The organism is Sediminibacterium sp. (assembly GCF_051861365.1).
GTDB lineage: Bacteria > Bacteroidota > Bacteroidia > Chitinophagales > Chitinophagaceae > Sediminibacterium.
This window is the reverse complement of record NZ_JBHYCW010000012.1, coordinates 1-57,671: the sequence shown is the minus strand read 5'-3', so window position 1 is coordinate 57,671 and position 57,671 is coordinate 1. Positions and strand designations below refer to the sequence as shown.

Here is a 57,671-nt window from a genome sequence, read left to right as displayed (position 1 = left end):
GGCACTTCTTTGATACGGAATCCTAATTTCCAAGAAACGAATTTCATCTCAATCTGGAAAGCATACCCTACGAATTCAATTTCATCTAGGTTAATGGATTCTAAGACCTGTCGCGTATAACAAACAAAACCTGCAGTTGGGTCATTTACCGGCATCCAGGTAAGTAGCTTTGTGTACAACGCTCCTCCTCTTGAATACAACTGACGATCCCAAGGCCAGTTCTCTGTTCTACCGCCGGGCACGTACCGACTACCCACCGCTACATCTGCTCCTTCATGTTTACATGCGTGATACAACCGTTCCAAATCTTTGGGGTTGTGAGAGAAATCTGCATCCATTTCAAAAATATAGGCATATTCTTTATTGATACCCCATTTGAATCCATGAATATATGCGGTACCTAATCCCAATTTTCCTTTACGCTCTTCAAGGAATAGTTGTTCAGGATATTGTTGCATGAGTTCTTTTACAATGGCAGCCGTACCATCTGGGGAGCCATCATCAATAACAAGAACATGATAACCGGATTGTAAGTCAAATACAGCTTTGATGATTGACGCAATATTTTCTTTTTCGTTGTAGGTTGGTATGATGACTAACTTTTCCAATCAAGGGGGTATTCGGTTGCTCCGCTAAAATACAACTCAGAACGATTAGTCGTTAAACCATCATCAGAATTGCGGAAAATACTATGTAAAATGGGGAGACTTATCCTTTCTTTAACAAAGTTCTATTGAGGATTTCAGTGAGTTTTTGCTTGGTATTCATAGGGAAATCACCTTTCATCATCCAATCATAATACTGGGGCTCTTCCTTGAGTACCTGTGTCACAGGCTTACCTTTATGTTTCCCAAAATTGAAGACTTCTACACCATTTTCACGAACAAAACGACGGGCAAAATCCACTATATCGTCTTCACCGGTGAATTTTACAATACTTTCTACCGTATTTCCAATTTGCGGATAACGCTCTACCTGCGCTTCCAGGACTTCCCAAGTTGCCGTGGCATCCACTTCAGCACTGTGCGCTCCGTCTAAAGTTTTTTGACAGTAAAATTTGTAAGCAGCACTCAATGTTCTTTGCTCCATCATGTGAAATACTTTCTGCACATCTACCAACTTTCTTCCATCAGTAGAAAAATCGATACCAACACGTAAAAATTCTTCAATGAGCATAGGGATATCAAAACGATTGCTATTGTATCCTCCAATATCACAATGATCAATGAATTGTTTGATTTCATTCGCTACCTGCTTGAAAACAGGTGCATCTTTTACCATATCATCTGTAATACCATGAACATCACTCGCCCCTTTCGGAATGGGCATCATGGGATTGATAAGTTTTCTTTTGACTTGCTGAGTTCCGTCTGGATTGATCTTCACAATAGCGATCTCTACAATACGATCCAAACTGATGTTAACACCGGTTGTTTCCAAATCAATAAAAGCAAGCGGACGTGTGAGTTGCAATTTCATGGTACGAAGTAAATATAATAATTCTAATTATTGGTATCTGTCTTTTGAATGATTTCCTCTGCTAATGATACCACATCTATGCCATCATAATTGCCGCTACTCATTAATAAAAGATTACTGTTACGATAGTCAACAGACAATAACCATTCTTTTAACAACACTGCATCGGTAAAAATAAGCAATCCTGATTTATTAAAACCTTGTTGTACTGCAGCTTCGGGTAAATCGGGCAATCGCTTGATCTCTAACGCATGTTTGGAATAAAAAACAACCGCTTGATCTGCAGGTTCCAATGCGCCATTGTATTCTTTCATAAAGGCCTCATTCAAACTGCTATAAGTATGTAACTCAAGTACACCTATCAACTTACGACCGGGGAACTGTGATTTCACGGCTTCAATCGTTGCTTTTACTTTACTGGGGGCATGTGCAAAATCACGATATACTGCTGTTTGATCATTACTGGCTAGCAGCTCCAATCGTTTAGCCGCACCGGAAAAACTACCAATGGCCTGAACAAAATCATGCACTGATAACCCCAATTCTTTACATGCATAATAAGCCGCATATAAGTTGAGCAAGTTATGATTACCAAAAACTTTTAAGTTTCCTGATACACCTTCCAGTTCTACAGTTGTTCTACCGGCTGAAATGCTATGTGTAGGGATTGAATAGGGCTGGTAACGAATATCCTCACGCTTATGCTGAGTTACGAGTTCTTTTAACACCGGGTCCGATTCATTGTAAATCAACAATCCATTCGGTTCAATTTTATTGATAAAAATGATGAATTGTTCCAGATAAAATTCAAATGTGGGAAATACATTGATATGATCCCAAGCGATACCCGTAAGAATAGCAATGTGCGGATATAAAAAATGAAATTTAGGTTTTCGCTCGATGGCGCTGGCAGGATATTCATCTCCCTCACAAACAATAACAGGTGCATCGGTAATATTCACAGACTGATCAAACCCTTCCACTTTTGCTCCAACGAGATAATCGAATTTTTGTGCTGTATGCTTCAACACATGCATGATCATACTGGTTGTGGTGGTCTTACCATGACTTCCTCCCACCACTACTCTTGTCTTTTGCTGACTCTCATGATAGATATATTCCGGAAAAGAATAGATGTTCAATTGTAACGCTATTGCCTTTTGTAATTCCGGATTGTCTGATTTTGCATGCATCCCTAAAATCACAGCATCCAAATCAGGGGTGATCTTAGCCGGATCCCAGCCAATGGCAGTTGGCAAAAGTCCGTGTTCTTGCAGATTAGAGGCTGCAGGTTCGAATATTTCATCATCTGTTCCTGTGACCTGATAACCCTTTTTATGGAGTGCAATGGCCAATTGATGCATCACACTTCCGCCTATCGAAATAAAGTGAACCTTCATAATAATACTTTGATTTCTATCGTTTTATGCATATTAACTGTCTGAAAGCAACAATTTCAGTCAAATCAGTATCTTTGTTATAGCGCAAAATACAGTCAAAACGCTAACTTAAATCGCAACACATGAAAAAGATAACCGCTATACTATTCTTACTCGTATTAAGCGCAGTGTTGATTAGTTCTTGTACTTCATCTAAAAGCAGAGGCTGTCCAACCACCAATCCTCGCTACTTCAAGCCTTAATGTCTGCTGAACTTATTGTATTTTGTATTGTTTTCTAAGAAAAAAAGATGAACTGGAATCCTATTACTTCGATTGATCAGTTAGCACAGATCAAAGAACAATCTTTTCAAACAGCTCAAGTTATATTCAAACATAGTACCCGTTGTAGCATCAGCTCCATGGTCTTGAATCGTTTAGAAAGAAGTACTATACCTGAGCAAGTAACATTTCATTATTTAGACCTTCTTGCCTTTCGTTCTATTTCAGATCAAATAGCTACCGATTTTGCTGTATACCACGAATCACCTCAGATTTTGCTGATCAAAAATGGAGAATGTGTGTATGATGAAAGTCATCATGGTATCAGCATGGATGAAATAGCAGAACAAGCCGCACAAACAGCCTAGGAAAGCAAGCCTGCTTTTAGTAAATTGCTGTAAAAAATGACATGATCATCACAGTTTTTGGCGCTACCGGCCAAGTAGGTCGCTTCATAGTGTCCCTGGCAATGGCCAAAGGCCATACCGTACGTGCTTTTGGAAGAAATGTGGAGGAGTTGATAGATCATGATCTGGATAATGATGCTTTGATCGCTATCAAAGGTTATGTTTTTGACGCCGCTGATGTGAGAAATGCCATTGAAGGATCGGATGCCATATTATCGACACTGGGTGGCGGTTTTGATGGTAGTGATCGAACCAGAAGTTTGGGTATGAAAAATATCATTGAACAGATGGAACAGTGCGGTGTACAAAGAATTGTTGCGTTGGGTGGTATGGGTATTTTGAATGCAGATGAGCCCGATGAAGGTTTACTGATGGAACAATCAGGTTACCCTAAAGAATACCTGCCGGTGGGAAATGAACACTTGCTTGCTTATCAAACACTGGCGCATTCATCTCTTGACTGGACTTTTATTTGCTCCCCCGATATTTTGAACAAGGCGGGAACCGGACAATACATTACTGCTGCTAATTATGCCCCAAAGCCCAATCATTATCAGATTACTGCCGGAGATTTAGCCCATTGTATGCTTACATGTATTGAAAAACAACAATACCTGAAACAGCGTGTAGGAATTAGTAGGTTATAATTTTTTACTGATCGATCAGTGATCAACAAATGACTGATTGTTTTATTGTACTAGTTTTTCCATCAACCAATCTCTTTGCAGATCTGTTCCCAACAAAAAATCATGTTCACCAAATTTTGAAAATCCGAAAAACTGATAGAAGGCAATCGCCCGTTCATTCTTTTCCCAAACACCTAACCATACTTTTTTATAATCATGGTCTTTCGCGTAGGATAGTGCGTGTAGCATCAAAGCTTTTCCAATCCCTTTTCCGATGCTGTTTTTACGGGCATAAAAACGACAAATTTCAATGGAGGGATCAGTAGTTGGGTTTTGAGTGTGAGTTCCGGGGCTCATTTTACAATATCCAAGCGGTACATCATCTACAAACGCTATAAAAAAAACATTCAAGGGATCCAATACTTCCGCCATCAGTTTTTCTTCTGTGAATTGCGTATCGAGAAAGAGTTGCATATTCGCAACCGTATTCTTTTCGGCGAAGCTGTCGTAAAAAGTTTCACGGCTGATGGTTGCAATCAATGATGCATCGTCAGCCGTGGCAGTTTGGATATACAAGCTATTCAATGTTTAAGCAGAAATATTTTCAATGACCATGGCGCTGGCACCACCCCCACCATTACAAATACCGGCAGCACCTATTTTTCCACCATGTTGTTTCAACACATGTAATAAAGTAACAATGATCCTTGCACCGCTGCAACCCAAAGGATGACCTAAAGAAACAGCACCACCGTGTACATTCACTTTTGCAGGATCCAATTTCATTTTTTGAATATTAGCAATGCCAACTACAGAGAATGCTTCATTCAATTCAACATAATCAATCTGATTCATTTCTAAACCGGATTTTGCTACTGCTTTTGGAACCGCCAAAGCCGGTGTTGTAGTGAACCACTCAGGCGCTTGTTCTGCATCGGCATAACTACGAATGATGGCCAAGGGTTTAATGCCTAATGAATCTGCTTTTTCTTTGCTCATCAACACCACTGCTGCTGCACCATCGTTCATGGTAGAAGCATTGGCTGCTGTAACGGTTCCATCTTTTATAAATGCAGGTTTTAATTCAGGGATCTTATCAAACTTTACATTGAAAGCATCTTCATCTTTCGCAAATAAAATAGGATCTCCTTTTCTTTGAGGAATAGGCACCGGCACTACTTCTGCATCAAAGTTTCCATTGTTCCACGCTGCCTGACTTCTTTTATAGCTCTCAATTGCAAAAGCATCTTGTTCTTCACGTGAAATATTACATTCTTTGGCACAAAGTTCTGCTGCATTACCCATGGCATAATTATGGTACACATCGGTTAAACCATCTTTGGCTAAGCCATCGATCAGTTGCACATTACCATATTTGTTTCCCCAACGAAGATTGGGTGAATAAAAAGGAACATTGCTCATGCTTTCCATTCCACCAGCCACCACTATATCAGCATCTCCCAATAAAATTGCCTGCGCTCCTTGTGAAATGGCTTTCATACCACTGGCGCAAACTTTATTAACAGTAGTACAGATCACCGTATCAGGTAACCCTGCGAATTTAGCCGCCTGACGGGCAGGTGCTTGTCCGGTATTTGCTTGTATCACACAACCCATCAATACTTCCTGTACCTGATCAGGCTGAATACCGGCTCTTTCAACAGCTGCTTTGATCGCAATAGCGCCCAACTGAGGCGCGGAAAAATCTTTCAAATTACCACCAAAAGAACCCATTGGAGTTCTTACGGCAGATACGATATATACTGTTCTGTTCGACATATAATTCAATTGAAGCGCAAATATAAGGCAATCATACTAACAATCGTTAGCTTCGGTACTGAATTTGAACATCAAACCATAGTATATTAGCCAAAAACTTATGCCCCGTTCCGCCTTCATTTTCTGTAGTCTGATTTGCATAGCAATCATCGCTAGTTCATTTTATGGAATAGTGCCCGATTGCAGCATATTAAAGGTGGGAAAATTTCATAGTTATACCAAGAGAGGCGATCATATTCAGATTACCCGGATTGATGGAATACAACAAGACGTGAACACCCGTACGAAAGATACTACGTATTGGAAAATTGATTGGCTGGGTAATTGCAGATTTGCGGCGACCTATCTTTCTGGTGCAGGCCCCAAAGATGATGCTGAAAAAAGACTGTATCAAAACAGTATCCTTTATTTTGATATCAAAGAAATTGCAGACGACTATTATGTTGGAACAACAACCATAAAAGCTCCCAATGGGAATAGCGTATTTACAGATACTACTTGGTTAGTCGATAGACCATAGACCATGGTCCATGGACTATCGACTTCTCCGAAGACTCACCCAATCTATATTACTCCGTAATCAGTTTGAACCCAGTTTGTGTAAACTCGATCTTTCTTTGTTTATAAAGATTACCTGTTGTCATCTTAAAAGTCTTCTTGCTCATTCCAAAGAAAGTATAGATCTCTTCCGGATCTGATTTATCATGATAAGGCAGGTATCCATTGTTTTCTTGTAACAAACGAAGTATTTTCTCTGCTTCATCTTCTACTTTTTGAAAACCGGGCTTGCCCAGCACCACATCAATTTTATTCCCGGTCAAAATAGTCTTAACAAAGCCCTTAAGTTTATCGCCGATTTTAAGTTCAGTGAATATCTCGTTGGTATGAATAATCCCGGTATGTACATTGTTAATGATAACAACATAGCCCAATTCAGATTGACGATATACCAATAATTCAACCTGATCTAACTCTTTCACAGTCAATACATCATTACTCAATAATTGCTCAATTTTTTCTGTAGCGGCCACCCTTCCTGTCATTTGATCGATATAGAGTTTTACAAGGTACTCAGCTCCCACTCTCATACCTCCCAGTTGTTTTGAGGCGGGAACAAACAGATCCTTCATCAGTCCCCAATCCAGAAACGCACCTTGCCGGGTAACTGCCACTGCTTTCATTTTAGCGATCTCACCTACGCAAGCATTCGCTTTTTGAGTTGTGGCAATAAGCCTATTATCTGAATCATGATAAACAAATACTGTGATCTCGTCTCCGATTCGAAGTCCTTTTGGAGCAAAACGAGTAGGTAATAAAATACCATCTCCTCCATCTTCGAGGTAAAAACCAAAATCTACTTTTCTTGATACTTTGAGGGTATTGTATTGCCCTACATTCACTGTTTCCATAAAAATCTGAATCGGCAAAAATAGGTTAGTTTATTTGAATACGATAGAATATACGTTTTAGAAGGGTATCCACGGCTGTTAGCAACTTTAAAAGACTGATCCATAAGGCTTTAATATTTTCATCGCATGAAAGGGGTGTATACGATACTTGTTTGTTTCATCATGGTTTTTCAATCCAATGCACAAACCGCTACGGGGCATTGGTATGGTATTGGTAAAGTAGCAGTTCCGGGTGAACATAGTTCTTATTTATCTGAACTTGTCATCAAACAAAAAGGAAATACTGTCATCGGCGAATTGCAATATTATTTTAGGGATAGTCTATTCAAAGTAAAAGTCAATGGAAATTTCAATACCAAAACAAGACAATTAACTTTCAAACCCATACCGTTTATCTATTATTTATCGACCAATACTAAGATCGGGGTTGATTGTATACTCACCGGTAATTTTACGCTTTTGGTCAATCGAACTGAATCAGTCTTAACAGGTGCTTTTGAAAGTGATGCAGCGCATAGATACACAAGTCCTGCGATTCAATATCGCTTTAAATACTCAACAGATACTGTTGCATCAAAGCCTGAAATCGATACCATAGAAATTGATTCCCCAACTGATCCTATCAGTACAATGAAGATGATAGAGAGAAAAGAAATCTCTCCAACCATGATCGAGCCCAGATTTTTAGAAAGAGAAAAATCTATTTTCAAAGAGATTGAAGTCACTGAAAATTTGCTCAGAATTGACTTATATGATAATGGCACCATTGATCATGATACAGTTTCCATCTATCTGAATGATCAACTATTATTTAAAGACGTTGCGTTGACACAAAGTGCCTTTAGAAGAATGATCTTACTTGATTCAACCAAAGAGGTAAATGAGATCAGTATGTATGCAGAGAATTTAGGCACCATCCCTCCAAATACAGCCATCATGATCATTTATGACGGACAGAAAAGACACGAGCTCATTCTCACCAGTGATCTGAATAGAACAGCTTCGATCAGATTGAGAAGGAAGTAAGCTGCTTTTAGGGGATAGCTTATGGCATATGGATAATAGCATATGGCAAAACCGTGATCTGCTTTTAGCGTATGGCTAATAGCCTAAAACAACTCCGGCATCGGGTTATCATCTTTGGGTCTTTGCTCCCATTCCATTTCAATGCTTTTGTTGAAGTCTGTCAGCTTTGCCCCTACTGCTTTCCAGCCCATCACTTCTACCATTTTGGCCACTTTGAATTTTGCTTTACGCACTTGTGCACCCCTACCTGTTTGTACTACAAGTATAGGTTCATCATCTGTTGTAACAGCTTCAAGTCTGTTACCATCTCCTTCTTTAATGAATAAGAACTGTGTTTTCAGCGTGCTGGTTTCAATCTTGAAACGTTTGATGTTGAATTGTCCTTTATCATTATCCAGGTATACAGCAGTAATGATTTTATTCGGATCAAATTTTTCGATCAGGGTTACTTTTTCCGGATCAAAACGCTGGGTCATTTCTGTATCTGTCAATTCATAACTACCGTCATTGTAGATAACCAGTAGTTTCTCATCTTCAAAACTTCCCAGGTATTGCCCCTTTTCTTCGGTATTCAATCTGCCAAACTTATCATCAAACCATAATTTCACGCCTGCCAAAGTGCTCTTACCCGCTTCTTTCAGTTTCACTGTTTTAATAGGATACTTCGTCACCTGGTTACCCATACTACTTCTTCCTTTGATCTCTAATTCTTCAAAATAAAAATCAAATTCTTTATTGCGGGCTGTACAATTTGGACTCAATACCACTTTCACTACTTCTGCTTCACCATTGGGATTGGCGGTGAAATAATGGACCTTACTTTTATCAGCTCCTTTGGTGAGATCATATTCTTTGTCTCGTGTTACGCCTGTTACATTGAAACGTTTGGCATAACTGGTTCCGCTGGCGCCATCCAAATAAATCATATTATAGGTCGTACGCTCGTCATTTTTTCTAAAAACAGCAGCATGAAGAATGTCCTTCCCTACAAATACCTTATCAGATACTTTCACCACTTTCATGGTGCCTGATTTAGTAAATGCAATGATATCATCGTAATCAGAACAATCACACAAAAATTCATCCTTCTTCAAAGAAGTCCCAATAAATCCTTCTGCTCGATTCAGGTATAATTTGGTATTGGCAATTGCTACTTGTTTCACCTGAATGGTATCAAACTCCTTGATCTCTGTTTTTCTTTCTCTGCCCTTACCAAATTTTTTGAGTAAGTTTTCAAAATAGGCAACAGCAAAATCAGTCAAATGCTCTAAATCAAATTTTACTTGTTTGATCTCTGCCTCTATTCCTTTGATCTGCTCGTTGAGTTCATTGATATCCAGACGATAAATTCTACGAACAGGTTTTTCTGTTAGTTTTAAAATATCTTCTCTTCCTATCGCACGTTTGAGTTTTTTCCTGAATGGCTCAAAAGCTTTACTGATGGCCTCTATCACCAAGTCCCAAGTAGCATGCTTCTGTTCAAGCTCTTTGTATATCTTTTCTTCAAAGAAGATTTTTTCCAACGAAGTATAATGCCATTTGTCTTCCAACTCTGCCAGTCTGATCTCTAATTCTCTTCCTAGTAATGTCTTTGTATTATCAGCAGATACTTTTAACAATTCATGTACCCCTAAGAATTGCGGCTTTTGCTCTACTACTACACATGCATTGGGAGAAATACTTACTTCACAATCAGTAAACGCATACAAAGCATCAATGGTGATATCTGTAGAAATACCAGCAGCAAGATCAATATGAATTTCTACTTCCTGTGCTGTAACATCTGTTACTTTTTTGATCTTGATCTTACCTTGGTCATTCGCTTTGGTGATGCTTTCCATCAATTGGGTAGTCGTAACACCAAAAGGCACATCCCGTATCACCAGTGTTTTTTTATCCAACTCCTCAATATGCGCTCGTACACGAACTTTTCCACCTCTTTTCCCTTCATTATAGTTAGACACATCAATCATACCTCCTGTTTGAAAATCGGGATAGATCTCAAACTTTTTGCCTTTCAGGTATTTGATAGAAGCGTCAATCAACTCACAGAAATTATGAGGAAGAATTTTAGTAGATAAACCCACCGCAATACCATCGGCACCCTGAGCCAATAGTAATGGAAATTTCATTGGCAAAGTAATAGGCTCATTCTTCCTACCATCATAACTCAATTGCCAATGTGTGGTTTTATGATTGAATGCTACTTCGAGTGCAAATTTAGACAAGCGCGCTTCAATATACCTTGAAGCGGCTGCTTCATCGCCTGTTCTTACATCTCCCCAGTTACCTTGTGTTTCAATCAGCAAATCTTTTTGTCCAAGATTCACCAATGCATCACCAATACTCGCATCTCCATGTGGATGGTACTGCATACTTTGTCCGATGATATTGGCCACTTTGTTAAAGCGTCCATCATCCATTTCTTTCATCGCATGTAATATCCTGCGTTGAACGGGTTTTAAACCATCTTCAATTGCAGGAATCGCTCTTTCCAATATTACATAGGAAGCATAATCCAGAAACCAGTTCCGGTATTGTCCCTGTACACCTGATTGATTTTCAAAAACCCTGTTGGGTTGTTTTTCCTTCGCCATCTTCTCGTCATTTGTTGTTGGTGTATCCTTACACCCTATTTCTCAATTCTGAATGTATCGTCTTTTGCATCTTCTAATCCATTCAATTCAAACATGATGATATCCGTATCCGCAATTACTTCATGCCATGCCCATGGTTGAATGAATATTTTAGCCGGTGCTTTTACTTGAATAGAACCTTTCGCATCGCCTTGTACATCAAACCAGTTTACAGTTGCCTCTCCCTGCATCAATATTAACTGCTCAGGATTTTTAGTGGGTGCTGTACCCTTATGGTAATGCCTGCCACTGATACTACCCTTTCTCCGGTAAGCAATGATAAATTGTCCGGTTCTGTCTGTGTCGAAATAATGCGTAGCCCCTCTTTCATCTTCTCCAATCTTATCTACGCTGATGATCTCTACCATGTGTGCCGTTTGATTTTAAATCTGATATTTCCTACTGTATTTTTATTCCGCTACTTCTACACTTGTGTCCTGACTCTTGCCCCCTTGTATCTTCACACTAATGTCTTTCCAAGATTTATTCCAGTCACCAATAGCTTCTAATTTTCCTTCCTGAATCAGTTCCCTAATACGCCATACCAAAAAAACATCCCCTGTCTTCACTTTCATCTTACTCAAAGTATTCGTTAATATCTTACTCAGTTTTTGCGGCTCTGAGTTGATATGTGTAAGAATATCCTTATCAAAAAAATTTACTTCTTTACCAATGATCTTTTTACCGCCTTCTAAAAAACGCACCATGGCTGATTCCTGACAATGTTTTTTCCATTCATCCGGATCTACTTCAAACTCACTGAGCGTAATAGGTCTGGACAATTTTTTGGCTTTCAAGAATTCCTTCGGTTGAATTTCATGCAGATAGGATGGATAAAATATTTGTCCCTTTTCATTGATAAAGGGAAGATTATTGAGGTATAAAACCTGTACCCTTCCTTGATAGTCTTTCAACTGACTCATCAACCAATAATACCCACAAACATCATGAGCATTTTGAGCCATCCATATCCAAACTTCTGTATCAGGTTCTTCATCCAACTGTTTCAATAAATGATGTACAGTTAATTTATCATCTACCAAATCTAGTTGTTCGGTATAAGGAGAAAATTCGAGCAAACTTTTCCACCAATCGCGACGTAGTTGGTAACCTTCGGTTGCATAAATATCACCTAACGGACCTACCGCATAATCATCTTTAATTTCAAGAATGGTTCCTTGAATGGTTTCATCCAATTCTATGGCTTGTTGTAATACTGCTATGTTCGCAGTTTCGAAAACAATATGAATCATCTTACGCTATTTAATACTTTGATCAGTTGGCTGCTACCTCCAGATCCAATTCTACTTTTAGGTTGTTGATAATAAAATCCTGTCTTTCCATGGTATTCTTACCCATGTAATATTCCAATAATTGTTGAATATGATCGCCTTGTTCCAATATCACCGGCTGAACACGCATTTCTGCGCCAATGAATCTTCCGAATTCTTCCGGAGAAATCTCTCCTAACCCTTTGAATCGTGTAATCTCCGGCTTACCTCCTAGTTTTTGAATAGCAGCCTGTTTTTCTGATTCATCGTAACAATAAATGGTTTCCTGTTTATTTCTCACACGGAACAAAGGTGTTTCCAAAATGTATACATGTCCACGTTTAACAAGATCAGGAAAGAACTGAAGGAAGAAAGTCATCATCAGCAAACGGATATGCATTCCATCCACGTCTGCATCCGTTGCAATGACAATATTATTGTAACGCAATCCTTCCATTCCATCTTCAATATTCAGTGCATGTTGCAATAAATTGAATTCTTCATTTTCATACACCACTTTTTTCGTAAGTCCGAAAGCGTTCAATGGCTTACCACGTAAACTAAACACTGCTTGTGTATCTACACTTCTAGATTTTGTAATACTTCCACTGGCACTATCCCCTTCGGTAATAAAAATGGTTGAATTCTTTTGCAAGGCGATGAACTCTTCTTTATTCTTAGCAGGTAAATCATCATTCAAATGCACCCTGCAATCTCTTAGCTTTTTATTATGCAGATTGGCTTTCTTCGCTCTTTCATTGGCTAATTTTTTAATTCCAGCCAGTTCCTTTCTTTCTCGTTCACTTTGTTCAATACGTTTACGAAGGGCTTCCGCTACGGTTGGATTTCTATGGAGATAGTTATCCAATTCTTTCGCCAAAAATTCTTCCACAAATTTTTTCATGGACGGACCACCTTCAGAAACATTCTGAGAGCCCAATTTGGTTTTGGTCTGACTTTCAAATACCGGCTCTTGTACACGTACAGAAATGGCGGCTACGATACTACCACGAATATCAGAAGCATCATAATCTTTCTTATAAAAATCACGGATTACTTTAATATAGGCCTCTCTAAATGCCTGTTGATGGGTTCCACCTTGTGTGGTATACTGTCCATTCACAAAGGAGAAAATATCTTCCCCGTAATCATTATTGTGAGAAATGGCCACTTCAATATCATCGCCTTTCAAATGAATGATGGGATAACGGAGTTCGTCTGCATTGGTTTTTCTTTCCAACAGATCCAGCAATCCGTTTTTACTCACATACTTTTTTCCATTAAAATGAATAGATAGTCCCGCATTCAGATAGCAATAATTCCATAGTTGGCTATCGAGGTATTCATGAATAAAATGAAAATTGCGAAAGACTGTTTCATCGGGAATAAAAGATACAAGCGTTCCATTGGGCTCACTTGTTTTTTGTTCCTTGTAATCTTTTACCAATACACCTCTTTCAAATTCAGCTGTTTTTTCTTTCCCATCACGGTGAGAAGTGACTTTGAAATACTGACTCAATGCATTTACCGCTTTGGTACCTACTCCATTCAGACCTACACTTTTTTGAAAGGCTTTACTATCGTATTTAGCACCTGTATTGATCTTACTCACCACATCCACTACTTTACCCAACGGAATACCTCGACCATAATCGCGGATGTTTACCTGTTTACCTTCGATGGTAATCTCCACTTGTTTCCCAAATCCCATGGTATGTTCATCGATACAGTTGTCGATCACTTCTTTAATCAATACATAGATACCATCGTCTGTAGCGGAACCATCGCCCAGTTTACCGATATACATCCCCGGTCTGAGTCGAATATGCTCACGCCAGTCTAAAGACCGTATCGATTCTTCATTGTATTCATTCAAATTTTTCTGTTCTGCCATAAGTCTTCATTTTTATAGAAACTCCTTCACCTTTTTTCTGCTCTCCAACCCGCAAATCTAACCACCTGTACACCCGACACAATTTTTCTTTTCTACAAATGCCGTTTTCATGTGGATAAAACACAAAAAAATGTTGATTTTACCATTTTCAGCCCCTTCTACCTACCTTTATCGCATCAATTTCCTTCAAAAACAACCCATCCGGGATCTGGAACAGATCGCTATTCTTGCCGCTGAGCGACTCGAGGAGAATGATCGATTTGCCCGTCAGGTAAAATCGAACATACCGGAACAAATGGATGCGGTAGCAAATCGACTCAATCGTTCTATAGAAAAGCAAATAGATTGTACTGTTTGCGGCAATTGTTGCAAGAGTCTAATGATCAATGTTTCTGAATCAGAAGCAGATACACTTTCTGCACATTTGGAAGTTTCCAGAGCTTCTTTTGATGAAACTTATCTTGAGAAAGGGAATAACGGCATGATGTTAATGAATGCCATTCCCTGTACTTTTCTCGAAGCCAATCGCTGTAATGTCTATGAACACCGCTTTGAAGGCTGTCGTGAGTTCCCCGCCATGCATTTACCGGGATTTTCCAAAAGACTGTTCACCACCCTCATGCACTACGGACGCTGTCCGATCATTTTTAATATTGTGGAAGAGATGAAGAATGAGATGGGGTTTGTGAGAGAAGTCAAAAGTCCAAAGTGAAAAGTCAAAAGAATATTTCACTTTTCACCTTTCACTCCACTTCTTCATTTTTGATTTTTTACTTTTTACTTTTGAATTCTCCTATGCTACAATTCGGAATCGATCATCTGCTTCAACTAAACCCTTCTTGGAAACAATCGCGCATTGGCATGATCACTAATGAAGCGGCTCGAACACATGATGGAATTGCTTCCAGAAAGGCTTTATTGGAAAATGGCTTTCATATTACGATGTTGTTTTCACCTGAACATGGTTTGGATGTGAAAGGTGCTGATGGACATGCCATGAGCGATGGAACAGATATCCTTACCGGTTTACCTGTGATCAGCTTGTATGGTGAAAGATTGGCGCCGGAGGCAGTTCATTTAGACAAGATAGATATTTTACTGTTTGATGTACCCGATTTAGGAAGTCGCTTTTACACATATCTGTGGACACTTACGCATGTAATGGAAGCCGCTGCAAAATCTCAAAAAACATTGATCATCTTAGATCGCCCCAATCCTATTTCCGGAATACTGGAATTGGCGGAAGGTCCGTTTTTAGATGAAGTCAATGGTTCTTTTATTGGGAGATGGGAAATGCCTATCAGGCATAGCTTAACATTGGGTGAGTTGGCGATATATTTTAATACAGTAAAAGAAATTGGAGCTACCCTTGAGATCATACGTTGTAAAGGTTGGAATAGAGAACAGTTTCAACCGGAATGGAAACTTCCATTCGTAGCTACATCGCCAGCTATACAATCATTTGATGCAATGTTGTTATATCCGGGTCTTTGTTTGTTAGAAGCTACAAATCTTTCTGAAGGAAGGGGCACTCCTTATAGTTTTACCGCTATTGGAGCACCCTGGTTACATGCTGAACGAGTAGCGAGTATGCTGAATGATATTTCCGGAGGAGAATGCAGCGCGCAAGCCATTACATTCACACCCGAGCATAGTAAATTCAAAGGGATGCTTTGTGAGGCAGTTCAATTAAAAGTACATGACAACATCAGTTTTCAATCGGTAATAACCGGGATGATCGCTATCAAACTCATTAAAACTCTACATCCTGATCAATTTGAATGGGATATTTATCCAACCAGTGTTAACCCAAGCGGGAAAAATCATTTAGATAAATTAACCGGCATCACAAATAGTCAGCAACTATTCGATCTCCCTTTCCCCGCTTTCATCACCGCTATCACCAAGCACACGAATACAAGAGCCTGGAAAGAAATGGTGCGAGCAGCGATCATTTACTGATGTCTGATGTCTGATGTCGGATATCAGATAGCAGATGTAAGATTTATGGTATTAGGTCTTTTATGTCAGGATTAATAGAAAAAAAGGTCCATCCCAAATCAGAAATCAGACATCCGAAATCATACATCTGAGATCTGCCATCTACCATCACCTATTCGCTATTCCCATCCGACACACCGTACAGGTCTCTAATCACCACACTGGCAGCAACACAACCAAAGATAGCCGGCATATAACTGATGGTGCCGATGATGGATTTTTTGGGGTAGGCTTTTTCTGTTTCGATGATTCTACTCTGGTCAGCTCTTTCGGGACTGAATACCACTTTTAATCCTTTGTAGATACCGAATCCATGTAGTTTTTTACGAACATATTTTGCGAGGTTACATTGATGTGTTTTTGAAATATCTGTCACCATCACTTGCGAGGGATCTACTTTGCCACCTGCGCCTAAAGAAGTAACAATCGGAATACCGCGATCAATACAAGCTTTGATGAAATATACTTTGGGAGAAAGTGTATCAATACAATCTACCGCATAATCAAATTTGCCTTGATCTAAAATTTCATTGGTGCGTTCGTCACGAATAAATTCAGTTAAGACAGTGAGATCAAGATCAGGATTGATATCTTTCAATCGATCTGCCATTACTTCTGCTTTCAATTTTCCTGCCTTGGAGTGTAAAGCCGGCATCTGACGGTTACAATTACTCAAATCCACTGTATCCGCATCAACGATCGTCATCTTACCCACCCCGGCACGAGCAATCATTTCTGCGCAAATACCACCCACACCACCTAGTCCAACCACCAGTACATTTTTCGTCATTAATCTTTCAATCGGTTCATCACCCAATAAAAGTTGCGTCCGACTCATCCAATATGGTATCATGTGATCTTTGATTTTTTGTCCGAAGGACCCCTTCGGGGATTTCTTGATTTCTTTCTTGTTCCCTGTTTCTTGTTCCCTGTTTCTTATTTCCGTTATCTTCAGACTACAAAAATGTAGCAGCTATGCGGTTTTATAAAATAATTGTTGGTGGCTTCTTCCTTTTTTGCGTCCATTTGGGTAAGGCACAACAAGTTCAGGTATTGGAATCGGGTAAAAAGGTAAGTTTTAGGGGGTTAAGTGTAGTGAATGACGAGGTATTTTGGGCGAGTGGTAGTAATGGGGCTGTTGTAAGATCTACCGATGGAGGCAAAACGATACACTGGATTCCTGTTCCCGGTTATGAGAAAAGGGATTTCCGTGATATCGAAGCTTTTAATGCAGATACTGCTGTAATCATGGCAATCGCAGAGCCGGCTGTTATTTTGAAAACAACCGATGGCGGTAAAAACTGGAGAAAAGTATTCGAGGATACCACCAAAGGAATGTTTTTGGACGCGATGGATCTATACGCAGACAATAAAAAAATGATCGTTGTTGGTGATCCGATTCATGGAAAATTATTTGCTGCTATATCATGGAATGGTGGTGATCTTTGGGAACAAATGCCCGCTTCCAATCGTCAAAAAGATGTACGCATAGTAGCTGATACCGAAGCAATGTTTGCATCCAGTGGAACGAATGTAAAATTGATCAACGAAAAAGATTTCGGCACGAATACGCTTTTGGTTACAGGAGGTAGCAAAGCAAGATTGAAGGACCTGTATCGGAATACATTCAACGATTCTCTTCCTATGATGCAAGGTGGCACATCAACAGGTGCTAACTCCATCGATTATTGGAGTGCAACAAAATCAGCCGTGATTGTGGGTGGCGATTTTGCAAAAGATACCATTGCTTCGGATAACTGTGTGTTGGTAAACTTCAAAAAAGGGAAACCTGTCTTTTCCAAGCCATCAGTTCCTCCTCATGGCTATCGTTCTTGTGTTATTTATCTCAATGAAAAAGAACTGGTCACTTGTGGAATATCCGGGATTGATATTTCAAGTGATGGCGGACGAACCTGGACATTGATTTCGAAAGAAAGTTTTCATGTGGTACAAAAAGCAAGAACCGGTAAAGCCATTTTTCTTGCCGGAGGAAATGGTAGAATTGCACGATTGATCTTACCTTAATGATATGAATACACACAAAAAGAAATGGTTATTCCTAGCACCTATCGGATTGGTATTAGTGGGCGCCGGATTATCGATGGCCATCGATGCAGGGTCCGTGAAAGCCAATGGTGGTAACTGGTTTTGGTATGGCACTGCTGCGCTCATAGTTTTTAACAGTGGGCTTTGCATTTTTGGTACTGCCATCATAGAAAAAGTTAAAAGCCTGAAATAATTGCGATTGCATTAAACCCGTCTCCATCGTTCATGTCTTATCAAAAACATAAAGACATGAAAAAGACCTTTCTCATTTGTATGGCAGCATTGTTTTGCATCGCCATTCAAACCAATACCGCTACAGCACAAACCAAAGAAGAAGTTAAAGAAAGAATTCGTCAGCGTACGGATAGTCTAACGCCTGAACAAAAAGCAAGGTTATACGAAAGAAGAAAACAGGGACGACATGAACTGTCACCTGAGCGGAAAGAAGCCATGAGAGCCCGTTATGATAGTCTTTCGCCTGAACAGAAAAAAGCAATGCGTGAAAATATACGTAAGCGCTATGATGAATTAACCCCGGAACAAAAAGCACAAATTAAAGAACGAGCCAAGCATAGATCAGATAGTTTACACCCCGGTCAAAGAAGAATGTTGAAACGTAAAATTGGGTAAGCTGAAAGCATTGAAGATTCATTGTTGTTTTTTTGGGATATCGGAAAGGAGTACTGTCTAGTTCAGTACTCCTTATTTTTTAAAAGCAAAATACACAGCCCCAAGAATGAACAAGGAACTGATCAGGTATTTGGTTTGAAAAGGTTCTTTTAGATAAAAGACTGCAAATATGGTAAACACAAGCAGCGTTATGATTTCCTGAGTAATCTTTAATTGAAAGCCCGAGAATCCGTTGGCATATCCTGCACGATTGGCAGGTACCATTAAACAGTATTCAAAAAAAGCGATACCCCAACTGATGGCAATGGCTTTCCATAATGGCATTCCTTGTTGTTTCAGGTGCCCATACCAGGCAAAAGTCATAAAGACATTAGAGACCAATAACAAAAGAATGGTTTTGATCATATAGGTTCATTTTGAATGTGGCAGTAAATAACTGCAATATCAGCAGTAAAACAAAATCGGAGTTGTCAGATTGCCACTGAAATAAAATCAGCACGGATATTGTACTCGTATATCCAATAAAACAGGCAAGTATGAAAAAGTTTCAGGCGATCATTAAGTTTCAGATGGATGATGATTTTATGTCGCTGGTTCCACCCCATCGTACTTATGTGAATTTCTTACTAAATAAAGGAATCATCGACAGCTATGCCGTGAGTATGGAAAGTCAGACCTGCTGGATTACCTTGAATACAGAGACCAAAGAAGCTGCAGACCAACTATTGGTGAAATCTCCCTTATACAAATACTGGACTTATGAGATTGAGGAATTGTTTGTGTATGATAGTCAGCACTATCGCTTACCCGCCTTGCAGTTGAACTAATTTTAAAAAATCTCAAAACTTTTTTTGGCAGTAATGTTTCAGACCCTATTTTTGCACTCCTAACAAAACGGGAGCATAGCTCAGTTGGTTTAGAGCATCTGCCTTACAAGCAGAGGGTCCGCGGTTCGAACCCGTGTGCTCCCACAGAATAAAGAAAGGCCATTCACTTCATGTGGATGGTTTTTTTATGCATTTAGGAGTGTTCAGACTAACAATAACACTACATCAATTATTAAGCTCAGTTGATTTAGTGCATCCCGACCTTAGTCGGGAGGGTCCGCGGTTCGAACCCGTGTGCTCCCACAGAATAAAGAAAGGCCATTCACTTCATGTGGATGGTTTTTTTATGCATTTAGGAGTGTTCAGACTAACAATAACACTACATCAATTATTAAGCTCAGTTGATTTAGTGCATCCCGACCTTAGTCGGGAGGGTCCGCGGTTCGAACCCGTGTGCTCCCACAGACAAAGCCTCAATTATTTCATTGAGGCTTTTCTTTTTTTCCCATTATGCCTGCCTTTATATACACGAATTGCATTCTAAAAATTCTATATATTTTAAATATATTGCTATTACAGAAACTTCATTTCTTATAATACTCTATTTAAATGAAAATAGTTACTTGGAATTGTAATGGGGCTTTAAGAAATAAGATAGAAACATTATCTGCATTTGATGCAGACCTATACTTAATCCAAGAATGCGAAAACCCAGAACTTTCTATTAATAAATCATACAAAGACTGGGCTTCAAATTTTTTGTGGAGGGGAGATAATAAAAACAAAGGAATCGGAATTTTTGCAAAAAAAGATACAACGATTGAGGCAATTGATTGGCCGGATAATTATAAGGATAATAAAGTACGACATTTTTTGCCGTGTATGGTAAATAATGACTTTCAGTTAGTAAACATTTGGACAAGTCAAAACAAGTCCCCAAACTTCGGATACATAGGGCAACTTTGGAAATACATTGAGCTGAACAAAGAAAATTTCAAGAAAATAATTTTGGCAGGCGACTTTAATAGCAACTCAATATGGGATCAATGGGATAGATGGTGGAACCATACAGATGTTGTTAATGATTTATACAAAATGGATATTCATAGCCTTTATCACACCTATTTTAAAGAACAACAAGGAAAGGAAACACGTCCAACCTTTTTCTTACAACGAAACATAATGAAACCATATCATATTGACTACGCTTTTGCTTCTAAAGCATTGAAAACAAATATGCGTCAATTTAAAATTGGCGATAAAAAAAAGTGGCTACGTTATAGTGATCACCTCCCTTTATTCTTTGAAATAGAAAATTTATAATTAGATAAAGAGTGGCTACTTTCTAGAAAATGATAACTGGTAAGGAATCCTCATTTGTGTTCTCTGCAGAACCCAATTGAACTCCTTAAATTTGCAAAATGATCCCTTTCTCAAATAGCACCTCCCCACGTCCATGGGAATCACAAGATGAAGATGTATTGGTAGAAACCACTACTCCTTATCAACTGATCGTATGGAACGATGAAGTGAACACATTTGAATGGGTGATTGAAACCCTCATGGAAGTGTGTGGACATTCACATGAACAAGCAGAGCAAAGTGCCCTCATCATTCATTTTCAAGGAAAATATGCGGTAAAAAAGGGCAGCTACGAAACCCTCAAACCCATGTGCGACGCCATTACAGACCGTGGTATTGGCGCGACGATTGAAAATATGAAATAAGGAATATGAAATAAGAAACAGAGAAAGTATTTTGAAATTACTCCTCATTTGATTTGCTTCATTTGATTATTAGCTAATTTCATTTCATATTCCTTATTTCACATTCTTCTCCATGCCTTTACATGCACTCACTTCTTCCCTTTGGTTTCCTCCCGTAACAGATGCATTGGAAGACGGATTATTGGCCATGGGTGGAGATGTTTCCGTAGAAAGACTCTTATTAGCTTATCGAAACGGTATCTTCCCTTGGTATGATGATACTATTCCATTATGGTGGAGTCCCGATCCCAGATTTGTATTGATACCGGAAGAGCTGAAAGTGAGCAAAAGCATGCAACAGATCATCAAAAAGAAAACTTTCACATTCAAAGTCAATACTGATTTTAATCAGGTCATTCATCATTGTCAATCGCTCAACAGAAAAGGTCAAGATGGCACTTGGATCACAGAAGAACTAAAAGAATCGTTTATTGAATTGCATGGTCTCGGTCATGCACATTCCGCCGAAGCATGGATGAACAATGAATTGGTAGGTGGATTGTATGGTATTAAAATGGGGCCTTTCTTTTTTGGAGAAAGCATGTTCAGCAAAGCCAGCAATGCCAGCAAATTTGCATTCATTCATTGGGTCAGACAACTACAACAAGAAGGAGTAATACTGATCGATTGCCAGGTTTATACGGAACATCTGGAAAGTCTAGGAGCAACGATGATACCCAGAAAAGAATTTATTAGTTTGTTGAACACACATCTTTAACCGCGATAACCATACATCACTTCAACATCACGAACAATCGTTTCCATATCCCGGTCTTTATTGTATGGATCGTAATTTTGTTTCAGGTTACTGCCAAATACAACAGCTATGGTTTGCCAAAATGCCGCATTAAAGCCTCCTTTATACTCCTGAATGATCTCATAACAATTATTACCGGTTTGACGATAGATCAACTTCATCAAAACCTTTCCCTGATACACAGATAGTTTGGTGAGTTTGTCAGCAAATTCCTTTTTCAATTCTTTTTCTCTTGATTTGATGATCGCCCGTCTTTTTTGTTTATCAGACACATTCACCAATCTGGCATTGATCTCATTCATCACTTTACTGGCTGCCATCGCATATGGATAGGTAACATAAACGGCATTACGCAAACGTGTCCATTCAGCCCAGTGTCGTTTCCATTTACCTGTTAATTTTCCAATGACTTCTACAGGAGGTAATATACTTTCAGGGATGGTGTCTCCTTCCGGGGTGATATATGCATATACACGAACCGTATCATAAGGACCACGCTCTTGTGCAGAAAGGGCAATACTAGTCATTACAATGACCAGCATACTCAGTATGATATGTTTGCCAGGGAAGCGCATTACTTAAAAATAGAACTAGTTTTTCTAATTAATGCTGCCTGTGAAGAAAAGTAACCCGGGGGAAAGGATACTTTTAACAAATTGGTGGCTGTTTATGAAACTAATGTCAATCATAAACAGCAACCATATCAGTAAAATAGAATACTACGATGCAACTTTCAAGCTGTTCTTTGATTGACGGTTTCGTTGAATGATGGACATCACAAAACCAACAACCATCACCACAATACCCAACCACAATACATTGATCATTGGGAACTCATACACTTTAAGCGTGATCAGGTCTGTAATGGCCCCACTTTCTTTGATGCCAATCTCCAGCAATCCTTTCTTTTCATCTTTCACTTTATTGAACTTCAAGATCAGACTTTGCGCTGTAACCGTATCTGGAATAGGTCTGAACTCATTTCCGGCTACGGCAATACCCGGTGTTGCAGTATATCTTCTTCCATCTTTAGACAATACAGCGATATCAAGAAACAAAGTTGTTTCACCCTGACTATATAAAGCCACTTGCTCGGTTGGATTTACAGATACTTTATTGAGAATAATTAACCCATTACTATAAAACAAAGTATCCCCTACACTGATCTCACGATTGGTAAAACTAGTTGTATCTTCTGTGCTGTTTTCCTGGAAAGAAGTGATGTATGCAAAAATATCTTTGTGCCAATAATGTTTCGCAGCAGGGTTGGCTGCAAAACCTTCCATGCCTTTATTATTCTTGATCACATCCGGATACAAACTGAAAGAATCATCTCCTTCTTTTGCCTTAAACTTAATTTCATAATAACGCTTTCGGTCTCTTTCATTCAGTGTGTCTTTCACATAGGTAACCATATATCGACCCATATCAGTAGCTACACCTTTGAACAAAGTGATATTCTCAGCCGGATTTCCTGCCGGATTCCCACGTTCTTTGGCATCTTCCTGTCTCAAAGGTGTTACACCTGTGGTATTCCAACTCAATACTGTTTTCTTAGCAGATGAGATCAATATCCCAACAAGTACCAATCCAAATCCAACATGCGCTACGGAAGCACCGGCTGCTTTTAGTTTTCCTTTGAGTCCTAAAAAGATATAAGATGCATTAGCTACAACAGCATACACTGCTGCAAAAATGGCTAGATGAATGGCGAATAAAAATCCGGGGCCTTTTTTATCGTAAGCAACTTCACCAAAGAAACTGATAGACAAACTGAGCAATACAGCCACTACTGTTGGTATCCAGATATTCTTACCAAAAAAGCGCTTGGGTGTGTCTTTGTATTTGAGGTATTGCGTAAGTGCCGTCAATAAGCCAATAATAATCGCTACAAAAATCTGAATCTGGTTATGTGCAAACTCAGGATCTTCCGGCGGAGCGATATTGGTGCCGAATAATTTATTGAAAACAGGTGTTGAAGTTTTAGCGATGATCACCATCCCCGACAAGAACAATACCAAAGACCCTATGAACATCCAGAATTCACGACTATAAGTATTCTCCTCCTTTTGAATGGATGGAATTGATTTGTAATTTTTGAAATACAAAAACAAGGCAGGAACAAAAAATACCAATACAAACAACAGCAACTGTGTATTCATTCCAAGATCTGTAAACGCATGTACAGAAGTATCTCCCAACACACCACTACGTGTCAAGAATGTTGAATACAGAATGAGAGAGAAGGTAATAATATAAAAGAAATAAGTAGGTCTCAGTGAATAACCACTGTGACGATAAATAAGGTTTGTATGTAGCCCTGCTATCAATGTCAACCAAGGAACCAATGAAGCATTTTCCACCGGATCCCATGCCCAATATCCCCCAAATGATAAACTCTCATAAGCCCATGCTGCACCCATCATGATACCGGTACCTAACACTGCCGCAGAAAAAGATGCCCATGGCAAGGAAGGTTTTACCCATTCATGTTTTTTACTCATCAATCCGGCAATGGCATAGGCAAAAGGAACAATGGTAGAAGCAAAACCTAGGAACAAAATGGGCGGATGGATCACCATCCAATAATTCTGCAGCAAAGTATTCAATCCCGTTCCATCTTTAATAAGACTGAGATAGTCTGGTCTTTCGAGAATCGGCCAATCGAACTCATTTCTTAATAACACAAAAGGACTGCTTCCAATCTTTACGCCAAAAATGTATACACCCAACAACATGGTGGCTAAGGCAAATTGAGCAAAACTCATCACTGTCATCACTCCTGCTTCCCAGGCTCTAGCACGCCATATCAATACCCAGCCCAATACACAATGCCAAAAACTCCACAACATGAAACTACCTTCTTGTCCTTCCCAGAAACAACTCAATAAATATTCCATCTGCAGACTTCTGTCGCTGTGGTTGTATGCATATTTGTATTCAAACAGATGATTGGAAATGATATAATACAAAATTCCAAACATGGCCAGTACGCTGATCGTCTCTACCAGAAACGCAACGCGCGCCATTCTGATCCAACCTGCTTTTTCATTTTCCAAATGAATACGGCTTGCCTTAAAATAAGCAATGGTAGCGATGAGAGACGCTACCAATGATAAGATCGCAAAAAAATGTCCTGCCTGTCCGGGTAATAAATGTTCTCCTAAATATTGCATATTGATGGAATTCTGTCAGGGAATAAAATGTAAAATGCCTGGAATTAATTGCTCACTTCTTTATTCATTTCCGGCTGTTGCTGCATGGCTTTGGGATCGTCTTTATACTTGGAAGGACATTTCAACAGAATATCCTTGCACTCAAAATGATCACCTTGCATTTTTCCTTTCAATACCAGACGCTCACTTTTCTCCATATCCGTAGGTTTATTGTTATGGTACACTACTTTGATGCTATTACCTAATGTATCCACAGCTGTAAAAGTGAGATAGTTCGGATTTTTAACCGCATCATATTCCAGTGGCTGGGTTTTATCCAGTTTAGCGATCAAATTCACAAACTTACCTTCCTTTTGTCTGGCAGATTCAATGGTTTCATAGGTGGTCAGATCACCGGTATAGCTAATCAAAACAACAATCGCAGCAGCAATCAAAACCAGTATGATGATATGTGTTTTTTTCATGTCAACCTTTTTACGCTGCAAAAGTAGCCCAAAATGAACAAGCAACACGGGATGTTTGTCAGGCAATCTTGTTAAAACAGATTTCTTTCCACAATTTTAGGACATGGAGCAAGAGAACCCTTCAGAAATAAACACTTTACAGGAATACAAGAAATTCATGGCCAGGATCATAGCAGGCTGGTTATTTCTGATTTTTGTATGTCTTTGGATAAATAGTGCATTACCTTTTGACCACGTAGATTATCCGGTATTCATTGATCCGAAGGTTTTTCAGGTCGATATCTGGAAATGGATCTTCACATCCACCTTTTTACTTATTTTTTTGATCATCCCCGGGCGTTATACAGCTCTTATTCTGGCTTTTCTGATGGGATTTTTCATATATACCTACCTCTACACGGGTCGCTCATTATTTAATCCTGCTTTTGTATGGGTACTAATACCTTTTACACTGCCTGATCGCTGGTTTTTGGAGAGTTGGCTGGGGTTGAAATGGCTCTTGCTGATCAGTTTATTGTTACATGCTTGGTGGCTACCGCTATCTGTAAAAGCTATTCCGGGTTATACCCTATACCTTATCCCCTTTATTGCATGGGAATATCTATTCAAGTCATTCATGGAGAAATATGAGCCGAAATAACCATCAAAAGGGGCAAATAATAAGTTCCCGTGGGCACAAACAGCCATAATTCCGAAAAATGCGCCTAACTTGCGCCCTGTTTGCAATCTAAGAATCATCATGACAGACTTATCGCAGTTTGACCCCAACACGGTTGGTAATCCCAACAACAATATTTTCGGACTCCCTTTTTCTGAAGAAGATGCACGCCTCGTGATACTTCCTGTTCCCTGGGAAGTAACGGTTAGTTATGGTGCAGGTACAGCCCGTGCTGCTGAGCATGTATTAAAAGCCAGTATACAGGTGGATCTCTTCGACGCCGATGTTCCGGGTGGATGGAAACAAGGCTATTACATGAAAGAGACCAACAAAAAGATCTTGTTGAAAAGCGATTATCTGCGCAAAGAAGCGGAATTGTACATCGACTATATCTCCCATGGAGATGAAGTAGAAAAGAACAAATTCATGTGCAAAAGCCTGAAAGAAATCAATGAAGGCAGTTTGATGATGAACCAATGGGTGTATGATGAAACCAAAGCATTGTTAGACAAAGGCAAACTGGTGGGATTGCTGGGTGGTGACCACAGCACTCCGCTGGGTTTCATGAAAGCATTGGCAGAAAAACATGGTGATTTTGGCATTCTTCAAATCGATGCACATTGTGATCTTAGAAAAGCTTATGAAAATTTTGTGTACTCACACGCTTCCGTGATGTACAATGCACTGAATGAAATTCCCCAAATCACCAAACTGGTACAAGCCGGTATTCGTGATTTCTGTGAAGAAGAATGGGACTATATCTGCAATAGTAATTTCAGGGTTATTACTTACTTCGACAAAAACATACAGGAAAGAAAATTTGAAGGCGATACCTGGAAACATATCGCAGATGAAATCGTGAACCAGCTTCCTGAAAAAGTATACATCAGTTTTGACGTTGATGGACTGGATCGTAAATATTGTCCAAATACCGGAACACCTGTACAGGGCGGATTTGAGACAGAAGAAGTATTGTATCTGTTCAAAAAAGTAAAAGAGAGCGGCAGACAATTGATTGGTTTTGACCTTGTGGAGATCGGGGTTGGACAAACAGATTGGGATAGCAATGTGGGTGCTCGTTTATTATGGAGACTCTGTAACCTCATGATCAAATAGTAAAATGGCGGCAAAGACCTTTGATTATATTGTTGTATTAAAACAACGCAACTTTAAATTGGTAGACAATATCAGTATCATGATGTTGCTATTAGCTGTTATTGTTCTTCTGGAAGATGCATTGACGCCATTTTCGAATGCTTCGATCATGCCCTTTACCATTGTAACACTGATACTTGGCTGGATCATTTTTACTTATGCCAAAAAAAGCAACGGTAAAGTTGGATATTATAGGATCGGATTATTGTTTGCTGCATGGGGCTTATTCATCACTTTGAAATCTCCCTATGTATGGATATTCGCTGTGTATGTAATTGCAGCAGTGATGGAAAAACAAGTAAAATTTCCTAGAGAGATCGCTTTTGATGAAACTGAAGTGGTGTTCAATACTTTTCCACGCAAACACTATCAATGGAATGAGTTGAGTAATGTAGTATTGAAGGATGGTTTACTAACACTTGATTTCAAGAACAACAAACTACTTCAGAAAGAAATTGACTCACAAACAACTCCACAGTTAGAGAAAGAGTTCAATGAATTCTGCCAATCAATGATTACAGCAGATACCATAAAATAGATTAATTTACTTCTGTTTACTAATAATGTGTTATCTACAATGCAATATGACTGCGTAGATAGTATATCGTCACAAATCATATAACATGTCAATTCCACAATCTCCATACATACTCTACTCAGATGGTAATGGTAATATCTTTGAAGATACCAGTTTGTATGCCACAGGAAGAGCAGGATGGGATGCATTCCCCATTCCTTTAGATGAATGGATCGAGTTGCCGGATGGTGGAAATTTATATGAATTGCCGGGTCGCAGAGGCATTGGTATTGACGTAGTCACCGGTGAAATGCGTTTATGTGAAAAAGGTTGGGCAGTTGCCGCTTTTATTCCACCTGCACATACAGGTTTATACATTGCTGCTTACGAAACCCTGCCTGACGCCCCTACTTTACCCTTGTTTTGTTATACGGCTGCAGGTTGGTACAATAACAAAACCTATGTACCTGCGGTAAGAATTGAAAAAGACATCAGACAAGAATGCGCAGGCTATGACAGCAAAAAAATTGAAACAGGTACGCAACAGTTACTCAATAACTATCCGGACAATCGTCTGGTCAAACACCTAATGGAGAATTGTTGCATGACATACAATTGTCCGGCAGCAAGAAATTTCTCTCTTTCCAGATGGGAATGTCCGGTTCCCACCTCACCTGCCTGTAATGCCAATTGTGTAGGTTGTATTTCTTTTCAACCCGAAGAAGAAACCATTGTATCTACGCAAGATCGTCTCACATTCAAACCGATGGCGGAAGAGATCGTTGAATTCACCGTTCCGCATCTAATGAATGCTCCATTCCCTATTGTAAGTTTTGGACAGGGTTGTGAAGGTGAACCCTTATTGATGTGGGAAACCATTCGCGAAGCCATTTTACAGATACGGAAACATACAGACAGAGGCAGTATCAATATCAATACCAACGGTTCTAAACCTGATGCGGTAAAAGCTTTATGTGAAGCCGGCCTTAACAGTATTCGTGTAAGCACCAACGCTGCCCGCAAACATATTTATGAGCCCTATTATCGTCCTAATAACTATCGCTTTGAAGATATCATTGAAAGTTTGAAAGTAGTGCGTGGTTATGGAGGATGGGCTAGTATCAATTATTTTGTTTTTCCGGGAATGACCGATAGTATTGAGGAATATGAAGCACTGCGTCAATTGATCATCGATACGGATCTTTCGATGATACAATGGCGTAATTTCAACATCGATCCTGATTGGTACATGGGTAAAATTGGAGTACATGAGACCGGCGAAATGTTGGGGGTAAAACAACTCATGTCATTGATAGCTGAAGAGTTTCCCAAAGTGAGATTCGGATATTTTAATCCGCCGATCGAAAGAATCAAAGGAAATTATGATCAGCATTTTGCAGGTGCTGAATTATACCAATAAGATTTATTGACACTAGTGAATAATGGTTGCAAAAAAAGACTACTACACAGGTATTGCACTTGCCGTATTGGCAACACTTATATGGTCTGGCAATTTTGTGATTGCCCGAGGTGTGAACCAACAAATTCCTCCTGTTAGTCTTGCCTTTTACAGATGGTCACTAGCCACAGTACTCATTGCTCCACTGGCTATCAAAAAATTTAAAGAAGAGAAGCAGATTGTCTTAACAAACTGGAAATACATTTTCTGGGTAGCACTTACAGGTATTACACTGTTTAATACGTTTGTATATGTTGCCGGACATTATACTTCTGCCATTAACATGGCATTGATTGGCACAACCTCCTCTCCCATTTTTGCTACCATCATGGCGGTTGTTTTTTTGAAAGAAAGAATGAATACATTCAGGATCATTGGGATTCTTTTATGTGTTGCAGGAATTGTTTTACTATTATCAAAAGGTAGCTGGGAAAACCTTGCCTCTTTTCGCTTTTCAGTGGGCGATCTTTGGGTACTTGCGGGTGCATTTGCGTTTGCTGTTTATAATATTCTTGTCAGAAAAAAGCCCCGCGGCATTTCAGCTATCAATTTTTTATTCGTCATTTTTTTACTGGGAACCATTTTGTTATTTCCTGCTTACCTAACAGAATTCAATATCACTGGTCCCGTTCAGTGGAATGGAAATTTATATGGATCCATCATTTATCTGGGGTTAGGCACATCTGTAATTTCTTTTCTGTGTTGGAATGCAGCTTTACAAAAATTAGGCACAGGCACCACTGTTCTTTTTGGAAACCTCATCCCCATTTTCAGCACCCTCGAAGCTGTATGGTTATTGGGTGAGCAAATCAATTCCATTCATTTGATCAGTGGATTACTCGTCATTGGTGGATTGATCATTGCCAATACCATGCAAAACCATAACCGTATAAAACAGTAATTTACGGTATGAAGCATGCGGTATCTTCCACTGTTCCGGGTTATGTACTTCCTTTGATTGTTTTTTCACAGTTTGCAGGAACATCTGTATGGTTTGCGGGAAATGCCATCTTACCTGCGCTACAAATACAGTATCAATTACCGGATAGCATGTTGGGAAATATTACCACTGCTGTGCAATCCGGTTTCATCATCGGCACATTGGTATTCGCTTTGTTTAGTATTGCCGATCGATTCTCGCCCGTACAACTGTTTATGTGCTGTGCATTGTTGGCTGCAGTCTTTAATGTGATGGTTATATGGGTAAACAATAATATCGTATTACTATTGGCTTATCGCTTACTTACCGGTTTTTTTCTGGCAGGTGTTTATCCGGTCGGAATGAAGATTGCAGCCGACTGGTATGCAAAAGGATTGGGAAAAGCATTGGGATTTCTCGTGGGTGCTTTGGTAGCTGGCAAAGCATTACCTCATTTGATTAAAAGCACCATACAAGTAGACAATTGGCAGCAAGTGATGATCCTCACTTCTGTTATTGCAGCGTCAGGTGGTTTATTAGTTGGATTATTCTTAAAAAATGGTCCGCATCGTGCCAAATCTATTGGTTTGAAGAAAATTAATTTAGTAAGTCTATTTAAAGACAACTCCTTCAAAGCCGCTTCATTCGGCTATTTTGGACATATGTGGGAACTCTATACATTCTGGGCTTTTATTCCATTAATGATTACTTGGTATAATCATTTTCATGCCAGCTCCATCCCTGTTTCTTTTTGGTCTTTTATGATCATTGCTGTGGGATGTATCAGTTGTATTCTTGGCGGAGCTGTTTCAAACCGAATAGGCAGTGCCAAAGTAGCATGGGTATCTTTAGTCGTATCGGGTATTTGTTGTTTGCTATCACCTCTATTTTTCTATGCCTCTCCCAATATCTTTTTGCTGTGCTTGATGCTATGGGGATGTTTTGTTATTGCTGATTCACCACAATTCTCTGCATTGGTATCACAAACTGCTACGCCGGTAACAAAAGGAACAGCACTCACATTAGTGACTTCTATTGGTTTTGCCATTACCATTGTAAGCATCGAAACCTTGAATCTGATATGGAATCGATTCATGCCTGATACTGTAGCTAAATATTGGCTTTTACCTATATTGGCGATCGGTCCTGTTTTCGGTTTATTCCATATGAAATCTTTACTCCGGAAAAATTAATCCAACATCCTATCTTCATTCCTTCATGGATACCTTTACATTGATTTTATTATGCATTGCCGCTTTTTCTGCCGGATTTGTTGATGCCATTGTTGGCGGCGGCGGATTGATCCAAACCCCTGCGGCACTGGTATTACTCCCAGACCTACCGGTTTCAACGGTGATTGGTTCTTTGAAAATACCTTCATTCAGTGGTACTTTTTTTGCAGCCAGGCAATACCTAAAAAGAACGCAGTTGAATTGGCGCATCACTTCATGGATGTGTATCACTGCTTTTATCGCAGCATTTGCCGGTTCACAGTTATTGACTGTTGTCAGCAATCAATATATGAAACCCGTGATCTTTATTGTACTGGTGCTGGTAGCGATTTATACATATTCTAAAAAAGATTTCGGACAACAGGTGCATAAAAAGCATAGCACGAAATCCATTTTCGGATGGAGTTTATTGATCAGCTTCGTGATCGGATTTTATGATGGGTTTATCGGTCCGGGTGCAGGTAGTTTTTTAGTACTTGCGTTTATTGCTATCCTTGGTTTCGATTTTTTACAAGCCAGTGCCAATGCAAAAATGGTCAACCTCTCCACCAATTTAGGATCGATTGTTTTATTCTTATTAAAAGGCAGTATTCTCTGGACAGTTGCCATTCCAATGGCTATCAGTAATGCCATAGGTGGTATCATGGGTGCATCTTTGGCCATCAAGAAAGGCAATCAGTTCATCCGCATTTTCTTTCTCATCATCGTGATAGCGACCTTGCTTCGTTTTGGTTACGATGTGTTTTGGGGCTAATAGCTGATGGCTTATCGTTCATGGCAAATGGAAGCAATATTCTCCATATACACTTTTTACTTGCTATACGCTATGAACTATTAGCTATGAACCATAGGCTATCTGCTACACCCACAATTAACCTTTCTTTATACCCCAAAAGTGGATTACTGCATGGTTATGGCTGTAATTTTCAACATTGTTCATTGGCTCAAAGCATAGCTGTATTTTTATATGAATAACATTGCAAGCATGACACTCGACTTTGAGAGAGAAAAAAATATCAAAGCATCGCTTATTACAGTAGCTATCTGTGGGGCTTTGTTTTTATTGTTTTTTATGTTGCAATGGAGTTTACCTCAGATTCCACAGCCGGATTTTGGTGAAGGTATTGAAGTGAACCTTGGTAACAGCGAAACAGGACTGGGTGATATTGCACCCCAAATTCCCGGTTCACCCTCTGAAACACAGGATGCCAATACACCCGCACAATCTACTCCTACCACCAATCAACCCAATATTACGGGTGATGAAAATGAAGCGGACGATGCACCTGTTGTCAATAAAACAATCAATAAACCTGTTACCAAACCAATCAGTGAAAACATACCTGCCATCACAAAGCCAACCAATAACACGGTTAGTAATCCAACTCCTCCTGCACCCAAACCCAAAGCAGTATTTCAAGGCGGCACCAGTACCACCACCAGTGGAAATAATGCCGATAGTTACAATGGTGTAAAAAATCAGGGCATTGCGGGTGGAAAAGGTGATCAGGGGAATCCGAATGGTAATCCAAATTCAGATAGCTACAAAGGCAATGCCGCCAGCGGTAATGGTGGTGCCGGTGGTACAGGTGGTGTGAGTATTCGTAGCGGACTAACCGGAAGAAGTTTTAGAAGTATTCCATCTTTTGAAGACGATTTTAATGAGAATGCAAAAGTGGCTGTTGATATTACAGTAGACAAGTCCGGTAATGTTACCATGGCTGTTGTAAATCCCAAAGGCACCACTACTACCAATCAAAATATCAGAAATATCGCCCTACGCAAGGCCAGATCACTGAAGATGAATGCAGGCAATGCGGATGAACAAACAGGGACTTTGGTGTTTAGTTTTAAATTGAAAGGATAACAGGTTTACGATACTTAAAATTATAAGCCATAGGTTCATCCACCTAAGGCGGAAGAATCTGCGGCTTTATCCATCACAATCGCATAGTTTCATACATTTGTCGACAACAGTTTTGAGTCTCACAATGACCTACGCAGAAACGATCGACTATCTATTTACCAGACTACCTATGTTCAGCAGAATCGGAGCTGCTGCTTATAAAAAAGACCTCACCAATACCATTCGTTTATGCGAAGCACTGGGCAATCCTCAGTATCAGTTCAAATCCATTCATATTGCGGGTACCAATGGCAAAGGATCTGTGAGTCATATGATGGCTGCTATTTTTCAAACAGGTGGCTATAAGACCGGATTGTATACTTCTCCTCATCTAAAAGATTTTAGAGAACGTATTAAGATCAATGGTGAAATGTGTTCAGAAGCATTCGTCATTCGTTTCACGGAAAAAATTCAACCCCTGATTGAAGAAATTGAACCTTCCTTTTTTGAGATCACAGTTGCCATGGCATTCAGTTGGTTTGCCGAACAAAAAGTAGATATTGCTGTGATTGAAGTGGGGTTAGGTGGAAGATTAGACAGTACAAACATCATTCATCCCGAATTGAGTATCATCACCAATATCGGAATGGATCATATGAATATGCTAGGGAATACACTGTCAGCTATTGCAGGTGAGAAAGCGGGTATTATGAAAATGGGTATCCCTTGTGTAATTGGAGAATCTGTACCAGAAACCAAACGGGTATTTGATCATATTGCAGAAAAAGTACAAACCGCTTTGATCTATGCCGCTGAAACAAAAAGTATTGTTAACTGGACTTACGAACATCATCAGTTGATCGTAACCATGATTGATCATGCTTCGCAAGAACAACGTGAATATCGATTAGATCTTCCGGGAATCTATCAATTAAAAAATATCATCACTGTTGCAGAAGCTGCTTCCCAATTGGCTTCCAAAGGGTGGAATACAGGAGTTCACATTGTACAAAATGCATTACCGCAGGTTAAAAAATTAACAGGACTCCATGGAAGATGGGAAATCATTCATGAAAACCCTGCAGTAATACTCGATGTGGGACATAATGAAGACGGCATCAAAGCCATTAATCAGCAATTGGCTTATGTACCATACGAACATTTACATATCATCATTGGTATGGTAAAAGATAAAGATATTGATACCGTATTGAACATCTTACCCAAAAATGCCCACTACCATTTTACGCAAGCGCAGATTCCAAGAGCACTCGATGCAGTGAGTTTACAACATCAAGCGAATAGAGTGGGTTTAACGGGAGATTGTTATGCAGATGTCAATGCCGCATTAAAACAAGTCCTTGCCATTGCTCACCCAAAAGATCTGATCCTGATCTGTGGAAGTGTATTTTTAGTAGGTGAAGTAATGATACCAATAGCTAAAGACTAATTATTGAATCGTTATCCAGTTGAGTTGTAACAACGCTTCATATACAGGTCCTAATTGTACTCCATGTTGTATTTTATTTTCGCGCAGTAGCTGTAGAAACTCTTCTTTACTGAACAAGCAAACATCAATGTCTTCAAACTCATCAAAATTTTTTTTCTCGCCTAGAACAGCATTTTTAGCCAGAAAAAAATAAGCTGTATTATCATTGATCGCAGGGTTAGGACATAGTTGACATAAAAACGATACTTCATCCGAATAAAACCCTGTTTCTTCCTGCATCTCACGTATAGCGGCCATCTTAGGATCTTCTCCTTTATCAATTACACCTCCGGGTAACTCATAAGTGATCTGATCAACTGGATAACGATATTGACGAACGAGTACAACTTTTTCATCACTGGTCACCACAAATATATTCGCCCAATTGGGTAGTTCTACTACATAGTACGGTGTAATGATTCTCCCATCGGGAAACTCACATGTATCTGCACGAGCCTGAAACCAGCGATCAATATATACTTTTTCCGATGCTAATTTTTTCCATTTGAGTTCTCGCATTTACCATCTTTTATTTTCACGTAATGTAGTGATATGAGCCGTATGATGTCTGCCATGCCAAGCGTACAATCCTAATAAAAACCACATCGACATTTCTCTGCCATGTTCAGGATGTGTTACTTTTCTCTCCCACTGTTCAGGTGTCAAATCTTTGATCGTAGCCAGCAGCCGCTGATGAACGCCATGCAATAGGGTCAATGAAACATTGATAGGAACCGTTTCAATATCAGCAAGTTTTACCCAGGCATTTTCATCGTAAGGTTTAATCACAGGATTGTCTTCCGTTAACCCTAACCTAAAACGTATATAAGCATTCATGTGACTGTCTGCAATATGATGTACCAACTGTTGCACTGTCCAACCACCATCACGATAAGGTGTTTGTAATTGTGCCGCATCTAAATTCAAAATGGCTCTCTCTACTTCTTCAGGAAGAAACTGTATATCAGCCAGCCATTCTTTCTTTTGTTGCTCACTATAAGGCTTGGGTTCATATTTTCCGATGGGGTAACGCGGGTCTTGGGTCATGGGGTTGGTTTTGGGTGATCAGGTGATCAGGTTATTAGTTATACTATTCTTATTTCTTATTTCTTATTTCTTACTTCCTGTTTCTTGTTTCTCCTTTCTTGTTCCTTGTTTCTTTATTCTTTATTCATCATTCTCTCACCCTCCTTCTCTCAACGCATGTCCGGTCAAGTGAATGAAGACGTCTTCGAGATTGGCTTGTTTGACTTCTTTGGGTTTTTCGAAGCCGGTGGCGACGAGTTCATCGATCAGCTTATCAGGAGAATTCATCGCAATAATTTTTCCTTTATCTACAATCGCTACACGATCGCACAGAATCTCGGCTTCATCCATATAATGCGTGGTAATGATCACTGTTGTTCCTTTATCTCTGATTTGGCGAATTAAATCCCATAAATTTCTTCTGGCTTGAGGGTCTAAACCTGTAGTGGGCTCATCGAGAAAAATAATGCGTGGCTCATTGATGAGTGTGGTAGCAATAGAGAATCTTTGTTTTTGCCCACCACTCAGCTCTTTGAATTTGACTTTTGCTTTATCACGAAGATTGACTGCATCCAATAAATGCATGGGATCTATGACGCGATTGTATAATCCGGCAAACAATTGCAACAATTCCACCAAATTCAATCCCGGATAATACCCTGAAGTTTGTAATTGTACCCCAATGATCTTTTTGATCTCATTGGGCTCTTTATCCAAATCAAATCCATCTACCCATACCTGACCACTTGTTTTCTCACGTAAGGTTTCAATGATCTCCAATGTAGTTGATTTACCGGCTCCATTGGGACCCAACAATCCAAAGATTTCTCCTTGCAATACCTCAAAGCTTAATCCTCTTACCGCTTCAAAATCGCCGTATTTTTTATGCAGGTCTGTAACCTTAATAATAGGTTGACTCATGGCTAAAATTTATACACAAAGCCGGCTTGTTGTGGTGCTACACCAACTCCTAAAACAGCTTTATTATGACGTTGATTGAATAAAGTTACGGCTAAAGCCAGATTTTTTTGTCCTTGTAATGTCAAATACCCACCTGTAATCAATGAGGCAAAACCGCCACCAATCATCGCCCATCCGGTTCCTTTTTTATTTTCGTCAGATAAATTTCTAATGCCGAAAATGATGGCAAAACTTCCTGCCACACCTAAAATTTGTCCGGTTACTTTATTGGACTGGTGTTTAAGGTACAAATCAATCAATTGCTGATCACGGGTACGATAAAATAAGGACATGAATTGTTTACTTCCCCTGTACAAAGTATCCCGATATAAAATATTATTGGGTTTGGGATTGATGATATAGTGCATCTGTCCGGGCTCAAGACGTTGTTGTGCTTGCGAGAAAGAACAAATCAATCCCAAAAAACAAATGGCAAAAAGACGGAGCATTTTTTGCACAAAATAAGAAGAAGAAGGAAATGTTCAATGTTGAATATCGAATATCCAATTTTGAAATTGGATATTCGATATTCGATATTTCTCTGTTATAAATAGCTTTCCAGCTCATCCATCATCTCTCTACTGCCAATAAACAAAGGTGTTCTTTGGTGTAATTCGGTGGGTTGTATATCTAGAATTCGCTGTTTGCCATCGGTAGCGCGTCCACCGGCAACCTCAAGAATAAACGCAAATGGATTGGATTCATACAATAATCGCAACTTACCTTTTGGTTTATCTATCGTACCGGGATACATAAAGATGCCTCCTTTGATGAGATTGCGATGTACGTCTGCCACCATACTGCCGATGTATCTTTGGGTATACGGACCACCGGTATCTTTGGTTTTACGCTGACAAGCATCAATGTATTTTCTAACGCCCTCATCGTATTGAAAAAAGTTACCGTGATTAACAGAATAAAACTTACCGGTTGGCGGACATTTGATATCAGGGTGACTCAAACAAAACTCTCCAATAGAAGGATCTAATGTAAATCCATTGACACCTCTACGGGTAGCATATACAAACATGGTACTGGAACCATAAATCACATAACCGGCAGCTACTTGTCTGTTTCCGGGTTGTAAGAAATCTGCTTTGGTACAAGGCTTTCCTCTCTCACTCACCCTGCGATAGACACTGAAAATCGTTCCTATTGAAACATTCACATCAATATTACCACTCCCATCGAGTGGATCAAACATCACCACATATTTGCTTTGGTTACTCACTTCATCATCAAATACCACAAAATCATCCAACTCTTCACTTCCAATACCCGCACAACTGATACCATGTTGTAAAACACCCATGAATTGGTTATTGGCATAAATGTCTAATTTCTTCACATCTTCACCTTGCACATTAATGGTTCCGGCATCGCCGAGGATGTCAACCAATCCGGCTTTGTTTACTTCTACATTGACACGTTTGGCGGCAAGACCAATATCTCTTAATAAACTACTTAATTCGCCTGTGGCTGTGGGAAACTGTCTTAATTGTTGCAGGGTGAATTCATCCAGGGTAAGGATTCTTCTGTTTATTGTCATGGCTAAGGGCAATCGTTTGCACGAAGATATTTAATTTGATCCTCCCAAGCAGATTGAAAATTTGAAAATTGATTTGTCTCAATCAAGAAGTGTACTTATTACACACCCTAATTACTATGCAATCAGCATTTTTAAGCCGCTTATAGATGGATCAAATATTCATTGCCGCATGAACAATTGGGTAAAATAGATCACCCCTTTTGCATCCTGATAAGTACCGATGCCGGTTAAGGTATAATTGCCTTCAATATTCTTTTTATGTCCCGGACTGTTGATCCATCCCTTTACCACTGCTTCTGCGGACAGTTCTCCGTATGCCAAATTCTCTGCAGCCCCCATTACAGGGCCAATGCTTTTTGATACTACTGCAATTCGTTGCTCAAATCCATCATGACTAAATGCAGCTCTTTTTAAGGCCATATTCTTACTATGAATAGCAGCTTGTTCATTGGCAACCTCCACAAACTTCAATGCGCCCAACCCTTTACGTTTACGGTATTCATTGACATGGTATAAAATGTCTCTGTTCATGGCAGCAGCGCTAAAAGAAGGCGCAGTTGATTTTGTTGAATCGGAACTAACCATATTCCGATTACAGGAAAGCAAAAACAAAGGAAAAGATATAAAGCCGATTAAAATTGTGAGAGTTTTGATATAACGCATATCATTCTTTTTTTCATCTATAAACAACAACTATACCAAATTACAATTGTTCGAATCATAAAATCCCCAAGAAAAGTTTAAACTAATGGAGTAAATACTATACACTCGTTATACACCCTTCAACTTTGACTGTTGTTTACACCGAGCTTACCCGTAGTTTTGCCATCAGAACAGCTATATACATGAAAGTATTCAAATTCGGCGGTGCCAGTGTCAATAATGTAGATCGTATCAAAAATCTGGCATCCATAGTTCAACAATACCGGCAAGAGCCACTGGTGGTGATTATTTCGGCCATGGGTAAAACCACCAATGCATTGGAGAAAGTAGTAGAAGCTTTTTATACCGGAAAGCAAGAGGAAGCACTTCAACTGTTTGAAGTAATTAAAAACCAACACCTCACCACTGCCAAATACCTACTGGTGAAACAGTACAATAGTTGCGCTGCCAAACTCCATGATTTTTTTACAGAAGTAGAATGGTTATTACATGATAAGCCAGTAAGAGAATTCGACTACTATTATGACCAGGTGGTTTGTATAGGAGAATTATTGAGTACTGCTATCATCAGTCATTTCCTAAATGAAGAAAATATTTTGAACGAATGGCTGGATGTTCGTGATATTCTTCGCACAGATGATAATTTCAGAGATGCAGGCGTAGATATTGAATTTACCGAAAAGAAAATAGTAGATAGTTGGCAGTTGACAGTGGATGCCGGCATGAACATCATCGTAACACAGGGTTTCATTGGATCAACGGATGAAAATGAAAGTACTACGTTGGGACGAGAAGGCAGTGATTATACTGCTGCTCTTTTCGCGAATATGCTCAATGCCGAAAGTTTAACGATTTGGAAAGATGTAGAAGGCGTGATGAATGCCGACCCCAAACAATTTCCGGAAGCACAATTGATTCAAGAACTCAATTTCAATGAAGTCATTGAAATGGCTTTTTATGGCGCACAGGTTATTCACCCAAAAACCATCAAGCCTTTACAGAACAAAGGTATTCCGATGTATGTCAAATGCTTTCTGGATCTTTCTTTACCGGGTACGATCATCCACAAAAAAAATATCAAAGGATTACCGCCGATTTTTGTCATCAAAGAGAAACAAATACTCGTTCATTTGAAAAGCAGGGATTTCTCTTTCATGGGAGAAGAACCCATGCAACAACTCTATGCCATATTCGCGCAGATTCGTGTAAGACCCAACCTCATTCAAACAGGCGCTATTGGTGTGCAGATTTGTATGGATGATAAACAAGATAAAACCGATCAATTCGCTGCACAATCGGGTTTGTTATTTGATGTACAAGTAGAAAAAAATCTGCAATTACTCACCATTCGACACTATGAAGAAGCTTTACTGAGCAAGATGTTGGAAGGAAAAGAAGTAGTGCTTTTGCAAAAAACGAAAGAAACTGTGCAGGCGTTGTTTAGATAATTTGAGAATTTGATCCGCCTAGGCGGATCAAATTAAAAGACATTTTCAAATTACTTCACCACTCTCCCAGCCCCTCTAAACCTGGGTTGCCAGTATTTTTCGTTGAGATCGCTAATCATGACACCACCACTCGTGGCTGCGTGGACAAATTTATTATTGAGAAGATAGACACCCACGTGGGTAATGTCGCGGTTGCGACCTGTTGTGTGAAAGAAAACCAAATCTCCTTCCTGTAAATCAGCCAGCTCAATCTTTTCGCTATTATCATATTGCTCCTGTGCTGTTCTGGGTAAAGTGGTATTAAAAACATCACGCATTACTACCTGGGTAAATGCAGAGCAGTCGATGCAATTTTCTGTATTTCCACCTAAACAGTATTTGGTTCCCCACCATTTATCAATAGTCTCCAACAGTGGTATATTGGTGAGGTTTTCAACTGTAGCATCAATAATCACCGCATACTTTAATTGAAGATAACCGGCTCTTTCGATATTGAAAGCATTCATATCCGTGCTACCGGTATTATTTCGTTTGCCTGTATTGACGGTAGAAGCCTTGTTAGCATTGGTTGTGCTGGCCTTATGTCCGGTTGTAACGACAGATCCGGGAGTTACCTCTATTTGATCCAGAAAAGTTCGTTGTTGTGATGTGGTTGTTTTGGCAGGTGCCGTTTTAGCTGTAGAATTATCCCTTGAAGTCAGCTTACTCAATGATTTACAACTTGTCAATACAAGCAAAATCATCATCCCTATCATCCAAACAGATCGGTTCATCATAACTGCAATATACCCTCATGCATTTTTTATGCCAAATGATGTGGAAAAGATATGAAATAGCTTATGGTTAATGGCTAATGGTGGATTTCGGATGTCGGATTTCCGATATACTATGTTTGGCATGATGTGGATAATTGATCCTGTAAAAAAACCTTGTAAAATTGGATATTTGGAGTTCGGAATTTGGAAGCCTGAACCCACCCAAATCAGACATCAGACATCAGACATTACAAATCTGACATCTGCCATCTGCCATCCAATCAGACTTCCAACATCAGACATCCGACATTCCCTATGGCATTTTCACATTTACACGTTCATACACAATATTCTCTCCTCGATGGTGCTGCAGCGATTGATAGTTTATATAAAAAAGCTGCGAAAGATAATATGCCTGCCTTGGCCATTACCGATCACGGCAATATGTTTGGCGCTTTTGAATTTGTAAGTCAGGCTTGGAAAAATACCAAAGTGATCGGAAAAGATGCCAATGGAAAAGACATTACTGAGCCGGTCATCAAACCTATTGTGGGTTGTGAATTTTATGTGGTGAAAGATCGACATATCAAAACCTTTACAAAAGAAGTAAAGGATGAAAGATATCATCAGGTATTATTAGCTAAAAACAAGAAAGGATACGAAAATCTAGTAAAGCTCACTTCCCTTGGATTCATTGAAGGAATGTATAGCAAATATCCACGTATTGATAAGGAACTGATTGAACAATACCATGAAGGATTGATTGCCACCACTTGTTGTATCGGCGCATATGTACCGCAGACTATTTTACATGATGGTGAACAAAAGGCTGAACAGGAATTCAAATGGTGGCTAGATTTATTCGGAGAAGATTATTACATCGAGATACAGCGACACAATATCAAGGAACAGGAACTAATCAATCAAACCCTATTAAAGTTTGCCAAAAAATACAATGTGCCTGTGATTGCTACCAATGACAGCCATTATGTAGATCAGGATGATGCAAATGCACATGATATCCTGTTATGCATCAATACCGGAGAGAAACAAAGCACACCCGGGTTCGATGATTTTGTGAATGATGATGCACAGATCAAGAACAGACGCTTTAAATTTCCCAATGACCAGTTTTATTTTAAAACGACAGAAGAAATGGGAAAACTGTTCAGTGATATTCCTGAATCATTGGACAATACCAATCAGATCGTAGACAAGGTGGAAGTCTTGAATCTTAAAAAAGATATTTTACTTCCTGCCTTCCCCATCCCCAAAGAATTTCAAATACATACGGATGCCAATTTGAATCAGTGGGAATATCTGCGACATATTACCATGGAAGGTGCAAAAAAGCGTTATGCAGATATTGGTCCAGAGATACAAGAGCGAATAGACTTTGAATTGTTCACCATCAAAACCATGGGATTTGCAGGATACTTTTTGATTGTGAGTGATTTCATTAAAGCCGGAAGAGAACTCGGTGTATTTGTAGGACCCGGTCGTGGTTCGGCTGCAGGAAGTGTGGTAGCATACTGTATCGGCATTACCAATATTGATCCTATTAAATACAATTTGCTGTTTGAGCGTTTCCTGAATCCGGATCGTAAGAGCATGCCCGATATTGATACGGACTTTGATGATGAAGGTCGTCAGAAAGTGATTGATTATGTGGTGGACAAATATGGCAAGCAACAGGTAGCACAGATCATTACCTATGGTACGATGGCTGCCAAAATGAGTATCAAAGATGTGGCACGTGTATTGGATCTACCCCTTGCTGAAAGTAATATGCTGGCGAAATTGGTTCCAGATAAACCGGGCACTGAATTGGGGCGAGTATTACATGCACCGCTAACCGTGAAAGATGGCGAAAAATCATTAGAAGAAAAAGAAGCGTACCAGCAAGAAGATATTGAGAACGTCAAGAAATTACGTGAGATTTACCAAGGTGATGATATCCGGGCACAGGTACTCAAAGAAGCTGAGCGATTAGAAGGTTCTGTACGTAATACCGGTATACATGCTGCAGGTATCATCATTGCTCCAAAAGATCTTACAGAGCTTATTCCGGTTGCCACAGCCAAAGACTCTGATCTTTGGGTAACACAAATTGAAGGAAGTATTATCGAAGATGCCGGTGTTATTAAAATGGACTTCTTGGGTTTAAAGACCCTTTCCATTTTGAAAACCGCTTTGGAACTGATTCAGCAAAACCATGGTGTGACCATTGATCTAGATACGATTCCATTGGATGATGAAAAGACTTTTCATTTGTACCAACGCGGAGAAACCAATGCCACATTCCAGTTTGAAAGTGTGGGTATGCAAAAATACCTGCGCGATCTAAAGCCCGATAAGTTTGATGACCTCATTGCGATGAACGCATTGTATCGTCCGGGACCTATTGCCTACATCCCCAAATTCATTGACCGTAAACATGGTCGTGAGCCTGTAACATACGATATTCCTGAAATGGAAGAATACCTGGCTGAGACTTATGGAATCACGGTCTATCAGGAGCAGGTGATGTTGCTGAGTCAGAGCCTGGGTGGATTTACCAAAGGCGACGCAGATGTACTGCGAAAAGCCATGGGTAAAAAGCAGAAATCGGTACTGGATAAAATGAAGAAACAGTTCATTGACGGTGCATCTGCGAAAGGACATCCTGCAGATAAACTAGAAAAAATATGGACAGACTGGGAAGCATTTGCACAATATGCATTCAACAAATCACACTCTACCTGTTATGCTTTTGTAGCTTATCAGACTGCTTATTTGAAAGCGCATTATCCGGGTGAATACATGTCGGCAGTTTTGAATCATGCAGGAAGTATTGAAAAGATTACTTTCTTCATGGAAGAGTGCAAACGAATGGGTATTAAAGTACTGGGACCGGATATCAATGAATCATTGAAAGGTTTTGCAGTGAATAAAAATGGAGAGATTCGTTTTGGGTTAGGTGGATTGAAAGGTGTGGGTGAAGCGGCTGTAGAAAATATAATTATAGAAAGAGAAAAGAATGGTTGGTACCAAGATATTTTTGATTTTATCAAAAGGGTGATCCAAAGAAGTGTCAACAAGAAATCATTGGAAAGTCTTGCCTATTCAGGTGCTTTTGATTGTTTTAAAGAGTTTCACAGGGCACAATATTTCCATATAGCAGATGGTGAAAAAATATCGGGTTTAGAGAAAATCATCAATTACGGACAAGCCAATCAATCTGCTGCTGCGGCAAGTACCAACACTCTGTTTGGTGATATGTCTTCTGCCATGCAAGTGCCTATTCCTAAAATTGCGAATGTAGAACCTTGGACACTCACCGAGTTATTGGATCATGAGAAAGATGTAACAGGGATGTTCATGAGTGGACATCCTTTGGATCATTTCAAGTTTGAGTTGAAATATTATGGTATTACCAGTATCAATGATTTCAATGAGATCAAACAGACCTTGCATTTACAACCCAATCCCGGCAAACAAATTCGTGTAGCAGGCTTGGTGATTGATGTTCAGCACAGGGTTACCAAGACCGGAAAAAACTTTGGCTCTTTTGTCATTGAAGATTTCAGTGGTAAAACAGATTTCATTTTGTGGAGCGAAGATTATATCAAATTTCAGAATTATTTAGAAAAAGGACAAAATATATTGCTGACCGGTTTTTTCCGCTCAAGATTTAATCAACCCAATAATTTCGAGTTCAAAGTAAACGTGATGTCTTTATTGGAAACAGTCAAGCAAAACTTAACCAGAAGCATCGAGATCAACATACATCCGGCATCTGTAACGACGGATTTTGTATCATTCATTGATAAAAATGTGCGTGAGCATCCAGGCAAGTCATCTTTGCGTTTCAATATTTATGAGCCTCGCGAACAATTGAAAGTAAGTATGTATTCACTGGAAAAAGGATTTATGATGAATGAGGAAATGGCTCATTTTTTATTGGAGAACCCGGATTTAGATGTGAATGTTGCTGTGGTGGGTTGATACAAATACTTTGATCTGTGCCTTCATCCTAATCACCATTTATCTATCAAAAACGCTGTTTATCCATTTTTGTCTGTTTTTTACCATGAAAAAATAGCTTCTTGTTGCTAAAACAGACCCCATGTCATCTGAGACCCGGAAGCAACGGATCATAACAGTAGATGCATTACGTGGATTTGCCCTACTTGGGATTCTACTTGCACATATGATTTATTGGTACAATGCCGGTCCATTACCCGGTGAATATTTTCAAAAACACAATGACACGGCCAGTGGCATTCTGGGATTCCTGAATGAAATACTGATCTCCGGAAAATTCTTCGCCTTCTTTTCCTTTTTGTTTGGATTGAGTTTTTTTCTCCAAATGAATAGCATGGAAGAAAGCGGGAGACCCTTTGTTTGGCGCTATGCATGGCGCATCACCATTATGGGAATCATTGGCTTGATCCATCATGCTTTTTGGAGAGGAGATATCTTATCCATTTATGCACCATTAGGTTTCATTCTTTTGCCCATGAGGAAATTGAGTAACAAATGGATACTTACAATCGGTATCTTATTGGCGATCAATTTGCCAAGTTTGTTAATGCAGTTACCCGGACTGATAGAACATCTTACATCTACTACCCCACCGCCTCCCCCACCATCCGGACCACCACCAGGACCTGATCCTTCTCAAGCATTTTTCAAGAATGTTTACCAAATTGATATTTGGACCATGATGAAAAACAATATCATCAGCATTGGAGAGAAATTCGATTTCCAATTTGGTAGTGGTCGTATTTATGTAACCTTAGGCTTTTTCTTATTGGGAATGTATAGTGGCAGAAAGGGCTGGTTTGCGATGAGCGCAGAAGATTTAAAACCCATTTTCAAAAAGATAAAAAACAAATCCGGTTGGGTTGTTTTGGTAACACTCATAGGTGGACTTGGTATCTATGGATTAAATGAAGGTTTTAAACTCGGCTGGGAAAGAAGTCCGGTGGTAGGCTTAATTTTTGGCACATTGTTTAACCTGAACAACGCCTCCCTAGTGGTTTTCTATGTCACAGGAATCACATTATTGATGAACCGAAAATTTTGGCAAAACTTATTATACCCATTGGCTCCTATCGGAAAAATGGCTTTGACCAGTTACTTACTACAAACTGCACTCGGACTGGTGTTATTTTTTGGATTTGGTTTTGGATTGGTAGGTGTAACACCCCCTTGGCTCAACTGGTTAATTGCCATTGCATTTTTTATTGTACAAGCATTCTTTTGTAAATGGTGGTTTAAACAATTTTATTTTGGTCCGGTGGAGTGGTTGTGGAGAACAGCCACTTATTTCAAAATACAACCTTTCCGAAAAAAGTAACCTACTCTGTGCAACTCTGCGCCTAACTCCGTGTCAATCTGTGGGTAAAAAATAGAACCACAGGAGTTGCACGGAGTTAGGCACAGAGGTACACGGAATTATAGGGGTTGTCCGAAAGTGAGTAGGTTGTGATCCGGATCTAGTAGTGAAAATTCCTTTTGCCCCCAGGGCTTTTCAGCCAAAGGAGCATTGGGATGAATGGCTACTTTATTTTCCTGAAAAGTTTGATACAGTTGATCAATATCATTTGTTCTGATATACACTTGCCCGTAATTGGTCAGCGGATCAAGATCCGGGAATCCAAAAAAATGTATTTCAATGCTATCTTTTTGAATGATGAGGTAATCACCATAATCTGCACTTATTGCAAAACCCACTTGCTGGTAATATGTTTTGGTATTTTCTTTATTGCGCATGGGTAATTTGGGATGGATCTGTGTAAGCATCATAATGAATTGGAATGCAAACTCGGGATTTAGTGTAATACATACAACTAAAATCAATCGATACTTACATTTTTTCAACCCCTCCTCCGTGCAACTCCGTGTTTAAACTCTGCGTCACTGCGGTTATTATCAGCACAAATTCACAACAGAGGATGAGAGAAATATTTGATCAAAGCGACGAAGGGCGACAATGAGTGTGGAACTAAACCTGTCACCCTGAGTCGCTTTCTGACGCAGTCAGAAATGGCGACGAAGGGTCAGGCAGGTATTCCAATATATCCGCAGGCTGACAGTTCAATGCCTTACAAATGGCATCCAGTGTGTTGAAGCGTATAGCTTTGGCCTTTCCTGTTTTTAAGATAGAAAGATTGGAAAGTGTAATATCAACTTTACCGGATAATTCGTTCAGCGACATTTTACGCTTCGCCATCATCACATCTAAGTTTACGATTATGGGCATGTATTATACGGTTAAGTCGTTTTCTTTTTGAAGCGCCAACCCTCTTTTAAATATTTGTGCAATCACATACACCACTGCAGCCATTAATATAAAAGCCTGAGCGTCTTCCCAAAATGCATTTAATTTCTCGGTGAGAAAACCATGATGCTGCATTGTCTTCGCAGACTGACGTGCAACATAACTAAAGAGACCAATTGAAAATGTGTAATAACTGATCTGCAAGATTTGTCCGGCAGTAAAATCGCTGAAGGGTTTCATCAGATCAATCTTGGTTAACAGCATGGCGAGTCTGTAAAATAGACCAGCTTTCAAAAAAGCAATCATCAAAATAAAACTGTACATACTAAAGAAAGCCCATTGACTACGCGCATACATATCAGTCAAATCCAATTTCTGGTAAAGTCGATCTACCATCTCCGGTTTAATGATCGTGAAAATACAATTAACTACCAGCCCGCCTGCCTCTATACAAAGACCAATAAAAATGAGCCAGGCAATGATGGTGAGGGCTTTGAATACAAAGTTGTTGGTGGTTGTCATCTTGGGTATTTTTGAATGATGACACAAAAATAGAAAATATTTATTGAAAAACAATAAATTTATTTTAATAAAGAATAAACCATATCCAATATATTCATTCTCAACCCCAGTGACTTTTGAGGTTCACCGCAGGAGATTCACTGAGTTTTTATTTTGATTGTCTTTTGACCATTTCGTTGATCCAAATGGGCGCGAATGGAGAAGTACATCCTTTAGAAACAGGATAATCACGATAAATTCCCAACTCCTCGCCTATACTTAATGCCTTCTTACGATAAGCAGGATGATGAATACCGATATATGCCAATGCAAAGTTCATCGTCCATTGAACTTCAGGTACTGCCTTGGGCATTTCTTTTTGTAATTGTTTTAATAAAGCATCTAAATCTAATTCACCGGCATCTCTGGCGATCTTACCGGCCATCAAACTCCAACCGGCACGCAAAGCCCATTTGTTTTTCGATTTGAGCCATTGTATTCTGAGTGCTTCTTTCGCCGGATGGTCTTTCAGAATATAAGAACTGAACCAATCTGCCACATGGGTAAAATCAATTTGTTGCACCATTGTATCCAACTGCTTCGCGGTGAGTAGATCAGGTTTCATGATGAGTATTGCCAAAAACTGCGCTTCAATATTACCTGCATTCCACAACTGTAAACCCAATTCATGATTGGTCTTTAGCTTTTTGGCGATATTTCTGATATCTCCCATCTTCACCCCAAACTGGTTCTTACCGGCACCGGCTTTGGTGTTGATGGCCATCATTTTTTCGTTGCTGAGTGATTGTAGTTCAGTAAGGATTTCTTTGACTGCCATGTATGATACGATTATAAAAGAGCAATAAATTAAATATTTCCTCAGTATAATTTCTGAAAATGCTCCACTGTCAAGTTTACCCTGTTCTTACGTGGTTAAAAAAACCGAGATGAGAAACTTTTGGAAAGTTTCGGAACTTTCAAAAAGTTAACGCCCAGAAAATAAGACCCCGACATAATCTTAAGCTTCTTCAAAATAATCAAGATCAAGTTTTTTAATTTCATAAAAACTTCTCGTTGCCATTCCTACATTATGCTGTATCATCAATTCAGCTAATTCTTTCCCATCAATGAGAACGATTTTAGGCTCTATGCTATCTACAAAATCATATGCCCCTTTCGGATAGTTTGACGTTGAAATAAAGATACCTTTCTTGGCTTTTTTTGAAAGTAATGAACCTGCAAAATCTCTTACTTGAGCAACTGGCACAGTATTTTCCCATTTTTTTGCTTGGATGTAAATAGTGTCAAGCCCTAACCTGTCTTCTTTTATTATCCCATCAATACCGCCATCACCAGACTTTCCAATAACCTGCCCGGCTTCTTTCTTTGAGCCTCCGTACCCCATTTTTATTAAAAGATCGATTACAAGTCGTTCAAAAAAAGCAGGTGAACAATTTTTAATTTTATCAATTAATTCTAATGCTAATTCCTCTTTAAGCTTTTGAAATGAGTAGTCGAGTAATTCTTCAGGTGTTCTTCCTTGTTCAATTTCTGTTATACTTTCTTCGTTTATCAAATTATCTTTCTTGTTTTGATAATTTGTTTGGTATGAAGTCTGCCATCGTTTAAAATCATCTAAACCTTGTAAAAACTTCACGTCAATTTTAGTTGGTTTCTTTTTAAGCACCTCCAATCCTTGATCGGTTATTTTAAAAGTAGCCCGTCTAGGAGAAGTTAAAAGATTAGCTTTTTTCAGATAAGTCCTTGCCCAACCGACTCGATTATTGATAATTTCCTGATTGCCACTTGGCAAAAGCTCATTCCTTTCTTCCTCGGTTAAATTAAACTTATCTGAAAGAATTTTAATTAAATCTTGCAATTCATGCTCTTTTTTGTCAGAAAGTAGCTCTAAAAGCGGAAGCATTAAGGTTTGGTAATCTGGTATCATATAAATTTTTGCGTTACTAAATGCACTTTGGGAAACATTAAATATCGTTATACTGATTCTAGATAATGATACTCTTACTTCTGCTTAATTCAAAACATATGAGTAAATATAGATATTTCAAATCATGCTTGCAATATATATCCGTAAGTACAAATCCTCGCTTCCCATTTATTATTTAATATTACTGATTTCTTATTCTTTCTTCATGCCCCCCTGTCAGGTTTTCCCTGCCCTAACGTCATTAATAACAGCCGTGGAAAAGTCAAAGGGGCAGAGATGGGGGTTTGGGCTTAAATTTGTCTTTTGGTCCATAGTCCATAGCTAATGGTCCATGGCAAAGCAGAGATTGCTAACTATGGACCATCGACCATGGACCATGGACTTTTCAAAAAATTAAACATCTAAAAAATAAAAACAATGGCTTTAGAATTAACAGACGCGAATTTCCAGTCTACCGTACTGGATAGTGATAAACTGACCGTAGTAGATTTCTGGGCAGAGTGGTGCGGACCTTGCCGCGCTATCGGACCCGTTATTGAAGAACTGGCAAAAGATTACGACGGTAAGATCAACGTAGGAAAAGTAAATGTAGACCATAACCCCAACCTCAGTGTGAATTATGGTATCACTTCTATCCCTGCCATCCTTTTCATCAAAGGCGGACAGATCGTCGACAAACAAATTGGTGCAGTTCCTAAATCTGTGTTGGATAAGAAGATTCAGTCACATTTATAACCTGCGAGCTGCTAGCTGCTAGCTACTAGCTTTTGAGAGGAACTGACCTTGTGGGTTGGTTCCTTTTTATTTTATGCAAATTGTTCGCATGCGTGCCGGCTTCCCATCTTCCAGACTTCCTGTCTCCCTCCGACTCACTGATTTTCCCTATCTTCCTCGCTGATTTCTAACACTAAACTGCTTGTTGCATGAATAATATCAAGCCTCGTTTGATACTGATGAATTTCCTGGAGTTTTTTGTCTGGGGTTCATGGCTCATTTCACTGGGTAGTTATATGGCCGTTTCATTAGGGTTCTCCGGTGGACAAATAGGTGCCGTATATGCTACCATGGGTATTGCTTCCCTGTTTATGCCTGCCTTACTGGGTATTGTTGCCGACCGATGGATCAATGCCGAAAGGGTACTCGGGGCCTGTCATATTATTGGTGCACTTTTACTCATCTGGGCCTCAACGGTGCAGGACTATCCCACTTTTTATATCATCATGCTGCTGAATGCGTGCGTATTCATGCCCACCATTGCATTGAACAATACCGTATCCTATATCGTACTGGAAAAAAAAGGACTGGATATTGTGAAGGATTTTCCTTTTATCCGTGTATTTGGAACCATCGGCTTTATTGTGGCCATGTGGCTGGTTGACCTGATGGGCTGGACCAAAAGTACCAATCAATTATACGTTAGCGCCACTGCAGGTATTGTTTTGGGTTTGTATGCATTTACTATGAGTAAATGTCCACCCAGCGGAAAAAAAGTAGGCAAAGGAATTGTTTCTGCTTTAGGACTCGATGCTTTTGTGTTGTTCAAAAGAAAGAAGATGATCATTTTCTTCCTTTTTGCCATGTTATTGGGTGCTGCTCTGCAAATTACCAATGCGTTTGGCGGACCTTTTCTCGATGATTTTAAAACTACCTATCCCGATTCCTTTGGTGTTCAGCACCCCAATATCCTGATTTCCATTTCTCAGATCTCTGAAACTGTATTTATTCTAACCATCCCTTTCTTCCTGAAGAGATTTGGCATCAAAAACGTAATGCTACTGAGCATCTTTGCATGGGTATTCCGTTTCGGACTTTTTGCCATCGGTGATCCAGGCGATGGACTATATCTGCTCATTTTGTCAATGATTATTTATGGTATGGCTTTCGATTTCTTCAATATTTCGGGATCACTATTTGTAGAGAAAGAGGCCGATATAAAAATTAGGGCCAGCGCACAAGGATTGTTTATGCTTATGACCAATGGTATTGGCGCCTTTCTGGGTGGTACCATCAGCGGCTGGGTAGTTGACTACTTTACAATTGATGGTGTTAAAAACTGGCAGAATATATGGCTTGCCTTCGCAGGATATGCACTGGTACTAGGCCTTTTATTCCCACTTGTATTCCGCTACAAACATGACCCTAATGCACCACTGAAACCCGCTCATTAATGCAGTATATTTTGTTTAAGCCGCAGATTTTATGATGGGTTAAAACATCCATCAAGGAATCTGCAGCTTAATTATTAATTGTAAATTTGCACTTAAATCAAGTGAAGATGAGCGCGCGAATTTCAGAACCTTTTATTTTGGTAGCTACACAGGCAGATTACAACTTGAAAAATATTGGTGAAAAAATCCTCAGAAAAGAGCGTATCAGCTTTGAAGATGGCGTTACCCTTTTCGAAAAAGGATCATTATCATACCTGGGTGCCCTTGCCAATTGGGTAAGAGAGGAAAAACATGGTCATAAAACCTATTTCAATCGAAACTTCCATATTGAACCCACCAATGTTTGTGTGTTCTCCTGCAAATTCTGTTCTTACTCTCGTCTCTATGCACATCGTGAAGAAGGCTGGGAATTGAGTATTGAACAAATGATGCATATTGTTAAGAGCTATGATGGCAAACCGGTAACAGAAGTGCATATTGTGGGTGGTGTTCACCCCAAAATGAATCTTGATTTTTTCCTTGAATTATTGAGAACCATCAAAGCGCATCGTCCGGATTTGCATGTCAAAGCATTTACACCTGTTGAATTGGATTATATGTTCCGCAAAGCCAAAGTGAGTGTGGAAGAAGGTATGCGCTTAGCACATGAGGCCGGACTGGATTCTTTACCGGGTGGCGGCGCTGAAATATTTCATCCCGACATACGCAAACAGATCTGTGAAGACAAAGTAGATGCGGATGGCTGGTTACATATTCATAAAACAGCACATCAATTAGGCATGCATAGCAATGCCACATTATTGTACGGACATATCGAACAGTTCTGGCATCGTATTGATCATATGGAAAGATTGCGTCAGTTGCAGGATGAGACAGGAGGATTTAATACATTCATTCCTCTTAAGTTCCGTAATAAAGACAATGATATGAGCCATATTCCGGAATCATCGGTGGTAGAAGATATGCGGATGTATGCCATATCTCGTTTGTACATGGATAATTTCCCGCATATCAAAGCTTATTGGCCAATGCTGGGTAGACAAAATGCGCAGTTGACTCTATCTTTTGGTGTGAATGATATTGACGGAACCATCGATGACTCCACTAAGATTTATGCAATGGCCGGCAGTGAAGAACAAACACCTACTATGTCTACCGAAGAACTGGTTCGTTTGATCAAACAAGTGAACAGACAACCGGTGGAGAGAGGAACTTTGTATAATGAGATTAAAGACTACTCGGAATCTTTGATTTTTTGATCTGTGATTTCTTGATTTATAATTTTAATAAGCAATTCAATCAAAGATCAAAAATTCAAGAAATCAAAGATCTAAATTAAAGATGGTGTATCCGCTCCTGAAGAGGTGTTTGTGCTTCTTTGTACAAATCTGTTTGCTGCTTGGTTGGTAATAGTATTAAACGTAAAGTGGTGTCATTGGTAAAATAACTGATAGCCCAGTTGATAAAGATAAAGAGCTTATTTTTTACACTGAGTATCAGCATTAGATGCAAAAACATCCATACAAACCAGGCAAAACGTCCTTGAAAACTCATGAAGGGTAAATCCACTACTGCTTTCCTTTTACCCACCGTAGCCATGGTTCCGGGGCTTTTGTAAACAAATGGTTGCAGTACTTTTCCATGCTCTATTCGCCTTAAGTTTTGTACCAGATTTTTAGCCTGCGCAATGGCAACATTGGCTAATTGCGGATGTCCTTTCGGAAACCCTTTGGTTTCCATATAAGCAATATCTCCCAGAACAAAAATATCATCGGTTCCCTCCATCCTGTTAAAAAGATCTACTTTAATTCGATTCCCTCTAACCAATAATGAATCATCTATACCTTGCGGTACATTTCCTGTAACACCAGCAGCCCATATCAATGTTTTGGTTGGAATATGGGTTCCGTCTGCCAGCAAAACAGATTGTCCGTTATAATCTTTTACCAGCGTATTTAGTTTTACCTGAACACCCATAGACTCCAGATAAGTCTTTGACACTTCTTGTGACACTTTAGTCATAGGACTTAATAAAGCAGGGCCTGCTTCCAGCAAGAACACATTGAGACTAGAAAAATCCATATCAGGATAATCACGTGGCAGGATATTCTTTTTGAGTTCAGCCAAAGATCCTGATAACTCTACACCTGTTGGCCCTCCACCTACTACCACAATATTCATGATGGCTTTCAACTCGTCACCGGAAGCGTTCAATGCATTTTCAAAATTGAGCAGTATATGATTTCGTAAGGCAATGGCTTCTGTAGTAGACTTCATTGGAAAAGCCAATCGTTCAATATTTTCATTGCCAAAGTAATTGGTAGAACAGCCGGTAGCTATGACAAGATAATCGTAGTGAAAAATACCTGCACCTGTATATACATCCTTTGTTACCCGATCTATTTTTGTAATAGCCGCAATACGTACATGTATATTGGTTTTATTCTGAAAAACTTTGCGAAGGGGGAAAGAGATAGAACTGGGTTCCAATCTGGCAGTAGCTACCTGATAAAACAGCGGTTGAAACTGATGAAAATTGTACTGGTCAATCAGGGTAATATCAAAATCAGTCCCCTTCAGTCTGCGTGCCAACTGTAAGCCTGCAAATCCAGCACCCAGAATGACAATTCGTTTCAACATGATTCATTTCTGATAAAGTTACTGCTTACTGAGGCTTAGGAATCATTTGATCTTTCATTTCTTGATCTTTTTTCAAATCAAAAAATCAAAGATCAAAAAATCAAACTTAACATTCCGGCAAACTAATCGGAATATGAATCGCCAATCCCCCGTCTGCGGTTTCTTTGTATTTGCTGCTCATATCCAGCGCAGTATCCCACATGGTTTTGATGACTTTATCCAGACTCACTTTGGCATAATCGGGAGAGCTTTGTAATGCCAACTGTGAAGCTGTAATGGCTTTAATAGCACCCATGGTATTTCTTTCAATACAAGGCACTTGCACTAGTCCACCAATAGGATCACAGGTTAAACCTAAATGATGTTCCATGGCAATTTCAGCAGCCATCAGGGTTTGACGTTGGGTGCCACCTAATGATTCTGTTAATGCCGCAGCAGCCATCGCAGAAGATACACCTATTTCTGCCTGACATCCACCCATGGCTGCAGAAATGGTAGCTCCTTTTTTGAAAATACTTCCTATCTCTGAAGCGGTAAGTAAGAAACGAATGATCTTCTCATCATCCAACCCGTCACAGAATGCAATAAAATATTGTAATACTGCCGGAATCACACCCGCAGCTCCATTGGTAGGCGCTGTTACTACTCTTCCGAAAGAAGCATTCTCTTCATTCACTGCCAATGCAAAACAACTCACCCAATCTAGAATGTATTTGAAATCATGTCCACCCTTTCTAATCGCCTCAATCCAAGATGAATAATCTGTGTACGTATTTTGTTGTATCAGTTTTTTATTCAGATCAAATGCTCTTCTTCGTACTTGTAATCCTCCGGGTAATTCACCTTTGGTATGACAGCCACGATAAATACAATCGCGCATGGTATGCCAAATATTCAACACGCCTGAACGAGTCGCTTCTTCTGAACGCCAAGCCTGTTCATTCTCCATCACCACTTCATTCACCGACATGCCTGTCTTCATACACCAATGCAGTAAATCATCAGCTGTATTCACAGGAAATGGAAGATCCACTTGCTGTTGTGCATTTTTGTCTTCGCCTTCCTTCACTACAAATCCACCTCCGATGGAATAATAGGTTTCACTCCAATGTTCTCCATTTTTCAATTCAATCAAGAAGGAAAGTCCGTTCGGATGAAAGGGCAACGTTTCCTGATGAAGAAACTGAAGATGATCGGGAAGGATAAAACGTAGCGCTTGCTCTCCACCCAACAACAATTGCTGTGAGTTTTGAATCTGCTGAATTTTAGGTGTAATACTATTCACATCAATGGTTACAGGGTCTTCCCCACACAATCCAAGCATCACTGCAATATCGGTACCATGCCCCTTTCCTGTTTTGGCCAAAGAACCATACAGCAGCACGGTTATTGAAAGCACCTGATCCAGTCCACCTTTTGCCCGAATCGTGTCCACACAACGCAAAGCAGCCCTCCATGGACCCAGGGTATGGGAACTGGAGGGCCCAACCCCAATTTTAAACATATCAAATACAGAAATCGCTTCGTGTGGCATGGAAAAAATTATGCTTCAAATGTAAGACATATAGCGATAGTCTATTCTAGTGATGACAACAGTTTTTGGGTGATACTCCCTTACTAATCAGTAACGTGTTGTACTATTTAAAATCACTCTAATTGTCAAAACTCTATATTACTCCTGGGCCGAATGGCCCCGTCCCTGTTCCCGGGCTGCATTGGCCTCTGATCAGATCTGCTACGCATGATCTGATCTGTCTTCGCTTCGCTTGACACCGACCCCAATGAGGCCCGTCCACAGGGACTGATTAAAAATTGTTCATTTTAACATCCTTATATTTTACAGTTTTTTATGTCCCTTTATTTTCTGATTTAGGATTAAGTAGCATATACACGAACACTTATGACTATTGTTTTAATTTTCCGGCCTCAGAAAAAAAGCGTTAAGAAATTTACGTAGTGTAGCGTTAAGCAAAAGATGATGCTTGGATATATCCAATAGCTGAAGCACAGCTTCGCTAAATCAAGGAACAAACATTGGGCTTTAGACTTCTCCACAGGAGTCCTTCGGACATCTTTTGTAGCGTAACGAAGGAAATTTTAGCTTTTTTTCTGGAGCCTTGTCCGAAGGACTCCTTTGGAGATTTTTTTGTTACTTTTTTATCAAGTGATTAGCAGTAGGAACTCCAAACCTGATAAAGTAACTTGTAAAAGCAGTGCTACCACATGCCGTTTTTTTTGATATGGTGTTACGAACCCGATGTCAAGTTTGGCAAAGTTCTTTAAATGACAACCAATTTTTGGTGGTAGCTTATGCTAACCCCGTTTAAGAGATTATACATGTTCTTCTAAAGAACTGATAGCACTGCATTTTAATTAATCCTTAAATGCAATTTATGAAAAAGAAAGCTGGTTTTCCTGTTCTATATCCGAATGCAGCGGGTATAGACATTGCTAGCCGAGAGCATTATGTTGCAGTTAATCCAGATGCAGCAGAACAATCCATTCGCTCATTCGGCTCTTTTACAGATGATCTACACGAAATAGCCGCTTGGCTTCTTCAATGCAAAGTAGATACGGTGGCTATGGAAGCAACGGGTATTTACTGGGTAAGCCTAT

At 39.5% G+C, this 57,671-nt stretch carries 57 protein-coding genes, 1 tRNA gene and 1 pseudogene (1 of these 59 running past the window's edge); 30 read left to right on the top strand and 29 right to left on the bottom strand.

Going from position 1 to position 57,671, the window contains the following annotated elements; genetic code table 11:
* The 3 genes from ACTIEV_RS07480 to ACTIEV_RS07470 form a co-directional block, all read right to left on the bottom strand.
* Positions 1–608 carry the 5' portion of a polyprenol monophosphomannose synthase gene (locus ACTIEV_RS07480; RefSeq protein ID WP_439516309.1) on the bottom strand. 139 nt of this gene lie to the left of the window's left edge, so the window shows 608 of its 747 coding nt (coding positions 1–608); the start codon lies at positions 606–608; the stop codon falls past the left edge of the window.
* Positions 609–708: 100 nt separating this feature from the next.
* A complete protein-coding gene (locus ACTIEV_RS07475) occupies positions 709–1,479 on the bottom strand; it encodes an exonuclease domain-containing protein (RefSeq protein ID WP_439516308.1) in 771 nt (256 codons plus the stop codon).
* A gap of 23 nt (positions 1,480–1,502) precedes the next feature.
* Positions 1,503–2,879, bottom strand: coding sequence for a UDP-N-acetylmuramate--L-alanine ligase (locus ACTIEV_RS07470; RefSeq protein ID WP_439516307.1), 1,377 nt, complete (start codon positions 2,877–2,879; stop codon positions 1,503–1,505).
* 289 nt (positions 2,880–3,168) lie between these two features.
* Here ACTIEV_RS07470 and ytxJ point away from each other — a divergent pair, with 289 nt between their 5' ends.
* Both ytxJ and ACTIEV_RS07460 read left to right on the top strand, forming a co-directional pair.
* On the top strand, positions 3,169–3,507 hold the full coding sequence (gene ytxJ / locus ACTIEV_RS07465; protein ID WP_322194540.1) for a bacillithiol system redox-active protein YtxJ: 339 nt from the start codon (positions 3,169–3,171) through the stop codon (positions 3,505–3,507).
* A gap of 41 nt (positions 3,508–3,548) precedes the next feature.
* The gene (locus ACTIEV_RS07460; RefSeq protein WP_322194542.1) at positions 3,549–4,193 is read left to right on the top strand and encodes an NAD(P)-dependent oxidoreductase; all 645 of its coding nucleotides are present in this window, start codon (positions 3,549–3,551) and stop codon (positions 4,191–4,193) included.
* Positions 4,194–4,235: 42 nt separating this feature from the next.
* Here the strand turns inward: ACTIEV_RS07460 and ACTIEV_RS07455 are convergent, their stop codons facing one another.
* Complete coding sequence (locus ACTIEV_RS07455; protein WP_322194544.1) at positions 4,236–4,748, bottom strand: GNAT family N-acetyltransferase; 513 nt, start codon at positions 4,746–4,748, stop codon at positions 4,236–4,238.
* A gap of 12 nt (positions 4,749–4,760) precedes the next feature.
* Positions 4,761–5,951, bottom strand: coding sequence for an acetyl-CoA C-acyltransferase (locus tag ACTIEV_RS07450; RefSeq protein WP_322194546.1), 1,191 nt, complete (start codon positions 5,949–5,951; stop codon positions 4,761–4,763).
* 196 nt (positions 5,952–6,147) lie between these two features.
* Here ACTIEV_RS07450 and ACTIEV_RS07445 point away from each other — a divergent pair, with 196 nt between their 5' ends.
* On the top strand, positions 6,148–6,471 hold the full coding sequence (locus tag ACTIEV_RS07445; protein ID WP_322194548.1) for a hypothetical protein: 324 nt from the start codon (positions 6,148–6,150) through the stop codon (positions 6,469–6,471).
* 49 nt (positions 6,472–6,520) lie between these two features.
* Here the strand turns inward: ACTIEV_RS07445 and ACTIEV_RS07440 are convergent, their stop codons facing one another.
* On the bottom strand, positions 6,521–7,378 hold the full coding sequence (locus ACTIEV_RS07440) for a CvfB family protein (RefSeq protein WP_322194550.1): 858 nt from the start codon (positions 7,376–7,378) through the stop codon (positions 6,521–6,523).
* 108 nt (positions 7,379–7,486) lie between these two features.
* Here ACTIEV_RS07440 and ACTIEV_RS07435 point away from each other — a divergent pair, with 108 nt between their 5' ends.
* Positions 7,487–8,386, top strand: coding sequence for a hypothetical protein (locus ACTIEV_RS07435; RefSeq protein WP_322194551.1), 900 nt, complete (start codon positions 7,487–7,489; stop codon positions 8,384–8,386).
* An 83-nt stretch (positions 8,387–8,469) separates the two neighbouring features.
* Here ACTIEV_RS07435 and ACTIEV_RS07430 read toward each other — a convergent pair whose 3' ends face one another.
* The 4 genes from ACTIEV_RS07430 to ACTIEV_RS07415 are packed head-to-tail and all read right to left on the bottom strand — an operon-like array spanning position 8,470 to position 14,187.
* Positions 8,470–10,983, bottom strand: coding sequence for a DNA gyrase/topoisomerase IV subunit A (locus ACTIEV_RS07430; RefSeq protein WP_322194553.1), 2,514 nt, complete (start codon positions 10,981–10,983; stop codon positions 8,470–8,472).
* A gap of 35 nt (positions 10,984–11,018) precedes the next feature.
* Positions 11,019–11,390, bottom strand: coding sequence for a hypothetical protein (locus ACTIEV_RS07425; RefSeq protein WP_322194555.1), 372 nt, complete (start codon positions 11,388–11,390; stop codon positions 11,019–11,021).
* 42 nt (positions 11,391–11,432) lie between these two features.
* Complete coding sequence (locus ACTIEV_RS07420) at positions 11,433–12,275, bottom strand: DUF1835 domain-containing protein (RefSeq protein ID WP_322194557.1); 843 nt, start codon at positions 12,273–12,275, stop codon at positions 11,433–11,435.
* Positions 12,276–12,297: 22 nt separating this feature from the next.
* Complete coding sequence (locus ACTIEV_RS07415) at positions 12,298–14,187, bottom strand: DNA topoisomerase IV subunit B (RefSeq protein WP_322194559.1); 1,890 nt, start codon at positions 14,185–14,187, stop codon at positions 12,298–12,300.
* Positions 14,188–14,317: 130 nt separating this feature from the next.
* Here ACTIEV_RS07415 and ACTIEV_RS07410 point away from each other — a divergent pair, with 130 nt between their 5' ends.
* Positions 14,318–14,899 (top strand): YkgJ family cysteine cluster protein, encoded by a 582-nt coding sequence (locus tag ACTIEV_RS07410; RefSeq protein WP_322194561.1) that lies wholly within the window; start codon positions 14,318–14,320, stop codon positions 14,897–14,899.
* Between the two features lie 83 nt (positions 14,900–14,982).
* Positions 14,983–16,149: an exo-beta-N-acetylmuramidase NamZ family protein gene (locus ACTIEV_RS07405; protein WP_322194563.1), complete on the top strand. Its 1,167-nt coding sequence runs from the start codon at positions 14,983–14,985 to the stop codon at positions 16,147–16,149.
* Positions 16,150–16,300: 151 nt separating this feature from the next.
* On the opposite strand, the gene ACTIEV_RS07400 is transcribed toward ACTIEV_RS07405, so the two are convergent.
* Positions 16,301–17,041 carry a tRNA threonylcarbamoyladenosine dehydratase gene (locus tag ACTIEV_RS07400; RefSeq protein WP_322194565.1) on the bottom strand — a complete coding sequence of 247 codons (741 nt, stop codon included), beginning with the start codon at positions 17,039–17,041 and terminating at the stop codon, positions 16,301–16,303.
* Positions 17,042–17,163: 122 nt separating this feature from the next.
* On the opposite strand from ACTIEV_RS07400, the gene ACTIEV_RS07395 reads away from it, so the two are divergent.
* The 3 genes from ACTIEV_RS07395 to ACTIEV_RS07385 are packed head-to-tail and all read left to right on the top strand — an operon-like array spanning position 17,164 to position 18,864.
* Positions 17,164–18,213, top strand: a complete 1,050-nt coding sequence (locus tag ACTIEV_RS07395) for a WD40/YVTN/BNR-like repeat-containing protein (RefSeq protein WP_322194568.1) — start codon at positions 17,164–17,166, stop codon at positions 18,211–18,213.
* 4 nt (positions 18,214–18,217) lie between these two features.
* Complete coding sequence (locus tag ACTIEV_RS07390; RefSeq protein WP_322194570.1) at positions 18,218–18,427, top strand: hypothetical protein; 210 nt, start codon at positions 18,218–18,220, stop codon at positions 18,425–18,427.
* Between the two features lie 56 nt (positions 18,428–18,483).
* On the top strand, positions 18,484–18,864 hold the full coding sequence (locus ACTIEV_RS07385; RefSeq protein ID WP_322194572.1) for a DUF3106 domain-containing protein: 381 nt from the start codon (positions 18,484–18,486) through the stop codon (positions 18,862–18,864).
* A 72-nt stretch (positions 18,865–18,936) separates the two neighbouring features.
* Here ACTIEV_RS07385 and ACTIEV_RS07380 read toward each other — a convergent pair whose 3' ends face one another.
* The gene (locus tag ACTIEV_RS07380) at positions 18,937–19,269 is read right to left on the bottom strand and encodes a DMT family protein (RefSeq protein WP_322194574.1); all 333 of its coding nucleotides are present in this window, start codon (positions 19,267–19,269) and stop codon (positions 18,937–18,939) included.
* 131 nt (positions 19,270–19,400) lie between these two features.
* Here ACTIEV_RS07380 and ACTIEV_RS07375 point away from each other — a divergent pair, with 131 nt between their 5' ends.
* The 5 genes from ACTIEV_RS07375 to aat all read left to right on the top strand — a co-directional run bounded on the left by ACTIEV_RS07375 (position 19,401) and on the right by aat (position 22,175).
* Positions 19,401–19,691, top strand: coding sequence for a hypothetical protein (locus ACTIEV_RS07375; RefSeq protein WP_322194576.1), 291 nt, complete (start codon positions 19,401–19,403; stop codon positions 19,689–19,691).
* Between the two features lie 69 nt (positions 19,692–19,760).
* Positions 19,761–19,835: transfer RNA gene (locus tag ACTIEV_RS07370), tRNA-Val, on the top strand.
* A 465-nt stretch (positions 19,836–20,300) separates the two neighbouring features.
* Positions 20,301–21,014, top strand: a complete 714-nt coding sequence (locus tag ACTIEV_RS07365) for an endonuclease/exonuclease/phosphatase family protein (RefSeq protein ID WP_322194578.1) — start codon at positions 20,301–20,303, stop codon at positions 21,012–21,014.
* Between the two features lie 98 nt (positions 21,015–21,112).
* Entirely contained in the window at positions 21,113–21,418 is a 306-nt protein-coding gene (locus tag ACTIEV_RS07360; protein ID WP_322194580.1) for an ATP-dependent Clp protease adaptor ClpS, read from the top strand.
* A gap of 112 nt (positions 21,419–21,530) precedes the next feature.
* Positions 21,531–22,175 carry a leucyl/phenylalanyl-tRNA--protein transferase gene (gene aat / locus ACTIEV_RS07355; RefSeq protein WP_322194582.1) on the top strand — a complete coding sequence of 215 codons (645 nt, stop codon included), beginning with the start codon at positions 21,531–21,533 and terminating at the stop codon, positions 22,173–22,175.
* On the opposite strand, the gene ACTIEV_RS07350 is transcribed toward aat, so the two are convergent.
* The 3 genes from ACTIEV_RS07350 to ACTIEV_RS07340 form a co-directional block, all read right to left on the bottom strand.
* Complete coding sequence (locus ACTIEV_RS07350; RefSeq protein WP_322194584.1) at positions 22,172–22,789, bottom strand: DUF4294 domain-containing protein; 618 nt, start codon at positions 22,787–22,789, stop codon at positions 22,172–22,174. The two genes, aat and ACTIEV_RS07350, sit on opposite strands and share 4 nt — an antisense overlap.
* Positions 22,790–22,933: 144 nt before the next feature.
* The gene (ccsA, locus tag ACTIEV_RS07345) at positions 22,934–25,390 is read right to left on the bottom strand and encodes a cytochrome c biogenesis protein CcsA (protein WP_322194586.1); all 2,457 of its coding nucleotides are present in this window, start codon (positions 25,388–25,390) and stop codon (positions 22,934–22,936) included.
* A 44-nt stretch (positions 25,391–25,434) separates the two neighbouring features.
* Positions 25,435–25,854, bottom strand: coding sequence for a cytochrome c maturation protein CcmE domain-containing protein (locus tag ACTIEV_RS07340; RefSeq protein ID WP_178889706.1), 420 nt, complete (start codon positions 25,852–25,854; stop codon positions 25,435–25,437).
* 103 nt (positions 25,855–25,957) lie between these two features.
* Between ACTIEV_RS07340 and ACTIEV_RS07335 the strand changes: the two genes are divergently transcribed.
* From ACTIEV_RS07335 to ACTIEV_RS07295, 9 genes are all read left to right on the top strand, one after another.
* Positions 25,958–26,494: a hypothetical protein gene (locus ACTIEV_RS07335; protein ID WP_322194588.1), complete on the top strand. Its 537-nt coding sequence runs from the start codon at positions 25,958–25,960 to the stop codon at positions 26,492–26,494.
* Between the two features lie 99 nt (positions 26,495–26,593).
* Entirely contained in the window at positions 26,594–27,628 is a 1,035-nt protein-coding gene (locus ACTIEV_RS07330) for an agmatinase family protein (protein WP_178889704.1), read from the top strand.
* A 4-nt stretch (positions 27,629–27,632) separates the two neighbouring features.
* On the top strand, positions 27,633–28,205 hold the full coding sequence (locus ACTIEV_RS07325; RefSeq protein WP_322194592.1) for a hypothetical protein: 573 nt from the start codon (positions 27,633–27,635) through the stop codon (positions 28,203–28,205).
* Between the two features lie 85 nt (positions 28,206–28,290).
* Complete coding sequence (locus ACTIEV_RS07320; protein WP_322194594.1) at positions 28,291–29,604, top strand: radical SAM protein; 1,314 nt, start codon at positions 28,291–28,293, stop codon at positions 29,602–29,604.
* Positions 29,605–29,626: 22 nt separating this feature from the next.
* On the top strand, positions 29,627–30,544 hold the full coding sequence (locus ACTIEV_RS07315; RefSeq protein WP_322194596.1) for a DMT family transporter: 918 nt from the start codon (positions 29,627–29,629) through the stop codon (positions 30,542–30,544).
* An 8-nt stretch (positions 30,545–30,552) separates the two neighbouring features.
* Entirely contained in the window at positions 30,553–31,755 is a 1,203-nt protein-coding gene (locus ACTIEV_RS07310) for an MFS transporter (protein WP_322194598.1), read from the top strand.
* Between the two features lie 25 nt (positions 31,756–31,780).
* Positions 31,781–32,548: a sulfite exporter TauE/SafE family protein gene (locus ACTIEV_RS07305; protein WP_322194600.1), complete on the top strand. Its 768-nt coding sequence runs from the start codon at positions 31,781–31,783 to the stop codon at positions 32,546–32,548.
* Between the two features lie 231 nt (positions 32,549–32,779).
* Positions 32,780–33,661: a hypothetical protein gene (locus ACTIEV_RS07300; protein ID WP_322194601.1), complete on the top strand. Its 882-nt coding sequence runs from the start codon at positions 32,780–32,782 to the stop codon at positions 33,659–33,661.
* A gap of 124 nt (positions 33,662–33,785) precedes the next feature.
* The gene (locus ACTIEV_RS07295) at positions 33,786–35,090 is read left to right on the top strand and encodes a bifunctional folylpolyglutamate synthase/dihydrofolate synthase (RefSeq protein WP_439516306.1); all 1,305 of its coding nucleotides are present in this window, start codon (positions 33,786–33,788) and stop codon (positions 35,088–35,090) included.
* On the opposite strand, the gene ACTIEV_RS07290 is transcribed toward ACTIEV_RS07295, so the two are convergent.
* The 6 genes from ACTIEV_RS07290 to ACTIEV_RS07265 all read right to left on the bottom strand — a co-directional run bounded on the left by ACTIEV_RS07290 (position 35,091) and on the right by ACTIEV_RS07265 (position 39,327).
* A complete protein-coding gene (locus ACTIEV_RS07290) occupies positions 35,091–35,648 on the bottom strand; it encodes an NUDIX hydrolase (protein ID WP_322194605.1) in 558 nt (185 codons plus the stop codon).
* On the bottom strand, positions 35,649–36,176 hold the full coding sequence (locus tag ACTIEV_RS07285) for a YfiT family bacillithiol transferase (RefSeq protein WP_322194607.1): 528 nt from the start codon (positions 36,174–36,176) through the stop codon (positions 35,649–35,651). It lies immediately after the preceding gene.
* Between the two features lie 135 nt (positions 36,177–36,311).
* The gene (locus tag ACTIEV_RS07280; RefSeq protein ID WP_322194610.1) at positions 36,312–37,076 is read right to left on the bottom strand and encodes an ABC transporter ATP-binding protein; all 765 of its coding nucleotides are present in this window, start codon (positions 37,074–37,076) and stop codon (positions 36,312–36,314) included.
* A 2-nt stretch (positions 37,077–37,078) separates the two neighbouring features.
* Complete coding sequence (locus tag ACTIEV_RS07275) at positions 37,079–37,564, bottom strand: hypothetical protein (protein WP_322194612.1); 486 nt, start codon at positions 37,562–37,564, stop codon at positions 37,079–37,081.
* Positions 37,565–37,659: 95 nt separating this feature from the next.
* Positions 37,660–38,664: a class 1 fructose-bisphosphatase gene (gene fbp / locus ACTIEV_RS07270; RefSeq protein ID WP_322194614.1), complete on the bottom strand. Its 1,005-nt coding sequence runs from the start codon at positions 38,662–38,664 to the stop codon at positions 37,660–37,662.
* Positions 38,665–38,823: 159 nt separating this feature from the next.
* Positions 38,824–39,327, bottom strand: coding sequence for a CAP domain-containing protein (locus tag ACTIEV_RS07265; protein ID WP_439516305.1), 504 nt, complete (start codon positions 39,325–39,327; stop codon positions 38,824–38,826).
* 182 nt (positions 39,328–39,509) lie between these two features.
* Here ACTIEV_RS07265 and ACTIEV_RS07260 point away from each other — a divergent pair, with 182 nt between their 5' ends.
* Positions 39,510–40,775, top strand: coding sequence for an aspartate kinase (locus tag ACTIEV_RS07260; protein WP_322194620.1), 1,266 nt, complete (start codon positions 39,510–39,512; stop codon positions 40,773–40,775).
* 50 nt (positions 40,776–40,825) lie between these two features.
* Here ACTIEV_RS07260 and ACTIEV_RS07255 read toward each other — a convergent pair whose 3' ends face one another.
* A complete protein-coding gene (locus tag ACTIEV_RS07255) occupies positions 40,826–41,551 on the bottom strand; it encodes a C40 family peptidase (protein WP_322194622.1) in 726 nt (241 codons plus the stop codon).
* A 294-nt stretch (positions 41,552–41,845) separates the two neighbouring features.
* Here ACTIEV_RS07255 and dnaE point away from each other — a divergent pair, with 294 nt between their 5' ends.
* Entirely contained in the window at positions 41,846–45,517 is a 3,672-nt protein-coding gene (dnaE, locus tag ACTIEV_RS07250; protein ID WP_439516304.1) for a DNA polymerase III subunit alpha, read from the top strand.
* Positions 45,518–45,638: 121 nt separating this feature from the next.
* Entirely contained in the window at positions 45,639–46,874 is a 1,236-nt protein-coding gene (locus tag ACTIEV_RS07245; protein ID WP_439516303.1) for a DUF418 domain-containing protein, read from the top strand.
* Between the two features lie 98 nt (positions 46,875–46,972).
* Here ACTIEV_RS07245 and ACTIEV_RS07240 read toward each other — a convergent pair whose 3' ends face one another.
* From ACTIEV_RS07240 to ACTIEV_RS07220, 5 genes are all read right to left on the bottom strand, one after another.
* Positions 46,973–47,320: a bleomycin resistance protein gene (locus ACTIEV_RS07240; protein ID WP_322194628.1), complete on the bottom strand. Its 348-nt coding sequence runs from the start codon at positions 47,318–47,320 to the stop codon at positions 46,973–46,975.
* Positions 47,321–47,531: 211 nt separating this feature from the next.
* A complete protein-coding gene (locus ACTIEV_RS07235) occupies positions 47,532–47,780 on the bottom strand; it encodes a helix-turn-helix domain-containing protein (RefSeq protein WP_322194630.1) in 249 nt (82 codons plus the stop codon).
* Positions 47,781–47,783: 3 nt separating this feature from the next.
* The gene (locus tag ACTIEV_RS07230) at positions 47,784–48,320 is read right to left on the bottom strand and encodes a DUF2975 domain-containing protein (RefSeq protein ID WP_322194632.1); all 537 of its coding nucleotides are present in this window, start codon (positions 48,318–48,320) and stop codon (positions 47,784–47,786) included.
* Between the two features lie 148 nt (positions 48,321–48,468).
* Positions 48,469–49,137, bottom strand: a complete 669-nt coding sequence (locus ACTIEV_RS07225; protein WP_322194634.1) for a DNA alkylation repair protein — start codon at positions 49,135–49,137, stop codon at positions 48,469–48,471.
* A 180-nt stretch (positions 49,138–49,317) separates the two neighbouring features.
* The gene (locus ACTIEV_RS07220; protein ID WP_322194636.1) at positions 49,318–50,247 is read right to left on the bottom strand and encodes a restriction endonuclease; all 930 of its coding nucleotides are present in this window, start codon (positions 50,245–50,247) and stop codon (positions 49,318–49,320) included.
* A 417-nt stretch (positions 50,248–50,664) separates the two neighbouring features.
* On the opposite strand from ACTIEV_RS07220, the gene trxA reads away from it, so the two are divergent.
* The 3 genes from trxA (at position 50,665) to mqnE (ending at position 53,674) form a co-directional block, all read left to right on the top strand.
* Complete coding sequence (gene trxA, locus ACTIEV_RS07215; RefSeq protein WP_322194638.1) at positions 50,665–50,982, top strand: thioredoxin; 318 nt, start codon at positions 50,665–50,667, stop codon at positions 50,980–50,982.
* Positions 50,983–51,170: 188 nt separating this feature from the next.
* A complete protein-coding gene (locus ACTIEV_RS07210; RefSeq protein WP_322194641.1) occupies positions 51,171–52,415 on the top strand; it encodes a nucleoside permease in 1,245 nt (414 codons plus the stop codon).
* A gap of 107 nt (positions 52,416–52,522) precedes the next feature.
* Positions 52,523–53,674, top strand: coding sequence for an aminofutalosine synthase MqnE (mqnE, locus tag ACTIEV_RS07205; RefSeq protein ID WP_439516302.1), 1,152 nt, complete (start codon positions 52,523–52,525; stop codon positions 53,672–53,674).
* Between the two features lie 76 nt (positions 53,675–53,750).
* Here mqnE and ACTIEV_RS07200 read toward each other — a convergent pair whose 3' ends face one another.
* Positions 53,751–55,055 (bottom strand): NAD(P)/FAD-dependent oxidoreductase, encoded by a 1,305-nt coding sequence (locus ACTIEV_RS07200; protein WP_439516301.1) that lies wholly within the window; start codon positions 55,053–55,055, stop codon positions 53,751–53,753.
* Positions 55,056–55,161: 106 nt separating this feature from the next.
* Positions 55,162–56,589 (bottom strand): L-serine ammonia-lyase, encoded by a 1,428-nt coding sequence (locus ACTIEV_RS07195; protein WP_439516300.1) that lies wholly within the window; start codon positions 56,587–56,589, stop codon positions 55,162–55,164.
* An 859-nt stretch (positions 56,590–57,448) separates the two neighbouring features.
* Here ACTIEV_RS07195 and ACTIEV_RS07190 point away from each other — a divergent pair.
* Positions 57,449–57,671: pseudogene (locus ACTIEV_RS07190) on the top strand (IS110 family transposase); the annotation flags it as partial.

Excerpts from the sequence above, each read along its gene's own strand:
- ACTIEV_RS07475 (WP_439516308.1), bottom strand. The coding sequence starts at position 1,479 with ATGAAATTGCAACTCACACGTCCGCTTGCTTTTATTGATTTGGAAACA.
- ACTIEV_RS07470 (WP_439516307.1), bottom strand. The coding sequence starts at position 2,879 with ATGAAGGTTCACTTTATTTCGATAGGCGGAAGTGTGATGCATCAATTG.
- ytxJ (WP_322194540.1), top strand. The coding sequence starts at position 3,169 with ATGAACTGGAATCCTATTACTTCGATTGATCAGTTAGCACAGATCAAA.
- ACTIEV_RS07460 (WP_322194542.1), top strand. The coding sequence starts at position 3,549 with ATGATCATCACAGTTTTTGGCGCTACCGGCCAAGTAGGTCGCTTCATA.
- ACTIEV_RS07450 (WP_322194546.1), bottom strand. The coding sequence starts at position 5,951 with ATGTCGAACAGAACAGTATATATCGTATCTGCCGTAAGAACTCCAATG.
- ACTIEV_RS07435 (WP_322194551.1), top strand. The coding sequence starts at position 7,487 with ATGAAAGGGGTGTATACGATACTTGTTTGTTTCATCATGGTTTTTCAA.
- ACTIEV_RS07430 (WP_322194553.1), bottom strand. The coding sequence starts at position 10,983 with ATGGCGAAGGAAAAACAACCCAACAGGGTTTTTGAAAATCAATCAGGT.
- ACTIEV_RS07425 (WP_322194555.1), bottom strand. The coding sequence starts at position 11,390 with ATGGTAGAGATCATCAGCGTAGATAAGATTGGAGAAGATGAAAGAGGG.
- ACTIEV_RS07420 (WP_322194557.1), bottom strand. The coding sequence starts at position 12,275 with ATGATTCATATTGTTTTCGAAACTGCGAACATAGCAGTATTACAACAA.
- ACTIEV_RS07415 (WP_322194559.1), bottom strand. The coding sequence starts at position 14,187 with ATGGCAGAACAGAAAAATTTGAATGAATACAATGAAGAATCGATACGG.
- ACTIEV_RS07410 (WP_322194561.1), top strand. The coding sequence starts at position 14,318 with ATGTTGATTTTACCATTTTCAGCCCCTTCTACCTACCTTTATCGCATC.
- ACTIEV_RS07405 (WP_322194563.1), top strand. The coding sequence starts at position 14,983 with ATGCTACAATTCGGAATCGATCATCTGCTTCAACTAAACCCTTCTTGG.
- ACTIEV_RS07400 (WP_322194565.1), bottom strand. The coding sequence starts at position 17,041 with ATGATACCATATTGGATGAGTCGGACGCAACTTTTATTGGGTGATGAA.
- ACTIEV_RS07395 (WP_322194568.1), top strand. The coding sequence starts at position 17,164 with ATGCGGTTTTATAAAATAATTGTTGGTGGCTTCTTCCTTTTTTGCGTC.
- ACTIEV_RS07390 (WP_322194570.1), top strand. The coding sequence starts at position 18,218 with ATGAATACACACAAAAAGAAATGGTTATTCCTAGCACCTATCGGATTG.
- ACTIEV_RS07385 (WP_322194572.1), top strand. The coding sequence starts at position 18,484 with ATGAAAAAGACCTTTCTCATTTGTATGGCAGCATTGTTTTGCATCGCC.
- ACTIEV_RS07380 (WP_322194574.1), bottom strand. The coding sequence starts at position 19,269 with ATGATCAAAACCATTCTTTTGTTATTGGTCTCTAATGTCTTTATGACT.
- ACTIEV_RS07375 (WP_322194576.1), top strand. The coding sequence starts at position 19,401 with ATGAAAAAGTTTCAGGCGATCATTAAGTTTCAGATGGATGATGATTTT.
- ACTIEV_RS07365 (WP_322194578.1), top strand. The coding sequence starts at position 20,301 with ATGAAAATAGTTACTTGGAATTGTAATGGGGCTTTAAGAAATAAGATA.
- ACTIEV_RS07360 (WP_322194580.1), top strand. The coding sequence starts at position 21,113 with ATGATCCCTTTCTCAAATAGCACCTCCCCACGTCCATGGGAATCACAA.
- aat (WP_322194582.1), top strand. The coding sequence starts at position 21,531 with ATGCCTTTACATGCACTCACTTCTTCCCTTTGGTTTCCTCCCGTAACA.
- ACTIEV_RS07350 (WP_322194584.1), bottom strand. The coding sequence starts at position 22,789 with ATGCGCTTCCCTGGCAAACATATCATACTGAGTATGCTGGTCATTGTA.
- ccsA (WP_322194586.1), bottom strand. The coding sequence starts at position 25,390 with ATGCAATATTTAGGAGAACATTTATTACCCGGACAGGCAGGACATTTT.
- ACTIEV_RS07340 (WP_178889706.1), bottom strand. The coding sequence starts at position 25,854 with ATGAAAAAAACACATATCATCATACTGGTTTTGATTGCTGCTGCGATT.
- ACTIEV_RS07335 (WP_322194588.1), top strand. The coding sequence starts at position 25,958 with ATGGAGCAAGAGAACCCTTCAGAAATAAACACTTTACAGGAATACAAG.
- ACTIEV_RS07330 (WP_178889704.1), top strand. The coding sequence starts at position 26,594 with ATGACAGACTTATCGCAGTTTGACCCCAACACGGTTGGTAATCCCAAC.
- ACTIEV_RS07325 (WP_322194592.1), top strand. The coding sequence starts at position 27,633 with ATGGCGGCAAAGACCTTTGATTATATTGTTGTATTAAAACAACGCAAC.
- ACTIEV_RS07320 (WP_322194594.1), top strand. The coding sequence starts at position 28,291 with ATGTCAATTCCACAATCTCCATACATACTCTACTCAGATGGTAATGGT.
- ACTIEV_RS07315 (WP_322194596.1), top strand. The coding sequence starts at position 29,627 with ATGGTTGCAAAAAAAGACTACTACACAGGTATTGCACTTGCCGTATTG.
- ACTIEV_RS07310 (WP_322194598.1), top strand. The coding sequence starts at position 30,553 with ATGAAGCATGCGGTATCTTCCACTGTTCCGGGTTATGTACTTCCTTTG.
- ACTIEV_RS07305 (WP_322194600.1), top strand. The coding sequence starts at position 31,781 with ATGGATACCTTTACATTGATTTTATTATGCATTGCCGCTTTTTCTGCC.
- ACTIEV_RS07300 (WP_322194601.1), top strand. The coding sequence starts at position 32,780 with ATGACACTCGACTTTGAGAGAGAAAAAAATATCAAAGCATCGCTTATT.
- ACTIEV_RS07295 (WP_439516306.1), top strand. The coding sequence starts at position 33,786 with ATGACCTACGCAGAAACGATCGACTATCTATTTACCAGACTACCTATG.
- ACTIEV_RS07290 (WP_322194605.1), bottom strand. The coding sequence starts at position 35,648 with ATGCGAGAACTCAAATGGAAAAAATTAGCATCGGAAAAAGTATATATT.
- ACTIEV_RS07285 (WP_322194607.1), bottom strand. The coding sequence starts at position 36,176 with ATGACCCAAGACCCGCGTTACCCCATCGGAAAATATGAACCCAAGCCT.
- ACTIEV_RS07280 (WP_322194610.1), bottom strand. The coding sequence starts at position 37,076 with ATGAGTCAACCTATTATTAAGGTTACAGACCTGCATAAAAAATACGGC.
- ACTIEV_RS07275 (WP_322194612.1), bottom strand. The coding sequence starts at position 37,564 with ATGCTCCGTCTTTTTGCCATTTGTTTTTTGGGATTGATTTGTTCTTTC.
- fbp (WP_322194614.1), bottom strand. The coding sequence starts at position 38,664 with ATGACAATAAACAGAAGAATCCTTACCCTGGATGAATTCACCCTGCAA.
- ACTIEV_RS07265 (WP_439516305.1), bottom strand. The coding sequence starts at position 39,327 with ATGCGTTATATCAAAACTCTCACAATTTTAATCGGCTTTATATCTTTT.
- ACTIEV_RS07260 (WP_322194620.1), top strand. The coding sequence starts at position 39,510 with ATGAAAGTATTCAAATTCGGCGGTGCCAGTGTCAATAATGTAGATCGT.
- ACTIEV_RS07255 (WP_322194622.1), bottom strand. The coding sequence starts at position 41,551 with ATGATGAACCGATCTGTTTGGATGATAGGGATGATGATTTTGCTTGTA.
- dnaE (WP_439516304.1), top strand. The coding sequence starts at position 41,846 with ATGGCATTTTCACATTTACACGTTCATACACAATATTCTCTCCTCGAT.
- ACTIEV_RS07245 (WP_439516303.1), top strand. The coding sequence starts at position 45,639 with ATGTCATCTGAGACCCGGAAGCAACGGATCATAACAGTAGATGCATTA.
- ACTIEV_RS07240 (WP_322194628.1), bottom strand. The coding sequence starts at position 47,320 with ATGCTTACACAGATCCATCCCAAATTACCCATGCGCAATAAAGAAAAT.
- ACTIEV_RS07235 (WP_322194630.1), bottom strand. The coding sequence starts at position 47,780 with ATGCCCATAATCGTAAACTTAGATGTGATGATGGCGAAGCGTAAAATG.
- ACTIEV_RS07230 (WP_322194632.1), bottom strand. The coding sequence starts at position 48,320 with ATGACAACCACCAACAACTTTGTATTCAAAGCCCTCACCATCATTGCC.
- ACTIEV_RS07225 (WP_322194634.1), bottom strand. The coding sequence starts at position 49,137 with ATGGCAGTCAAAGAAATCCTTACTGAACTACAATCACTCAGCAACGAA.
- ACTIEV_RS07220 (WP_322194636.1), bottom strand. The coding sequence starts at position 50,247 with ATGATACCAGATTACCAAACCTTAATGCTTCCGCTTTTAGAGCTACTT.
- trxA (WP_322194638.1), top strand. The coding sequence starts at position 50,665 with ATGGCTTTAGAATTAACAGACGCGAATTTCCAGTCTACCGTACTGGAT.
- ACTIEV_RS07210 (WP_322194641.1), top strand. The coding sequence starts at position 51,171 with ATGAATAATATCAAGCCTCGTTTGATACTGATGAATTTCCTGGAGTTT.
- mqnE (WP_439516302.1), top strand. The coding sequence starts at position 52,523 with ATGAGCGCGCGAATTTCAGAACCTTTTATTTTGGTAGCTACACAGGCA.
- ACTIEV_RS07200 (WP_439516301.1), bottom strand. The coding sequence starts at position 55,055 with ATGTTGAAACGAATTGTCATTCTGGGTGCTGGATTTGCAGGCTTACAG.
- ACTIEV_RS07195 (WP_439516300.1), bottom strand. The coding sequence starts at position 56,589 with ATGCCACACGAAGCGATTTCTGTATTTGATATGTTTAAAATTGGGGTT.